This is a genomic window from Tychonema sp. LEGE 06208 (assembly GCF_015207505.1).
In the GTDB taxonomy this organism is placed as follows: Bacteria; Cyanobacteriota; Cyanobacteriia; order Cyanobacteriales; family Microcoleaceae; genus Microcoleus.
Map to the genome: position 1 here is coordinate 1 of NZ_JADEWT010000031.1, position 55,402 is coordinate 55,402.

Genomic DNA, 55,402 nt, shown 5'->3' on the forward strand with positions numbered 1-55,402 from the left:
CCTCTCCCCCTCTCCCCCCTCTTCCCCCTCTCCTCAACGGTTAGGTTTGATATAGGCAATTGCTGGTCGCGAGATCAGAATTTGTGTTTCTGAGGCATCTACGAGGCAAAGGCAGCTATGATCCTGCCAAAAAATTCTGCCGACTAGCAAGTCGCCGGTCGTGAGTTTGATTTCTACCTGTTCTTTGTCTTTGATGTAGCTTTGTATTAGGCGAATGCTGGGCAATCCGGTCTCAAATTCAGACATACTGGGAAATGGGTAAGTTAGTCATTAGTCATCAGTCATCAGTCATCAGTCATTAGTCATCAGTCATTAGATGTGTCCCCAAAAATATTCAAGAACGGGCGGGATGCCTGTTTCACAGGAATTATGGGGGAACTCTATTAATGGCCAACGGCAGACTCAGGACTAGGAAGATACGGGATGCCCAGTACCAATGACTAATGACTAATGACTAATGACTTTAGAAGTCTATCAACTAATCAGTTTTAACCAAAAGAGGTTTGTTTTTTATGCCGATCGAGTTTGCGAAGTATCACGGACTGGGCAATGATTTTATTCTGATTGACAACCGCCACTCCCCGGAACCGGTGATAACACCAGAACAAGCTGTCGAAATGTGCGATCGACATTTTGGCATTGGGGCAGACGGCGTGATTTTTGCTCTTCCGGGTCAAAACGGCACTGACTATACGATGCGGATTTTTAATTCCGACGGTTCGGAACCGGAAATGTGCGGCAACGGAATTCGCTGTTTGGCTAAGTTTATCGCCGATTTGGAAGGCGAGAAGGCGAAAACTCAGTACCGCATCCACACTCTGGCGGGTGTGATTAGCCCCCAATTGCGATCGGACGGTCAAGTTAAGGTGGATATGGGAGTTCCCCGGCTGCTGGCTGCGGAAATTCCGACAACTTTGGCCGCACCGGATGCTAAAGCTATTGATATGCCGATCGAGGTAGCGGGTAAATCTTGGTCTGTTACCTGTGTCAGCATGGGCAATCCTCACTGCATTACTTTTGTAGACGATGTTTCGGCTGTTGCTTTAGAAACTGTCGGGCCTGTGTTCGAGCACCACCCAGCCTTCGGGCAGCGTACAAATACCGAATTCATTCAAGTAATACGATCGGACTACGTAAAAATGCGGGTGTGGGAAAGAGGCGCAGGTGCTACTCTAGCTTGTGGGACTGGTGCTTGTGCTGCTGTGGTAGCTGGAGTGTTGGTCGCTAAGTGCGATCGGACAACTGCTGTTGAACTCCCCGGCGGCGTTTTGGAAATCGAATGGGCCGAAGTTTCTGGGCGGATTTACATGACCGGGCCGGCACAGCGAGTATTTACTGGTTGTATTAGTCTTTAGTCATTGGTCATTAGTCATTAGTCATTAGTCATTGGTCATCAGTCATTGGTCATTAGTCATTAGTCATCTATGGGTGGTTTAAGGCAGTTTTTTGTATGATTGACAAAAAAATCAAATTGGATAATTCAAAATTTTTCTTGAATTCTGACTAAGGTCTTCCCCGTTGAGAACTAATTGGCTGCGGACTAATGACTGCTGACTAATGACTAATGACTAAAATCTAAAATCTAAAATCTAAAATTTACTAGGTGGATGTGCATGGCTGGAGGTATTTATCTGATTCAGGACGACGACAGGCTGGTAGAAATGATGGAACAGCCCTACGACTCGGAAGACCAGTTACAAGATTTGCTAGTAACTTATCCGAATTTGATCGCGGGAGACCAAATCGATCGGGCGACGGCGCGCAGGTGGCTGTTAATTTCGCGGGAAGCAGCAGCGCCCACCGATGAGGAAACAGCCGTCCAGTGGTCGCTGGATCATTTATTTCTCGACCAAAATGCAGTTCCTACTTTGGTGGATGTCAGGCGAACTCCTAATGCCGAACTGCGGCAAAAAGTTTTGGGTCAGTCGATCGACTATGCTGCTAATGCGGTAGTTCACTGGCCAGTCGATTCAATTATTGCTCTGTTTGAAGCGAATTGTCGCGATCGGGGCCGCGATCCAGAACAGATTTTTGAAGAGTTTCTGGGCGCGGATGCTAATGAAGATAGGTTTTGGCAGAAGGTTAAAACTAATTTGCAAGCGGGTAAAATTCGCTTAGTGTTTGTCGCTGACGAGATTTCCGCTGAAATGCGCCGAGTTGTGGAATTTCTTAACGAACAAATGGACCCGGTTGAAGTTTTTGCACTGGAAATTAAGCAGTATGTAAGTGAAGACGGTTTGAAAACATTGGTTCCCAGAGTCATCGGCCAGACAGCGGAAGCACAGCAGAAAAAATCCAGCGCAACGCGCGAAAGAAGGCGCTGGGATGAATCGTCATTTTTTGCGGAAATCAAAGTTAGACGGGGCGCGGATGAGGCGCAAATGGCAAAAGCAATTTACCTTTGGGCGAAAAGTCAAGAACCCGAAGTTCAGATCCAGTGGGGAACGGGGGATGCCTACGGCGGTTTCGCCGCTCAATTGCCTCAAAGGGGAAGAAAACCCTATCAGTTATTCACTGTAGATATTGCTGGCAGAATGGAGATTTCTGCTGATAATTACGGTTCCCAGCCGCCGTTTAATGCGGAACAGAATTGGCTGGAATTGAGAAGTAAACTGAGTTCGATCGGTCTGTCGTTGCCTATAGAACCAGGTGAGAGAAGGTCGCCGAGTCTGGCTTTGTTTACTTTGCAAGATGAATCTGCACTGAAGCAAGTTATGGAAACTTTTGATTGGGTGATTGAGCAAATTAAAAGGTTATAGTCATTAGTCATTAGTCATTAGTCATTAGTCATTAGTCATTAGTCAGCAGTCAGCAGTCAGCAGTCAGCAGTCAGCAGTCATTAGTCATTAGTCATTAGTCATTAGTCCTTGGTAGTTAATAATTGGTTACGATCGACAACAAATAACAAATAACCAATAACAACTAACAACCTACAAATCACCAATAACAACTAACTAATGACCACTAACTAATGACTAATGACTACTGACTAATATCGAATATTAGCTTGTTTCAAGCGCCGCAATGCTTCTCCCAGCCGATCGCAATCTGCAATTAAACTAATTCTCACATATCCTTCGCCGCCCGGCCCAAAAGCATTGCCAGGAGTCACGACAACACCGGTTTGCTGCAAAACATTCAAAGCAAAATCCGTAGAACTCATCCCCGGAGTACAGGGAACCCAAAGATACATTGCAGCCAGAGGTTTAGGAATATTCCACCCTAATTCTGCTAATCCTTCAACCATGAAATCGCGGCGAGTGCGGTAGCGTTCCTGCACTTCGTGCAAGTAACTATCTGGCAATTGCAGCGCTGTTTCTGCTGCGGTTTGCAATGCGGAAAATATACCGTAATCTAGGTTAGTTTTTAAGGTTCGCAAACCTTGAATTATCTTGCTATTTCCTACTACAAAACCGACGCGCCAGCCGGCCATATTGTAAGTTTTGGACATGGTGTGAAATTCGACACCGATTTCTTTACCGCCGGGAATTTCTAATAAACTTGTCGGTTGATAGCCGTCAAAGGCTAATTCCGCATAACACAAGTCGTGAACCAGCAAGATTTGATGTTTGTGCGCGAAAGCAACAATATCTTTATAAAATTCGCGGGGTGCTGTTGCTCCCGTCGGATTACTGGGATAATTGAAATAGAGGATTTTGGCTTGTTCGGCTACGCTGTCGGGAATGTCGGCTAAGTCAATTACCCAGTCATTTTCTGGTTTGAGAATGATATTGTGAACTTTTGCGCCGGCGATGATTGGGCCGCGAAATAATACGGGATAAGCAGGACTTGGTACTAATATTAAGTCGCCGGGATTGATATAGGCGATCGCAAAATGTGCTAAACCTTCTTTGGAACCCAACAAAGGCAATGCTTCGCTTTCTGGATCGAGTTCAACATTGTAGCGACGGCTGTACCATTTAGTAATTGTGCGGCGGAAATTGGCAGTTCCTTCAAAGGGTGGATAGCCGTGATTTGCAGGATTTTGGATGGCTGCGACAGCGGCTTCTACTACTGGTTGAGGAGTGGCACCGTCGGGGTTTCCCATTCCTAAGTCTATTAAATCGAGTCCTTGTTCGCGGGCGCGGGCTTTGAGTTCGTCGAGACGGGCAAATACGTAGGGCGGTAGTTTTTGCAACCTGTCAGCAGGGGTAATCCAATCCAAGGTCATTTATTTTTTGTCAGTTGTCAGTTTTCCTGGTTTGTAGTAAGGACTTTCGTCCTTGCTAGCACAGCCTTTTCAGGACTTTAGTCCTTACTACAAACTGTTTTAATTCTTAATCTTTAATTCTCCCACAGGTGCGGTGGTAGAAACCATCGCTGCCATTAATTGTTGGGGAACAACTTTAAAAGGCAGTCGGTGGATGTCGGAATTAGGATTGCAGGCTATGTCGGCGGCGCGCTGCAATTCTGCTATGGTAATGTCTCCGAGTCCTAGGTTATCTAAAGTTTGGGGCAATCCAATCTCGGCGTAGAATTTTAGCAGTTGCTGTCTGGCGCTAGCGGCAAGTTGATTGTTTTGCAGCATTTCTTCTAGTCGCAGTTGCACTAAGATGCCGTAGGCGACTTTTTCTCCGTGCAATGTGCCGTGACTTGCTAATAGATGAGTTAGGCCGTTGTGGACGGCGTGGGCGGCGACGGTGCGACATTGGGCTCCGCCGATGCCGCCAATTACTCCTGCTAGCAATACGGCTGCGTCTGTGACTTCTTGCCAGGTTTCGCTACCGGGTTCTTTGAGGGCGGCTGCTGATTTTTGGAATAATATATCGCGCAGTATTCTAGCTTGTTGGACGGCCGAAATTATCAAGGTTTGTTCGGAGTGTCCGCTGCTGACTGATGCTTCGTACCATTTGGCGATCGCATCTCCAATTCCTGCTACTAATGTCCGCTGCGGTGCGGTTTGAATTAAGCCGTAGTCGAGTATTAATAAGTCGGGACATCTGGCTAATGTGACATCGTATTGGAATGCACCTTGTTCGGAATAAATGTTAGAAAGGGCTGTCCAAGCGGCACAGGTGGCTGCTGATGTGGGTATGGTGGCGATCGGGATTTTGCACTGATGGGCGACGAGTTTGGCTGCGTCTAAGGCTTTGCCGCCGCCAACTCCGATGATGAAGTCGGCTTGATGGGTTTGGGCTGCTTCGCGGAGGGTTTCGAGGCCCCTTTCGCTGCAATCGTTGCCGTATTGTGTTTCGGCGGATTGTAACTGCTGCTGTTCGAGGATTGGTTGCAGGTAGGGTTGGGCGGCGGCGAGGGAGTTGCTGCCGCCGACGATTAGCGGCCGCTTTCCGAAACGGGCGATCGCATCTCCGGCTTGTGCGATCGCCGATCGACCCCGCAATACACAGGCGGGAGCAATTGTCAAGGAATAAATTGCTGGTGCGGTGGCGGTTTTAGTGCTTTGGGTTTGAGTCATCGAACCACTGGATAAGTGACGAGAAGGTTGACGCTTTGCAGGATTGCTGGATTTTCTAGGATAACTCTAACTCATGTTGGGCGACATGGTAAGTTTTGTAAAGTTTTTATTAACTATTGTGGTTGGGGTGGGCTGGGGGAGTTGGAGGGCGATCGGTATAATAAATTTACGGCCAAGCATTGGGGAAGCACGATCGCACTTTACGATACGCAAAAATCTACACCCAAAGCAGAAACAACGATAAAATATTAAGTTCAAAGCTTTCCACAGTCATCGTCCTAGGGAGTTTGATCCAGGTCTTGATGAGCGTCATCATTCCTCTGTATATGGTCAGTAGCAAAGATTTCAATCGTTACTTCTCCTGGAAAAGACAAAATTATTCCCAATAGCCTCAGTGGATTAAATTTGATATAAACAAAAGCACCGCCTAACAACACGCACCAACTACGGAGAGTTGAACTGTTGTGATGCAAAGGCGATCGGCGCCTGCCAAAGCTGTATCCCAGCTAAGCGTGATTGGCAGGCTAGTAAGTGGGTTCTGAGAAGTTTATTAGTGCTCAGTGTTTTTGCAACAGAGCCGATCGGGTTGCCCTAACTAGCTATCCGATCGAGTTAGGAGTGCCGCGAAACTGGCACTTGAGTTTTATACTCGATTAACTTCCTCTATAAGTTGAGTAGCCATATGGTGAAAGTGTAAGAGGGATGTGGTAATGAGAGTTGTCTTTGATTTCAAAGACAATTTCTACAAAGGGGTAAAGGCTCTCGGTTCTCTTCTGATTGAAATAGCTTTTTGTGTCAAATTTCAACTTATAGGTTCCTTTGTTGTCGCTATTAGTCGGCAAAAAGTCTTTGATGCGCCCATTACTATCTGTCTCTTTTTTAGAAACTGTGCGCCACCGATCATTTTTATCGAGTTGATAAAGTTCGATCGGTACTTGTGTCGCAGGTTGCCCAATCGAAACGTCCAAGATGTGGGTTGAGAGTTGATAGTTATCACTTTGTGCAAAAGCAGTAGTCTGAATTGTTATTACCATTATTAGAGTAATAACTGCCTTAACGATTGTCTTCATACTTTTTAGTTACCTTGGATTATTTACAAGAAATTGGGATTTCAACGAAATAAGGAGATGATATTCAAGCTAATTAACTCAACAAAGAGCGACACCGACAGAGAGCAAGTAGGGAGCATCCTACTTTTATTTTTTATTCGCAAAATAACTTAACAACAGCCATTCATAGGCGATTCAACGATCTAGGGTATTTTCCTCTCTCAGGATTCTCAAAAGTGGGATGCTCCCATTATAAGTTAGCTTGCTTCGCTTTTGGCTGAAATAATTATTCTAAATTATCTGTCAGTATTATAACATTAAGGTATTCACCTCTAATTACTGTAGTTCATTCTATGAGACAACCACAAACTGTTAAAGCTTTGGAAAAGCTAGGACGGGTTCAACTCTCTAAGAGTTTTTTCATGCGCGAGTTTCTTTATTCAGAAATCTCTCAAATTGAAGGTATCCCTAACATTCCTAGCGATCCAGATTTGGCGATCGCAGCCGGAAAGAATTTGTGTGAGAGGGTACTTGAACCAATTCAAGATGCGCTTGGTCGGATTAGTATCCGTTCAGCCTATCGTTCTTGTGCCGTGAACGCCACAGGAGCAGAGAATAACAATCAGTACAGTTGTGCCAGTAATGAGTCCAACTATGCAGAACATATCTGGGATGTAAAAGATTCAGAGGGGTATATGGGAGCAACAGTATGTATTGTTGTTACATCATTCATCCCTTACTATGAACGCACTCAAGATTGGACAGCATTGGCATGGTGGATACATGACCACATTGATGCTTATGCAGGAATGACCTTTTTCCCAAAGTATGCAGCATTCAACATTAGGTGGAGCGAGAATCCTAATGTTTCAAAAGTAATTGATAGCTACGTAGAAAACCCGCACACTGGTAAGAGAGGGTGTCTGACAAAGGAGGGGATGGATAATTTCTCAGGTTCGCACGAGCAGTTTTACCAAGAGTTTATCGATCGCTGACTAACCATCGCCTTGAACCTCAATGCTCTAATTGTAACCCTGCTGCGAATCTCTCGATCGATCGCCCTTTTCCCATATCCTAGAAAAACACAGCTATTCAAATCATAAAAAACACAAAATTAGTATCGTAATCGAGTAAGATTTACGATAAAATAGCTAGTCATGATATATCAATTTGTGCAAACAATTAAGCAGGCTACTAATTCTTCTATAACTGCTGCCGACACTTAACCGAGACATTTAACAAATCGCTCACTAGCTACACTTCTAATTTGCAAAATATTACCTACTGAGTCTGTATCTAACCCGTTTTCTTCTGTTCGCTGGATGGGAATCATGAAGGGTCGATTTTGAAATTTTGGCTGCCATTTTGCCACAGGAATGATAATCCTCATTGGAATAGAACTTAACATTTCAGAACTTATGATAACAGCCGGACGAGTTTTTTGAATTTCTTGGCCTCGGGTTGGATCTAGTTGTACTAGCCAAATCTCTCCTCGTTTCGAGTTAAGAGTCATATTCAGTCTCCCAGTCTTCGCTGTCGAGTACAGAAAATTCAGTTAATTCAGGATCGGTCAAAAAATCTTGGGCTGTGACAGCCATATATGGTGCTAGTATTTTATGGCGTTCCGCGATCGGTAGCCTAGCAATTTCTCTAAATGATAGCTTGAGAGCAGGTTGGGTTGTTGACGAACTGTTAGACTCAGAACTTTCGCTGGGTAACTGATTTTTCTGTTCCGTTTTTTGCACCAGGAATTGTGCAAATTCGAGCAATTCTTGTTGTTTCTCCCTTGGCAACTGTCGCAAATTCTCTAACAGTGCTTGCTCCAAATTAATTGTTTCTGACATTTCAATTACTTTCCCTAAATGTTGATATGTTTATTGCTCACGCAGTCAAGTTTTGTAGTTCCATGTTTGCAAATCGCGCCCTAATTTTCATCTTTCCCTGTTAGTTCACCCATCACACCGCCAAATCTTGATACTCCCATCATTACTGCCACTAACCAGAGTGTTTCCATCCGGGCTAAAACAGACCGAATTAACCTTGGCTGAATGTCCTGTGAGAGTGAAAATTGTGTCTCGATTTTGTAGATTCCACAGTCTGATTGTACTGTCTCCACTACCACTAGCAATAATTTGTCCATCCGGGCTAATGGCGACAGAATTAACATAGTCTGAATGCCCTCTGAGAGTGCGAACTTCCTTGCCAGTTTTCAGATTCCAAAGCTTGATAGTATGGTCATAACTGCCACTAGCAAGAGTTTGCCCATCCGAGCTAATTGCAACAGAAGAAACCGACTTTGAATGCCCTCTAAGACTGCAAATTGTGTGTCCATTTTTTAGATTCCACAGTTGAATAGTTTTGTCATAACTGCCACTAGCAAGAGTTTGTCCATCCGGGCTGATGGCGACAGACCAAACCGAGGCTAAATGCCTAGGGAGATTGCGAATTGCCTGCCCGTTTTTTAGATTCCACAGTTTGATACTATTGTCTTGACTGCCACTAGCAAGAGTTTCTCCATCTGGACTAAAAGCAAGAGACCTAATTAAAGATGAGTGACCCTGTATGGTTCTAAATTCTTGTCCAGTTTCCAGATTCCATAGCTTAATTTGTCTGTCATAACTTCCACTAGCTAAAATTGTTCCATTCGGGTTAATAGCAACGCAATAAACCGCAACTGAATGCCCAGAAAAAGTACGAATCAGCTTTCCTGTGTGGAGATTCCAAAGTTTGCTGCAATTTCCACTGCTATTACTAGCAAAAGTCTTGCCATCTGGACTAATAACTACGCAATCAACAGATGGCATACCTACGCCATTAAGAGTTTTGACACATTTGAAGGAGTGAGCTTTTCTAATGATTTTTTCTTCTATTTGGTGTTGGCGTTGGGCTTCAGCTTTGGCAGCTTTTTCTATTGGTTGTTGGCGTTTTGCTTCAGGTTTGGCAGATGCTTGAGATTGACGTTCAGCCTCTACTTGCTCCATCAGCTTTTTCAACTCCTGTTCATACTGTTCTCCCTGTCGCTGCTGAATATCCTGAAGAATATCAAAATAAGGTTTCACCCATTCTTCTGCCAACCCATCTTCAGCCAATTCATCCCTTAAGTTAAACAACTGAGGTTCGTAGCAGGGGTCAATATTGAGATAATACAAATCCGCTAAAAATCCCGCCAGCAACTTGTGAATCGCTACAATCAACTGCCGAATCATGCGGAGGGCTTTTTTCTCACTTACTCCAGATGCTAAAAGTGCATCTTTTGCCTCTTCCCAGTCAAAAACTTTGGTAGAAAACAGGGATACTTCCTGATTATTGATAAATCCCCAAAAGCCGACGCGAAAAGTTACGGCATAGTCGCTGATATCGCTATATAAAATTGTAGTCGGAACCGGAGATAAAATTCGCTGCAAGCGTTCCACATCAATATCACCAATCGACTCAGTGAAATAGTCGCTATAAAACTTAACTGGGCGTAAGACATCCTGTTGAGGATAATGCTGTCTGAGAAAATCTCCCACACTTCTCATCTCAATTGGCAAATCTTCACAGAAGGTTTCCGGGCATCGCTTGCTAATTTTGGGCGGTGATAGTAAGATTAAGAGGCGGTGTTGTTGCTGGAGTAAAATCTGCTTAGTTTCCTCTCGATTCAACTTAGAAAACCAAGTATCTTTATCCCAAATTGTTTGAATTTCAGCCAGCTTAATCTGAATATCCTTTGCTTGCAATTCCCGCATCAAATCCCGCTGCAAGGCTGCCAGCTTCAGTCTGTCTCGCTGTTCCTGTTCCTGCAACTCAAGGCGGCGTGCAGTTTGTGCTACTGTTAGCTTTAACAATTCCCGGTCTCTGGTATCTTTCGCTTTCGCGTATTCCAGCATTTCTTGAGAATAACGCTGTTTTGCTCGCTCTATCTCAGTCGAATCAGATGAGTTATTGGGAGCGGGAATCAGGATATCCCGGTACTTTTGAGAGTTATTGCCGAAGGCTTCTCCTAGTTTATAGCCAATATTTCTGGCGATGGGTGAGAGGACTTCTGAGATGTAGGGAGCGATAGCGAGGATTGCGTTTGCGAACATAATTGTGGGTGAGGATGCGGTTATTAATAGTGTAGCAACTGGTTGGGATGAAAAAGGTAATTATATCAATTCCGGCTGCACCGGAATGATAAGCGAGGACACGGCACTGCCGTGTCCTCCGTTTATATTATTCCGATGCTAACGGACATGATATTACAAGCGCGTTAATATTGTAAGAGGTCTATTATGCCGACGGCTAACCATCGCCTTGAACCTCAATAGTATAACTGTAGCCCTGTTCAGTCAGAAACAGTTGGCGGTGTCGCGCAAAATCTTCCTCGCAAGTTTGTAGCGATACTAATGTATAAAAACTAGCAGTGTGTCCGTCGGGTTTGGGGCGGAGAATTCGTCCGAGGCGCTGCGCTTCTTCTTGGCGAGAACCATACTTTCCCGATACTTGAATCAACACATCGGCATCGGGTAAATCGACGGCAAAATTGCCCACGCGAGATAGAATTAATCCAGGAATCTCTTTGTGACGGAATGCTTCGTATAACCGATCGCGCTCAACCTGTTTTGTCTTCCCCGTAATCAGTGGTAATTTGGTAACAAGGGCGATCGCATCCAACTGTTCCAGAAACTCACCAATAATTAAAATACGGTGTCCCGCCTCCTTTTGCAACAAACTTTGCACCACATCCAACTTACCCGGATTTTCCGCAGCAATCCGAAACTGACTGCGGCGGGGCGCTAGGGCATATTCCATTTTTTCCGCCTCATTTTGGGCGACACGGATTTCGGTACAATTGGCTGTAGCAATAAATCCCTGTCCTTCCAATTCCCGCCAAGGTACGTCATAGCGCTTGGGGCCAATTAGCGTGAAAACATCGCCTTCCTTCCCGTCTTCGCGAATCAATGTCGCCGTCAAACCTAACCTGCGTCGCGCTTGTAAGTCGGCGGTAATCCGAAATATCGGTGCGGGTAATAGATGCACTTCATCATAAATAATCAGTCCCCAAGATTGCGCGTTAAATAACTCGAAATGCGGGAATTCATCATCTTTAGTCGATCGATAACTGAGCATTTGGTAAGTCGAGAGAGTAACAGAAGCCGTTTTTTTGCTGTTGCTGCTGTACTCGGCGATCGCATCTTCAGTTAAACTCGTTTTGTCTAATATTTCCCTGCGCCACTGGTGCACAGAAGTCAAACTGCTGGTGAGAATCAATGTTTTTTGCTGCACCAAACTCATCGCAATCATCCCCACAATCGTCTTACCAGCGCCGCAGGGTAGGACGATCGTACCGCTGCCGCCTTTTACTTCTCCTCCTTGATAGAATGCTTCTACTGCTTCCTTTTGATAGGCACGCAAATTAAAGGGTAAATCGCTTCCTAAAGTGCGATCGCGCAACGCAATTGCTAACTCGGCACCTTCGACATATCCAGCTAAATCTTCCGCCGGATAACCCACAGCTAGCAAAGCTTGTTTGAGTACACCGCGATTCCCCGAATCGACTTGAAAGCAAAGATCCGAAATCCGCTTACCTAACAGCGGTTTTACGCGCTCATCCCGCACTAGCAACTCCGTCAGCGGGCGATCGGCAATCCGCAGTTGTAAATCGGGATTTTCCGCATCAATCCTTTCAATTACCGTCAATCCGTAGCGCGTACCAAGCAGTTCGATTTCCTGCGCTACCGATTCAGGAATGTCATATTTGGCATACTTTCGCAAAGCTGCGATCATCAATTCAACTAACATTCCCGCCGCCCGCGCATTCCACACGCTTAAGGGCGTGATCCGATAGGTGTGGATGTGTTCGGGACTTTTGATTAATTCGGCAAAGGGGGCGATCGCTTCTCGCGCTTTTTGTGCTGTTGGGGCGTGAACTTCTAGTAAAATTGAGCGATCGCTCTGTACGATTAAAGCATTTTCAGCAACATAACTCATAAGTAGAAGGAAGAAGGAAGAGGGAAGTTCGGCAACGAGCAATGTACGGGATGTCACGGATGTCACGGATGTCACGGATGTAACCGATGTAAGTCCGTCGGAAGAGGGAAGAAGGAAGAAGTCATTAGTCATTAGTCATTAGTGCTGTCTCCCCGGAGCTTTCCGTCCAACGTCATCAGGAAGAGGGAAGAAGGAAGAGAGAAAAAGTTGGGTATAACTGATATTTTGCACCATTATCAATCATTCTATAGGGACGGGTTCAGCAACAAACTTAAACGCAGCAGATAGGTTAAATAAACCCGCCCTTCCCCATGAAAAAGCCCCAATAGACTCAGGTAAAACAAAAATGTTTTGTTTATTTTATCCAGTCTATGTGAAAAGTGCGTCGCGATCGAGATTGTCTATTTTTTTAGGGATTTATCGCCAGCGATGCACCCTACAAACACTCTTGTGAGGTGGGCCCCAGAGCCCGCCACAGTAGACAATTCTAATGCCACAACTTATTTATCACTCTGGGGTAAAACATAGCCCATTTGCCGCAGGGCGGTGCGAAATTTAGTTTCCTGGCCCAATGGAACTGCTAAAGTGCGATCGCCCGCCAACTGACAGAACTTTTTAGTACGGGAATCATTCGCAATCAGCAATGCTAAATGGGCGGTAGTACATTCGATCAACCTGACACTACCTATATCTTGCACGCTATTCGATCGCTCTGTAACATCCGTTAGAAATTGCTGCACAGTTTGCGGTAGCGGTTCAATACTTCTGGCATCCAAAAACTCTGTAAACTCTGCTAATGGATATCCATTTTCAATGGCTGCGAAGATTTTTGGGCGATCGAGTCGCCACACAACATCTGACACCTTTTTAGTATAGATATCCAGGACGATCGCATCAGATGTCTCGACACCATCTCCCGCCGCAATAATTTCTAGATTCGGCAATACCCTGAGCGTTTGACGAACCTCAATTACTGGCGGAGTATACTGATCCGTCAAGCCCAAACAGTAAGCCCCCAAACTCGTCAAGCGAAAATATACTAAGCCATCATAACGACTCAGGAATTCCAGATTGTCCGTTCCCCAAAGATAGTCATAATCGCATGGTATGAGGAACGGATCGACATATGCAACATCAATTATGCCCAAAGTAGCAGCATACTCAAACAAAAAACAGCGCATATATCGTTCTTCCAGAATCGGCCAACTATGGCCATCCAATTCTGATAAGTTTCCATACCCAGCTTCACCAATATACAGATAATAGGGTTCCTCAGTCACATCAAAGCTATGGCCTGTTGCGACTAGATATTTACTAAAGTCATGAAATAAAATCCACTTACCCACAGGACATTCTGCGAGCACAGAGGCGATCGCATCTCTGCGCCACGCCACATCCGTCATCCCATTTGAACCCCGGCCAGTTTGTCCTTTGATCGCATCAATTCGGCGAAATTCATCAAAGATTTTGGTCTTTAACCAGCGCTTCCATGCTGTTTGTAAACCTTTGGCGGGTGATTCTTGTAAAGCTTTCTGTCCCGCTTTTGTCAAAACTAGCTTTTTGCCCGATCGTTCCGCGAACTTGCTCCCTTGCGCTATCATTATCCAAGCAAAGGGCTTGATGCTACCGAGTTCAGCGAATACTTCATCATCATAGTCGCTATCCTTGGCTAGGGTAATTTGACGCTGTTCCTCATTATAAAAATCACCGCCTAGCAATATAGAGGCGATCGCTTTTACACTTCCAGCACTAGGTAAAGCAGTTTTCTCGCTAACAGTAACTTTTCCCGACTGAATCAAACGCAAAACAGCCGCTAAATCCTTGGTAGCTGCCAACTGTGTTTCACAAGAAGTCAAGGGAATATCGTATTCTTCTATATCTTTTTTCCCTGTACTGTAGTTATATCTTTGGACGCTGAGTTTAACATGATTTTTTACTGTTTCACCACTATGATCCAAGGTCGCTTTTTTAGGTTTTGGCACAAATTTCAGCAATAATTCTTGTAGATCGTAAGGAATCTGGTTGCCATAAATAAACAAGCATAACAGTGATGGTTCTCTGTTAGTTCCATAGCGATCGATTGTTCCAAAATTTGCTGATTGTCCGTATTTCGCCCTAAATATCTCAGGAAAATAATAGCCGTCCTCTCCATGTATAACTTCAGCTACAGCCGCTTTTTGGAGGTCGTCTAATTTCGCCCACACTATCCGAAGGTGATCTCCCAGCAATTGCGATCTAATTCCATCAACAAGATCCGCTTTACGGGTTAATTTACGAGGATCGGGTAATAATGCTTTGAGCTTTTTTAAATCTTCAACAATTATTCCTTCTAGTGCCTGTTGGAGGCTAATAACGTTATCTATGCTTGGGTAACGCGACATAATGTTTGACAGTGCGCCCGCTTCAAAATTGTTTTGGCAACCCAAATATAACAACTTTACGGGATGCGGAACTTGAACTTTTGTTACAAAATGAAGCAATCTAGTTATACAGTTACGGTACGATGAACCGGAACCGTACATAGGTTATTTGTTTTGATTTTTAAGCTCATATTTGCCACCCTAAAATTACCCGGTTCAAGAGTCGTCATCAAGTCCTTCGTCAGTTTCTCACATCTTTGCTTTTAATCGTTGGAATTTTGCTGCTTTCTTCTGCCAAACAAACCCGACATACTTAAACCTGTCACCAGCAAGCCAAGCATTCCCAATCCATTTAAAATCGGGTAAATTGCTTGCAGGTGAAAAATTTCACCTGTATGAATTTTCAACAATAATCTTGTTGAAATTCCTGTGCTAATCGGCCACTCCCTGCCCATCGTTGCTGCCATTCCAGTCAATACCGTGAGGGTAATTGGTAAAAAAACGATTGTGGCTAGAATGCGGTGGTACTTGCGAAATGCTTTTTTCATAAGGGTTGAAAACTTAGAAATACTCAACTTATATATAGCGGTTCTCAAAAAAGTGAGGTATGCCCGGTTTGGCCTATGCCCACGGAGGCCTATGCCCTAGGCCCGATAGTACCTCACATGAGAACACAGAAAGGCTATAATGATGGAGCATTGAGTGTTTGTTTCTGAGCAATTACGGCGAACGCCGCACTAGAAACAAACACTCAAATTAGCATTTAAATCTAGGACTTAGGAATGCTAGCGATGGTCTTTTCTAGCGACTGCAATTGAGCTAGCACTAGGTCTTTGCTAGGCTTAGCTTTTTTGAGTTCGTCTGTTACTTTTTCTGTAGTTTCTTCAACGGTATCGTAGCTTTTAGGTTCCTTAGCTTTGATGCCATCTTCGACTTTCTTCCAGGAAGTTTCAAACTTGTCAAATTCGGTTTTAGCTTTAACAAAATCACCAGTGTCAACTGCTGCTTTGGTATTAGTAACTACACTCATTAACTCTGGATAGTTAGCAGTAGATGCTGGTTTCTCAGATGTGGTGACAGTGGTAGTCGTAGAAGTAACCGGTGGAGGTGAGGTTGGCGGAGTGGATGCTTCTTGCTTCTCGCCGCAACCAGCTAAAGCTACAAGGGTGACGGCACTGAGGACAAGGATTTGATTGAAACGAGCCATGAAAACTCCTAAAAAATTAATACTACAATCTATTTTGTCACAAAAACCGCAGATCGATCGCTAAAACCATCTGCAATTCCTGCAATTAACCGCAGTTAGCAGCCAGCCCAAGAGGATCGTGCTCCTAGCGCTGTCATCTTCGAGACGGGGCGGGGGTTACAGAAACCGAGTTTCGGGAATTTAGGTAATGCGATACCTGACAGGATTTAACAACCTTAAGGAAACATCGAAATATTAGTGTATCGAAACTGATAAAGTGTAACTTGCACCGCCTCGTTCTGTACCGACGACTATCTGATATTTTCCCGTCTGGGGCAATTCTCCCGACCAGCTTCTTTTTTCTTCAGCTAAGGGGTTTGTATTCGGATCGATAACCTTAAAAACAGCATTTCCTTCTACTGATTGGATCTCTAGATTCATCCTTTGACCTTGTTGGGCCCCGATCAAATAAATCATGACTTCGCCCCGGGCTACTCCTCCTTTTACTTCCCCTGAACTAGCACCTCTTTTAAACTTAATTTGCTGCTGTCGCTGAGCCATTAAAATCGCCGATTGTTCCGGGATTGCTGTGGAGGGGACAATGCTGGAGATAGCGTTTACTGAAGCCGGAAAACTTGCAGAGGCACTTAAGCCAATTATTAAAATATTTAGCTGTTTGAAAGTTTTTGCTGGTTTGTTCATGGGAGTTTCACTCTTAGCGTGATATCAATTCCGGTTGCACTCATACATGATGTTAACAGTCAACAGTGAATGTACTATTCCGATGAAGAGAGGATTTGATATGAAATGATTCATTTGTACAATTATAGCTAAACATTTTTGTCGGCGCGCGATCGCCCTTGCAGAACAATTTTAGCTTTTTGTAAACTGCCCTTTCGCCCTCGCCCTCGCCCCAGACTTGATTTGAGATTCTAGATTGGAGATTCAACCCTAGGATGTGGGATAATTTTGGGCGATGGGGAACCAGATCCTATTTGGTTGATTGACAACGATCAGATTTGGTTGGTAGTGCGGACTTAAGTCCGTTCTCCGGCGGCAGACTTAAGTCCGCACGCGCGATCCATTTTTGTTGTGGTAATCGCTGGACATGATATTACATATTACCCTCCAGTCGCCAGCGGGTGCGGTAAAGTAAAAACACCCAGAACACGCAGTTACAAAAAAATTGTATACTTCGTAATTATCACAAACCAAACGATATGACGCAACAGCCAGCCATTACCTACCGCACCGAAAGCGACTCAATGGGAGACAAACAAATCCCATCTACCGTTTACTACGGCATTCAAACTCTGCGCGCCGTTGAAAATTTTCCAATTAGCGGTATCAAACCTTTATCAACTTATGTAGATGCTTGCGTTTTAATTAAAAAAGCTGCGGCGATCGCCAACGGTAAACTCGGCTGCATTCCTGAAGATATTAGTCAAGCACTGATCCAAGCTGCCGATGAAGTTTTAGCCGGAAATTTGCGCGATCAATTTGTAGTTGATGTCTACCAAGCAGGCGCGGGAACTTCTCACCACATGAACGTTAATGAAGTGCTTTCCAATCGCGCTTTGGAAATTATGGGCGATGAAAAAGGCAACTACAAGCGCGTTAGTCCCAACGATCATGTAAACTACGGTCAATCAACCAATGATGTGATTCCGACGGCGATTCGGATCGGCGGATTGTTGGCCTTGGAAAAAACTCTATTTCCGGCTTTGTCTGAGGCCATAGTCGCCCTAGAAAATAAAGCAGAAGAATTCAAAAATATTGTTAAATCTGGCCGCACTCATATGCAAGATGCTGTGCCGGTTCGACTCGGCGACACCTTCGGCGCTTGGGCGCAAATTCTCAGGGAACATACCTTGAGAATTGACAGGGCATCCGATGATTTAACTTCCCTGGGATTGGGGGGAAGCGCCGCTGGAACAGGCTTAAATACTCACCCTGAATACTGTCAAAAAGTTGCTGAAATTCTCTCAGAATTAATCGATCGCCCCCTGAAACCAGCAAGGCATTTAATGGCAGCTATGCAGAGTATGGCACCGTTTGTAAATGTCTCCGGTGCGCTGCGAAATCTCGCTCAGGATTGCGTTAAAATGTCCCATGACTTGCGTTTGATGGACTCTGGGCCGAAAACGGGTTTCAAGGAAATTCAACTGCCTCCGGTGCAACCTGGTTCGTCAATTATGCCTGGAAAATACAATCCTGTGATGGCAGAAATGACTTCGATGGTGTGTTTTCAAGTTATGGGTTACGATAGCGCGATCGCCCTTGCAGCCCAAGCGGGACAATTAGAATTAAACGTGATGATGCCCTTAATTGCTTACAATTTGATTCACAGCATCGAAATTTTGGGCAATACCATCAGCGCGCTAAGCACAAAATGCCTCGAAAAAATTGAAGCAAAGGGCGATCGGTGTCTCGCTTACGCAGAAGGCAGTCTCGCCCTCGTTACCGCCCTCAACACTCATATCGGCTATCTCAATGCCGCCGCTGTCGCCAAAGAATCTCTCGAAACCGGCAAATCTTTGCGGCAAATTGTCCTAGAACGCGGTTTAATGAGTGAAGAAGACTTGGCAAAAGTTCTAGATTTAGAGAAAATGAGTGCGATGCCAACATCATCTGCTAATGCTTAGCCACAAGATGGCAGTATTCTTTCAGAGTCTCAAGTTTAGGAGCAAAATTTATGCGCGCAGGTTCCTTTGGCCAATTAACTCAAGATAAAGAGAACACAACTCAAGTGACATTTCATTATGTGGAAGGTCACACGGAAACCTTTACAATTCCTATCCCGGCATCAGAATTTCAAGAGGAAGTGCTGCAGTTGTTAAATCAACCTTGGTTGACTTTTCATTTAGTCGATCAAACGGTTTTTATCTGCACTGCCCGGTTGATAAAAGTGGAAATTAAACCTGCTATCCCGGAACTTCAGGGCCAAGGAATTTTCTCTAATTCTATGCGAGTTAGTACGATGCAGCGGGCTGCTTCTGGCAGATTGCCGATGAATACTTAATGGAGCATGGGGCATGGGGGATTGAATATGAGGATTAATCATTGGTAATTTGTTGTAATTACCAATTATCAATTACTAATGCCCCATCTCAAATAACAAATAACAAATAACCAATAACCAATAACATCATGTCTTCTGTTAGTTTAATTAAGGCCAATTCATACGATCGCCAAATCCTGCAAACATCTGTAGAAAATTTGCTCGCACCCCTGGGCGGAATGTCGGCTTTTGTCAAATCGGGCGATCGGGTTTTACTCAAACCCAACCTCCTCACCGGTTCTCGCCCCACCAAAGAATGCGTCACCCGCCCGGAATTGGTTTACTGCGTGGCGAAAATGGTCATAGAAGCTGGCGGAAAACCGTTCTTAGGCGACAGTCCGGCTTTTGGCAGCGCGATGGGTGTAGCCAAAGCCAACGGTTATTTGCCGCTGTTAGAAGAACTGAATTTGCCAGTAGTTGAGTTTCAAGGAAAACGCTACGAAACTGTCAGCCAAGATTTCAACCATCTCCGAATTTGCAAAGAAGCAATGGAAGCAGATGTAGTAATTAATATTCCCAAACTCAAATCTCACGTACAATTAACCGTGACAATGGGCGTGAAAAATTTGTTCGGCTGCGTCCCCGGCAAAATGAAGGCTTGGTGGCACATGGAAGCTGGCAAAGATAGCGCCAGATTCGGTCAAATGCTGGTAGAAACAGCCAGGGCAATTAACCCAAATTTGACAATTTTGGATGGAATTATCGGTCACGAAGGTAACGGGCCAAGCGGCGGCGAACCTAAGTTTTTGGGGATTTTGGGCGCGTCGAGTGATGTGTTTGCGCTGGACAGAACTTTAGTGGAAATCATTAATGTCGATCCGGCGCTGGTTCCGACTGTGGCTGCGGCGATGAGATTGGGACTTTGCTCGAATTTAGAGGATCTCGATTTTCCCCTGTCGCACCCGGAAACTCTCAAGGTTTTGGATTGGAAGTTGCCAGAAAGCATGATCCCGATCGACTTTGGTATGCCTCGGGTGATTAAGTCAGCGTTCAAACACCTTTATATCCGCTTCATTAAAGAACAGTTCAGCCCCAACACTTCGCACTAGCAAACAGAGAAAGCGCGGTAAGGTGCGCTGGGGGCGCACCCACAGAAAGTCTGGTGTCGTCCACTCTACATATCGCAGTGCGATCGCCAGATCGGGTATCAATCCCCCAATCCCCCAATCTAAAATCGACTGACTCCTCACCTTTTTGAGACAGACTATAAGTCAGTCCTACCTTTTTATTGTTTGTTTAATTGTGAACAAATGCAACATTATTATAAATAATGTGAATGCTATTGGTGTTACACAAATTTATATAAATCTTTCATAAAGTTTTGGAATAAATCTTGATTTTTTAAATGATTGGTCTCGTTGCCTTCTAGAATGGCGATTCCCTACCCTTCACCGAACCCCTATCACGCACTTCTAGCGTTCCACACTTGTATCAAATTCTATCGGTAAGACGGAAATTATGCACTATATATATAGGGCTGACAAGAATTTATGGCATCTGTCCTGTATTACTGCTAAGTCAGAGCTAACTTCAACCTAATTATGTAGCCTCCCGGCTGAAGCACCTCACGGTGTTACAATAACGTGTAAAACCATTTTTTGCCTTTTGGACTATAAGTTGAAGGCTCTGATAAATCTACGACATAAGTATAAATATCTAAAGTCGCAGTTAGTTTGACAAAAATCAAGCCTAAAACAGCAATAACTTGTTACTTAAGTGGTTAATTGTAAAAGATCGATAAAGTTAGCAAAAACCTCTTGACAGTTATAGGTAATTTCTCGGATAATAGATTCACATAAAAGACGGGCTCGGTTTGAAGTTTAAATATCAAATTCGGTTCAGATAAACCTTTTGACTGGTGTGACGTTCCAGAAACATTAAACATATCCAATAATTCTTGTAGACCTGGCATCCGGCCTGCTGTTTACAGTTTTTTTAGGATGCGCCTATTGTTAATGACACGGACAACGGACGGCCAGAACGCAATAGATCGATCGAACTAGATTTGAAATCAGTCACCACGAGTAATCCAAAGTGATAAGAAGTATCATATTGCTTCTTTACGTTACTTTCCCATGCGATTTTCTGACTGTCTGTTATATTTCGAGGCAACAGCCCATCGAATCTTTAGTGAATTTATCAGTACGTAGAATTAGCTTTTTTAGGAATTAAGTTGAGGCTCCTAAAGCTGAGAGATATCAATCCGCTATCTTAAGAACTTTCAACTTCAATAACAGCAAGGCAAGCTTTGAGTTTCGCAACCGGATTAACGAGTAGAAACTCTAATTTTCTCAATCTCATTTTTTAATTGTCTAGCTTCATGTCGAGGTGGAAAACCACCGGCGATATGTCATTGCTAATATCTCGGTGCAAGGAAGCAATCTTACAGTTTTACATAGCTTCTATCTAGCGCTATCCGAGCAATTACAAGCATTAATGCAGACAAACGACCAAAAGAAAACTCCATACAAAAGAAGGTACATCTATGTTTTCCAACAACAATTTGACTATTTTACAACCCTTATCAGCGAAACTCTTGCCAGAGGGCCAAGTTTTACTCACCCGCAAGCTGGACGAGGCCGTTGTCGAATTAACCAAGTATTGGGATGGTTCGATTACAGTGATGATGGAAGAGACCCAAACAGGTAACAATAATCTCGATTGCAAAGTTTTCGATATCGATAAACTACCATTCAAATTAGAAGTGATTTCCTTCGATCTAATCACGCCTGCTTTGTTGCACAAACACAATACTTCGCTGGTATTGGCAGTGCCAGGATACCGACAAAACCATATCAGCAATATTTGCAACTTAGCTGGAGTGCCATGTATTTACGTTTCTGAATATACTCTGAAAACTCGCAAACAAATTGCGAGCGTGAATACCAAAAACCCGATTGTACGCTTGCGGAGAATGGCTTGGGAAAAAAATCAAGAAATTCAGCAGCGGGCGGCGATCGCAACTGCGGATGGTTTGCAGTGCAACGGTACTCCTACCTATAAAGACTACTTGAACCTCAATCGCAATTCGATGCTTTTCTTTGACACGCGGATTAGCGAAGATATGCTAGCAACTGACAGGGATATTGAAATGCGGACTCACAACCGCTCAGAAGATATGCCTCTGCGGCTGCTGTTCTCAGGCCGCCTGATTAAAATGAAGGGAGCCGATCATTTACTGAATGTTGCTCTAGAACTTAAGAAACGGGCAGCAAATTTTGAAATGTTCATTAGCGGTGCTGGCGACTTAGAAAAAATGATGCACCACACCATAGCAGCCCATCAACTTCAGAATTGCGTGAAAATGCTTGGTGTCCCGGACTTTAAGACCGAGTTTTTCCCCTTTGTTAAGGACAATATCGATTTGTTTGTGTGCTGTCACCGGCAGGGCGACCCCTCGTGTACTTATTTAGAAACAATGTCTTGCGGAGTGCCGATCGTAGGCTATGCTAACGAAGCATTCGAGGGAATTTCAGAAATGTCTGAAACGGGATGGATTGTACCGATGGATAAACCTAAACTGATGGCGCAGAAAATTATTCAACTCAGCTACAACCGAGAAGTCATCAAAGCTATGTCTTTTAAGTCGCTGAGGTTTGCCCAAAAGCACACATTTGAGAAAACTTTTAAAGCTCGTGCAGAACATATGCAGCGGGTTGCTGATAAGTCAATGTCGATGAGAAAAGCTGCCTGAAGAAAACTGTGGGTTCGAGATTTGATGTCGTGTCTGATCTATTGACCGCAATAAGTAGGGTTCGTAGTGCGGACTTGACTCCACTCCTAGGCCCTGGAGTCAAGTCCGCACTACGAACTGTTTTTGTTATGCTAATCGACCGGACATGATTTGATGTCGTGTCTGGCGATTTGATTGGAATTAAGCCTACATTCAGAAGAAATAGTTCTGATTTATTCATCAAAAATAGGACAGTCTTCCTCACTACAAACCTATCTAATTTTTTATTTTTTAGGGCAGCCAGCGGGGGCGACATCCTTTTAGACGCAGTTATTGAGGTGAGGGATAATTATTAGAGGCCGGTGCATTTTTGAATTTGAAAAGTATTAGAGTTGAAAGGGCGATCGCACTTGGGCCATCAGTTCTCAAATCTCCTGCGACCGGTTCCGATTTCTTTGCCACTACCCGGTCTAACAGCAATTCTATCCCGTCGGGCGACAGGCTCATTTTTGTCTCCACTTGGTCGGGCAAAACTAACAGCGGTTGTACTGCAAATGTCTGCAAATCAATTGCTTCAAGGGTGAATTGTTCGGAAAAATCTTTCCCAGGCTTCCGTCTGGTTAAAAAGTAGTAAAGCTGAGGAGTTCTGGGGTCAAACTGACAGTCGATCAATCAATTCTCCGGTGGTGCGGATTAGTTCTTTTTGCAATTCCTGATTTGTTACTAAAAAAATTGACTGTGTAAAATCGCTGTTGTACTTCAGCATTGCCGATTCTCAGCCGTCGGGTGTGAAGCTGAATACTCTCCGAAATGATGGTATGAAGTCTAAAGGTTTGACGTTTGGTGTCAAGGATAAAATGGCGATGCCGTCTGCTTGGGGATTGGCTAAAGTTCCGCTGTCTGGGGCGATCGCAAATTCTCCGGTCGCACGACTAAAAAGCCGCTGCGGAATCCGGGAAGTTTCCGGCCGCAACAACGACAAACCAATGTCCTCTGCATTGCCTCTCTTGGCGCGCTGAATCGCGATCGCTCTTAAGGTGCTGGCACTTACAGACAATTCAAATATATAATGCCGATGCCATTGGAAACAACATTACAAAGCAAGCCAAACAAAATTTCTTGACAACAACCCATTAATTCTAGATTTAAATCGTCACAATTTTTAAGTCGAAAGTCAAAATAATTAATTATTATTTCTAGGTTTGGCTTTTGGCTTTTTATTTGTGAAAATCAACAATTTACAACAGAAGAAATTCAACCATACAAAACTTCTTTCACAGGCGGCGTGGCATCTTTGGGGTCGAATTTTTTGATTTTCAAAGCTTGCAGCAAAAACAGCGAAATATAAAGCGGATTCAACAATACATACCGCTTCCAGAGACGCCTGGGCTCCTTAATCATCCGAAACAGCCATTCCAAACCTATCTTAGATAAAAACTCAGGAGCTTTAGCCAAATTACCCGCGTGAAAATCGTAAGCTGCACCTACAGCAATCAGCGGCATTGATAAGTCATCTCGGTATTCGTAAGCCCAAACTTCTTGTCGCGGACACCCCAAACCGACAAAAGTAATTGCTGCACCGCTGTTGCGAATTTTCTCGGCAATGTCCTGTTTTTCTTGCGGCGAAACCTGCTTAAATTGAGAAGGCTGAGTTCCAGCAATAATTAACTTGGGATAACGCTGGCAGAGATTGCGAGATAAAGCTTCCAGTACAGAAGCTTGAGAGCCGTACAAATAGATAGATAATCCTTCTTCGGCGGCGCGCTCGCAGATTTTTAACATCGCATTTGGCCCGCAAACTCGATCGGGCAATTCCGTATTGTAGAGCAAATTTAACGCCCATCTGACCGGCTGTCCGTCTGGCAATACTAAATCAATGTGATTGATCCGATAGCGGTGAGTGCTGTCAAGCACCCCAGTCATTACCCCGTGAACCGCTAGAGCCGAAACTGACAGTGGTTTTCCGGCGTTGGCTGCCGCAATAATTGTGCTAACAGCCGCTTCATAATTAACGGCATTTACTAATATGCCGAGTACATTTTTTTTTCCTAAATCGATATTGGAAGACCTCTCTAAGCCAACGACACTTACACTCATAAATATCCTCTAAAATTTGTTTAACTTTGTTTTCAATTCTTTATACCTCTTGCACAAATATTCGATCTGTTAACCGCAGATCTTAAGTGGATAAACACTAATCGACGCAGATAATTTAATCTGATCGGCGATTGAATGCAAGAGGTCTTTTACAAAAATTGCCAGCACATTCTTTTTGTACCCGTTCAATCCTGCGATCACTCTTTCAGCCAGCGTTCGCGGTTACATTCATAAATCTCCTGTAGGATTTGTTTAACGTTATATTTCATTTTCCAGTCAGGATAGTGACTGGAAAATTTTGAATTATCGCTAATCCACCAAATGTGATCGCCAATGCGATTTCCTTCAGCATAAGTCCAATTAAATGTACGTTCCGCAATTTCCTCGCACATCTGGATGGCTTCTAACATCGAACAATTGCTGTATCTACCTCCTCCTGTATTATAAACTTGGGCGCTTCTGGGAGCTTTATAAAATTCATAAAATGCCGAAATTAAATCAGCGCTGTGAATGTTATCGCGGACTTGCTTGCCTTTGTAGCCAAACACTGTGTAGGGAGTTCCCGTCACGGCGCACTTCATCAAGTAGGCGAGGAAGCCGTGCAGTTGAGCTCCAGAGTGATTTGGCCCCGTCAGGCAGCCGCCGCGAAAACAAGCGGTGTTTATCTGAAAATATCGACCGTATTCTTGCACTAAAATATCAGCGGCTACTTTAGAAGCACCAAACAAACTGTGCAGGCATTGGTCGATCGACATATCCTCCCGAATGCCGTTTTCGTAAGTGTGACCTGCTTCTATTTCCCATCGATGATCTAATTCAACTAAAGGCAAGTTGTTGGGGGTATCGCCGTATACTTTATTAGTAGATGTAAAAATGAAAACTGCTTTGGGACAGTACAAGCGAGTTGCTTCTAAAAGATTGAGAGTACCGTTAGCGTTTACTGTAAAATCTATTTTTGGGGCGCGAGCCGCCCAATCGTGGCTCGGTTGGGCGGCTGTGTGAATTACTAGCTCGATCGAATCTCCGTACCGCTGAAAAATATTGGTAATAGCTTCGTAGTCGCGAATGTCAACATCTAAGTGATAATACTTGGTTCCCAAAGATTTTTCTAGCTGTTGGCGGTTCCAGTTGGTAGAACCATCGGCACCAAAAAAGAACTGGCGCATATTGTTGTCGATGCCAACTATGTCTAAGCCTTGTTTGGCAAAGAACTTACAAGCCTCCGAGCCAATTAATCCCGCCGAGCCAGTAATGATTGCAACGCTCACGTTTCACCGCCTAAAAAATATAGTTTTTTTTGTTTTGTGCGATCGAACAAATCAGATATCACCCAGATTTTCGATAGACTATATCTTCGCACAATTGAGCAAAGAATTTACCTTTAACATCCCAATCATATACTTCCCTGACGTGATTTCGACCTGCTTCACCCAAGCGCGATCGCAACTCGGCATCGCCGGCTAAATGAGCGATCGCCTCAGCTAGACCCTGCACTGCCTGTTCTGGATTGTAAGCAGGTACTTTTACCCCCGTTTGTGCCGTCACTTGAGTAGCAGGCCCTCCCAAATCCAAGCAGATAATGGGACGCCCCGCCGCCATCCCCTCCAGACAAGTCCACCCCCCAGAATCGTGCAAGCTAGGGTGAATCAGTACATGAGACTCCCCTAACTTGCCCAAACTTTCTTCGCGCGGCAGCCTCCCCCACAACTTAACTTGAGAAGCAATGCCCAATTCTTGCGCTAAAGACTGAAGGCGATCGCCTTCCGGGCCATCCCCCAGCAGCCAATATTCGGCATTCGGCAAGTTAGCTCGGGCAAAGGCCCGTACCGCCAGGTGATAGCCTTTCCAGTGCAGCAACCGCCCCATACTGATGAACCTAATCGGCGAATCCCCTGGCATTTTGCACTCTCCCAGCCGCCCCATCTCTGCCTTTGACAGACCGGCTTCAGAAAGCACCTGCACCTTTTTAGCCCCCATCGCCCGCACCCGCTTCGCCGTGTCATCCGTGGTCGCCAAAGCTAAGACGCTTCTTTGAGCCGTCATCCTGGCAAAGGGATCTCTCTCACCGAGGCGCTGCCCCCAGTCTCGCGCTGTTTCGTAAAGTTTTGCCTTGGAGCTAAAATCTTCCCAAAAAGGTTTAGGGGCTGCTTCGCCACCGCCCACAGGCCCCCAAATAAAAGGAATAGGCAGCAGCGAGATGAAGCTCGGCGACCAAAATTTAACGTAGGTGACGTGGCGGGCGATGTCGAAATTAATTTGGCGGTGGAGATCGCGCGCCTCTAAATAAGCCAAAATTTGCCACAGGTAATAGTGCAATTGCAGCCCTCCCTGTCTACCTTTAAAGTTTTCGCTCCAGCCGAAAGGCTCAATGTAGACGAAGTGCAGATTAGGGTTCGGGTACGCGGCGAGGAAGGCTTCAATAGCGGTACGGTAAAAGGTGCGAGTTATTACCCATACATCGTGATGTTTGGCGGCTTCTACCACCGCATTCCAGCCCACTCCTTCCTCAGATCCTTGTCCGGGTTCGCAAGCAAAGGCAGACAATAAAATTTTCATCAACTTTTCTCCAATACTAGCGAAGTCACATCGGCTATTAATTTCGCAGCATTTTCTGGTGTATGTTCAGCGATCAATTGCTGGGATTTTTTGCCCATAATTACTAACTTTTCGGGGCAATCAATCAAGTTCCGCATCGCATTTGCCATACCTTCCGAATTATAGGGATCAAAAATATAACCATTTTCACCTTCAACGATCATTTCGCAAGCCCCCGCCCATTTTGAACACAAAACCGGCTTACCAAATGCCATCGCTTCTAGTACCACCATTCCCCAAGTATCTTCTAACGTAGGAAAAACAAACGCATCAGCTGCTAGAAAATAAGATCCCAAGTATCCGTATTCGATCCACCCTGTCCAAACAATTTGTTTTTCTAAATCCCATTCTTTTGTAAGTGCTTCTAGTTCCGATCGCTGTTCCCCATCTCCAACGATAATGACTGTGTAATTCGAGTATCCCTGGCTTTGCAAAATTGTGCAAGCTTCTAACAGATTCTTAATCCCTTTGCGAGAAATTACTTGACCCACGCACAGAAAAATTGGGTGGGAGAATGACAAAGAGATAGAATTATTATTGTCTATTTTTTTTACCAAAGCTTTAGCATCAGGAACCATGTAAGGTTGAGCAAATATCTTACTTTCGGCTGCCCCAATCACTTCAACCAAATATTCTTTACCTCGGCGACTATTAGAAACAAAGGTATCCGCAAATTTACCCATCCATCGTCGAATCGTCGATCGCACCTTAGAATCTCGAAAGTCTACATTCGGGGAACTACTTTCATAAACTAAAACCAGTCGCCATTTCCCTATAGGCTTAAAAATTATAGCTACCAATGTCCAGATCGAAAATCCACTAGCAAAAATGACCTGGGGCTTGAATTTCAAAAGAGGAAAAATAATCCCAGGAGTAGCCTTAATATAACCACGACTGTACCCTGTTTTTATCTTTTGGGTGGTGATGAATTGTGTATCTCCCACAACTTCGACTACTTCTGTACCAGCAGCTTCCGGATCGTAGCGCGGCCAGAGGCGACCTGTATAAAAAATCGTGTTCGGAATTAGTTTTTTGAGCTCATGTAAAACCGGCGGCCAATAGGCCCCAAACTCTGCAGAAGGAACGAGCCAAGCGATGCGAACTTCATTTTTGTCAACCATCCTATTCACCTTGAGTTTTGTTTTTAGTCAATCCCAGTTTACTCAACACTGAGAGCCAAACTAACCTGCGATAAGGTAGCAGCCAATAAATTGGCCACAACAACCCACCATGCCGCTGAGCAAATACTTTCCACTCTTGAGCTGGTTGCAGGGTAGTATCTTTGAATGATAAACCTTTCGGTTTACTCATTTTATCTAATCCTTCGCTTAAATTCTCAGCAGCCATTTTGGTAACTTGGGGATTGAGGGAACAAGTACCTAAATAGCCCGGAGCAATCCAAACTGTACATCCTTTCTGTCTGGCTCGTAAACCATAATCCCAATCACCAATATAATGGACAAAAGCCGGATCGAGGTTGCCGACTATTTGCACAACACTGCGGGGAATTAATACGCAGTTGCCGTGCATAGTATCGCACATTTGAGGATCTTTTGTTGGTTCTAGGATACCATATCGGAAGGGGTGCAAAGCATTATTTCGCACCACACCCCCGTAAGTTGTTTGACCAGTTTCTGGGTCGCAGGTTGAACCGCCAATGATTGCTTTTGTTTCTCCTTTTTCTGATAATTTGTGACTGGTTTCTAGCAAGACACTTATTGTTTTTGAATAAATAACAGTGTCATCATTTAACCACAGGTAGTAGTCGGGATCGTGTTTCATTGCTTCGCTGAAAGCCCAGCGCATTCCCCCGTTCCAAAATAGGTTCCCATCTCCGGAAAAAATCTTGACTTGAGGATAAGTTTGCTGTACTGCTTCGGCTGTGCCATCAGTGCTGCCGTCATCTACCAGATAAGTATTGAGTGCAATTTCACTTGTTAATATTTGCTTAAAGAGCGACTCTAGAGTGGCCAAAGTCTTTAACTTGCGGTTATGGCAAGTCATCAGGACTGCTATACTCATCTGCTCCATCTATATTTGAAGATTTGGCTATTGGTGAAAAATTAGTAGAAAACTGCTCTCTGACCATCGACAATGCCGATCGACTTCGAGTGCTATCCAATTATTAACTTAATCTGTCGCAACTATCAAGATATTTACTCGATCGCTGATTTTTTGATTTTTCCAGATTTCCCCAGACAATAATTTACTAATAAATTATTGTATAAATCAACACGCTGCCTCTCCGAAAATATACCAATAAATACCTCAAAAATGGCATAATCAATACCAGAGAAGTTCTGCGTTTAATTAGTTTCACTTACTTAGCAGTATATAAAACTTCTTCATACAGTTTTTGGTACTCGCGAGCTTGCACTTCTAAGGTAAACTTTGCTTCAACTTTCTCTCGTGCATTGCGACAAAGCTTTTGGTGTCGCTCTGAATCTTCTAGCACCCAAGCAATCCCTCGCGCTAAATCCTCTGTTTCATAAGGTTTAGCTAAATATCCATTGGAGCAGTGATCGATCAGATCTGGCATTCCCCCGATCTTAAATCCGACGCTGGGGATACCGCAGGCTGCAGCTTCCATCACCGTGTTCGGCAAATTATCATAAATAGAAGGGGCGACGAAGACATCTGCTGCTGCATAAACTATTGCTAAGGAAATATCATCAGCAAATTTACCTAAGTAATGTGCCTTAAAACCTAGTTCAATCGGGTTGGACGGCTCTGAAGAGCCAAAAACTAGCAACTCTATACGATCGCTCCAGCCCGATTTACTGAGGCTTTGCAAAGCCGATACTAGCAGATTAAATCCTTTCCAGCGATCGCCCGTTCCGCTCGCACAGCCAAAAAGTACAATTTGTTTATCTTGAGGTAAATTCAGAATTTCTCGCACCCACTCGCGGTTTATCGGCTTGTACTTTTGAGTATTGATGCCGTAAGGAATTACCTCAACTCGATAATCTTTCAACAAAGAACTAGAACTAGCGCATTTAGCCAACCAAACACTAGGGCTAACTAAAGTTAAGTTAAGATTTTTCCAAGATTTTGCTTTCCGTCGCCACACCCACCGCGACATATCCCAATCTTTGCTGCTGTGCAGTTGCGGACAGCTACCGCAAGATTCAGTATACCGATCGCACTCTTCGCTATAGTGACATCCACCCGTAAAAGGCCACATATCGTGCAGCGTCCAGACTAAGGGTTGATTAAACCTCGGAATACTCTCTACTTGTAAATAACCCCCACAAACCCAGTGTAAATTAATAATATCAGGCTTAATTTTGGAAATTTGGACATCTAGAGAATCTGGCAACCATTCTGTAGAAAAAATAACAGGCCTTCTCTCAGGGTAAAGTCGCAATGGCGAGTTATATAAAGTTGAAATAATCTTGTCCAACTTATTTGTAATAGTATTCTGTGACGAAATTATACTTGAATCGCCGCTTTTCTTATTTTTCACCAGCATTTGCGAAGACACGCCAATCCCCTGCAAACCTTGGTGCAGCCTGTAAGCTGCCCTGGCTGCACCGCCTTCAGTATCAGAACTATTGAGAAGTACAACCTTCATTTCCCCTGCCTCTCCTCTAGATTGATAGCTAATTTTACCTGATTTGTTTCAAAAATTTACTGACTTTTTTTTGAACCTTCCTTACCAATGGCGGATCGTAATCATATAAAGTGTTTTCTGTAAAATTATCTGCTTGTCTATCCCGAATTGCAAAGGGCGGGTGTTTCATTGGAAATGTTATAGCTTCTACAGGCATATTACTGTAAGGACTGTTCACATCCTCCGTATTAGTTCCCTCTACACCATGTCCGATATTAGAAACTAAATTGACATTGGCAAGAATATTCGTACCATTTTGAATAAAGCTAGCAAATGTCCACTGATAAGCCCAACTCTGTAATTTCTTTTCATAACAAAGCTGAAAAGTATTTGTCCAAACTTTTACAGCATGGGAGTCTCCCAGTACATCCATCAAAAAATTACCATCACGAATTTCTGGCCACAGCTTCATATCTAAATCATAGTGCTGCCAAGCTCGCCTCCAACTCGCCCAAGTCCAGCAGTGATTGTAGCGAGAAAAATAGTAGCTGTAATCAGTTCTTTTCCGCCCAAACTGAACATTTTGACCAGAGATTGACAGAATCCGGTGGTCGTCTCGGTAACGATCTAGCAATTCCTCAGCGAAGCGGAAAAATGTAGGATGAGGGAGACAGTCATCCTCAAGAATAATTGCCTCTTCAACCGTATCAAACACCCAATTCATACCGCTAGAAACTCGCAGCCGACAACCGAGATTTACGTCTGCGTAATTCTTCAAAACTTCGCAGTCCCAATCTACTTGGTCAATAATAGCTCTAGCGGCAGCACATTCTCGATCTTCTCCAGGCCTATCTGGACGCGGGCCGTCAGCAACTACTAGCAATTTCGGGGGTTTTGCCTGACGAATTGCCTCAAACACCGTTTGTGTTTCTTGAGGGCGTTTAAAGATAATCAAGACAATTGGGGTTTTTACTTGCCAGTCATACATTTATTTTCCTACTCTTATGTCTTTAATGATTACTTAGGTCTTCTTCATCATCAAGTTTGGAAAACTTGATCTTTGAACGATATATTGGAAACAACATTTTCTTTTGGAAAAAATATCATCGCTTTATGATATTTTTAACCTGAGATAGTCTACTTTTTATGCCGAATTTTCTCTCTTCTAAAGTATCAACAATTATTTTAGAAATATTAGGTTTTGGTATCCCTAGATATCCGGCAGCATATTTCATAAACTCCTCTCCCACTGGCAAAGTCCAAAACAAGGATTTGGGATTAGATACTTGTAGGAAAAGTCTCTTAATTCCCCTAGTTTTTTCTGCGGGCAGATGCCAAACATCAAGCTGAAAATTTGATTTACTTGCCGTGTAAAATTGCGCTGATGTCCATATCCGTTCAAGATAAGGGTTTGCCGTTCCCGGTGCATACCCTTGCTTGTTATAAATATAGGTTAACATCTGCTCCTCTGTATTAAATTTTGATTTGCCTTGTGCAAACCTTTCTAAAGAAATATTCCAAATCAAGTCAATTTCTTCAGATAATTTTTTAATATTCTCTCCGGTTCCTCCAATAAATTCCGCTCCAAAATAAGGAGGAGCCTGCTCACTATTGTACCCTAGTTCAGAGTAAATTTTTTGCATTTCTGCTCTAGTCAAACCATTAATCGCTTGATCTTCTGGGTAAAAGCGCTCGTAAGTAGCTATCCCATTTTTTTTGATTGCTTCTGTCATTCTATCTACCGAATTAACCCACACGCAATCAGAATCTAGGGACATACATATATCGTTCGAGTCCGAGTTGTTTTTGAGGTATTTAACAATATTGAATTTGAAATATGTACTTCTGAAAGCGTGGAAGTATTCTAGCGGATGCTTATAGGTGAAAGGTAAATGAGCCACCTTAACACCGATGTTGGCAAAAAATTCTTCCATGTTGAAGTTGCCTAGATTGGGTAATTTTTCTGCATTGGTACACAAGATATGATTGGCACTAGGATTATTTCTCACACTCGTAGCAAAAAATACTACAACGCACTGCCAGTAAATTGATTGGAACTGGCATGATGAAGATTTGATATTTAATCCTTGAGGATAAATACTCTCTTCACCTTCTCGATCGCAGCACATTCCAGTGAGTATATACACAGAACCTCTGTTTTTCATTGGATTTTTCCATAAATTTTATATAATGATAACTTCAAACTTGAGTTCCCGGTGGTATTTGGATGTTAAATTTACAAGATTTAACCATACTCCCGACAGTCGGGATTCAAGTGTTATGGCGATATTGTTGAGTGACTGAATCAGACTTGCCACTTCAACCTGACCCATGCCACAGTCTATTTGATGGTTATAGGTCAGTTTTTCTTCACAATCTCAATTAACAACATCAACCATCATTTGAGATTGAAACTTAGACCACTTCAGAACCATCACAGCCGCTATGAATGCCAGTGTATCATTTTTAGTCTGATATGGCAAAAATCTATAGCGATAAGCAGCCATCCTGGAATTGCTTTCTTGGTATAGAACATCTTGGGCAAAGTTCCCCCACCGCTCATCTATCAAATCAATTGTCATGCCAGCATGACCAGAAGGCAGTAGCATATTAGAGCCATGAAGACCAATTACTAAGCGACTTTCTGAATAAATACGGCATATTTCTTTTTCAATTTTTTCATTAAAACTATCGACCCTGTAATCTTCAATCCATTCGGGGAACTTAGTTTTTGTGCCCAGACCAGCCACAGCAAATTTTGCTTCTGGTACTTGCAACCTTATTTTCTCAAAGCACTGCTGAATTTTCATATTTTGCAATTCCAGTGCGATTTCTCCTTGATTCAGCTTTCTCAGACCTCGGCAAAGCAAACGGTTAACTAACAGGCGATCTTCCCGCCAAATAAAAGTAATTTTTATTTCCTCTTTCTCAAAGTTGTGTTTAGGTACTCCACTAAACCGCGTGATGTCAAACCGACTTGGATGAGAATAACCTTCACTGACGTAAATTTCTTCAAAACGTTTAGTTTCTTTCTCAACAAACTCAGCGAAGCTGGGATAGTAATTTTGACCATTTTGTAAAGAAATAGGCACTGTCCAGACTTCAGCAACTCCATCCGGAACCATCCACCTTAAAAACTTAGGAACTATCACCACTAATCCACACTCAGGATTGTCGTCTAAGTGCCTTTGTGCATTTAGCAACTTGAGCAGGGAGTGACCATAAAGATGGTCGATACAGTTTAAAATGATTACTCGCTTGCGCGGCTTAAAAATTTCTTTTGCAATCTCAAGTTTTTCGGAGCGAGGATTTTGGAGAGAGTTGAGTAACGCTTTCCCCAACCAATCCTTTGCGAAAGCATTCTCGGCAAAAACTGCTGCTTTCTTTAAATCGACTTGCAGGGAGTTTATGACTCCATGACCTACTTTCAGCTCGTCGATGATTTCGCTGCCGCATCCGCCGCACTTAGAATCTATAACAATGTGAATTCCCTGCCACAAAAGAGTTTTGGGATTAAGTTCTGTTCCGCAATAGGGGCAATTCGATCGCTGTTGGATGTTGGGTTTAATTTCAATCACTGTATTAATCCTTTGATTCTACGAGCTGCCTCGTATAAGTTGAGAGAGCGCCCGATAAATCTTCCAAAAGGCCGCAATTCCTTAATCAAGAAATTGACTAATATAATCATGTAAAAATAAGTTATTAAAGTAGCCACAGTTGCTCCAAAAGCTCCATACTTAGGAATTAGTAGCAAGTTTAATCCCACATTGAAAAGAGATCCAACCACAGTCAAGTAAAAACTGTAGCGCAACTGACCTTCTATGGTAAAGTAGGTGTTCCGCGCCAACCCAAAGTTACTGCCAAATTGCGCCCAAACATAGAGTGTCAAAACTGCTGCTGATTTCGCATAGTTATCACCGTAAAGCAGATGCACTATTAACGGAGAAAGCAATGAAATCGGGATTGCTACTCCCAACCAAAAAAACATCATGATATCCGAGTAAATTTGAAATTTATTTAGATATTCTTGATAATTATTATGTCTCAAATTCGCTAATTTGGGAAAAATAGAGCTAGATAGTATCATTGGCAAGAAATCGCAGATTTCTGAAATTTTAACAGCCGCAGCATAATACCCCAGTTCAGCATTTTTATTCATAGAACCGAGCATTATCTGATCGGTTTTCGAGTAGACGTAAACTGCCAATCCTGACAAAATTATAGGCCAACTCTCCCAGATCAATTCCTTGCTCCGCTCCCAACTGAATTGCCAATCCTTAATTTTATTGCCAGTAATCTGATAAAAATATACATAAGCCATTCCTACCATTGCCACCTCTATCAATCTAATGCAGGCGAAGGCAAGTAGCGGAGCCTTAAATGTTACCAACCCAATTCTGACAGCGGCGACTAAAAAAGATACCGAATTCTTCGCCAACACTGTATATTTTGACTGGACTTGGGACTGAAACCAAAAATTTATGGCCTCAAAAGAATTAAAAATAGTTCCTGCCGCGATGATGCCCACTAGCCAGCGAGTCAGGCTGTCATTGGGCTTAAGTAGGGAAATCACGGTGACAGTTAACACCAGAGTAATCAGACCACCAATAAATTGCAGTCCGAAGGAAGTTCCGAGGGTCTCATTTTTGCATTCAGGGTTGCGAGCGATATCGCGGATGACGATTCTCCCCAACCCCATGGAGGCCACCGCACTAAACAGAGACACAAAGGCAACGGCGTAGTTGAGCAAGCCAAATTCAGCCGGCCCCAGATACCGAGCTACCCAAAGACCAACCACCAGACCCATAACCATCTGCAAGATTTGGTCTGTGAATAGCCAAGCTATGTTGCTTAGCACCTGGCGCAGACCAGGCCCAAGCTTTTGACTGACCGCAGTTAACTTATCGAGCATCAGAAGATTTTAAGTGTTGATAAAATATAAAGGCGGTTGTGGAAGGCTGGGCTATCCTGCAGAATCAGACTCGTTAGATGATATTATAGCACAGCTTGGCACATCTGCGATACGCGCAAGGAACTTTATTTCATTCGACAGTGCGAGCTACAGAACGCCTTGGAGGGTTGCTGCTACTGTTGGAAGTGTTACTAGCATTATCTAGGGCAAGTCGAACTGTCAACATTACATAACTCAGCCAAGCATTTCCGGTTCCCACAATATAACTTTCTGTGATGTTGCTCATAATAAGATACACCAGAAAACAAATAGGCATTCCCGCTTCTTCCAGCGTGCTACGACTCAAATAACGGATGGCATAAACCAAATTTAGCAGCAGGGAAATCATCATTAAGATTAATCCCGGCCAACCGAAGGCTAACAATATCCCGATCGGGCCATTGTGAGGATTTTTTGGTTGAAATCCATTAGTAGTATAAATAAAATAAGCAGGAGTAGCGGGACCTAACTTATCTTGTTGAAAAAAGCCATCGTATCCGTAGCCAAACCAGGGGCGCTGATTGGCCGCATCAATTAACTGCGGCCAGAATTCGGTTCGCCCAGTTAAAGTCAAGTCCTTGCCTAACCCGCCTACCACAATATCCTCTAGGTTGTCTAGTACAAAAACCGTCATAATTATGCTGACCACCAGGAAACATATAATCGCAGTAAATGCCCACTGAAAACTTAATCTTTTTAGAAAACTTAGCGAGGAAACAGCAATGATTAATATGATAGTAATAACTAGAGCAGCTCCCGACTTATTAGCTCTCACCAGGTAAAAAGAAAAGAATATCATTGCCAAAGAAATCCAGCGTTCTTTCCGAGTTTTAGCTCCTTGAGAATAATGCAAATACCAAAATGCCGTAGATAAAGCTAGCACTCCACCGAGGGAATTTTTAGATTGCGTCATACCTACAAAGTCGCCTGCTCCCGGTGGTTTAATTATAAAACTTCCCAAACCCAGTGCCGTGTATCCCCACCGCCAAAAATGAGATAGATCCTCCCATTTATATTGCGCTGCCAAATAGAATCCGAAAGCTGTAAATACTGAAAAAACTAGGCCAGCTCTTAGTGTTTGTTCAGGAAATATAGACCATAATGTAGACATTGATGGCATTAATATATAAGATAGAAAAAAAGGATTCATAATCAATACTTTGGAAAAATAATCGATAAAATTGCTACAAAATATTTTAATCCTAGATAATAAAATAAATAATACCCACGGGTAAAAAAAATAAGGTATCAAACTTAAAGAACCGCCTTTTGTGTCTTGCAAATTAATAAGATGCAAATAATTAAAGGGAACTTGTATCAAATAGGGAGAGATGAAAATATAAAAAATAGCAAAGGTTTTTTCAAAAACTAAACCTATTTTTTTACGGCTGGCTAATTGAAACAAGAACAACGTCACGATCGCGAATATAGCAATCAAAATTAATGTCAATGAAGAACTTCCTAAGATCAGCCCTTTCAGCATATTCGCTTTAGACACTGGTTGAGTCATAATTGCTTTCCTTTATCAAAAAATAGGTCAAGTTATCTATATCTAAAATATAGCGCTCAACCCGCAACCACGCTAACAAAAAAATTAGTCATAAAGCAAAAATACAGCATCCGCTTTTTGGGCGATCGCTTAAAATAATCAGCTTTTGACCCAGCACTAAAAAGGCTAAACTTATATAAATCATAGTGAATAAAATTAGGTGGCCTATGGTTAACCCCCATTTTCCCAGACAGATCGCCCCGTCGGTTGTGGGTTTGGTCTTGTTTGCTTCCACAGTCATCGGTGACCCCAGAAGCACCCCGGCACAACTGCCCATCCCGCTAGGCGCTGACCAAGCCCAGAATGTTGCGCCCGTTACGAGATCGCCGGAAAGCTATAAACTCGGCGGTGGCGATCGCATCCAAGTAGAAATACTCGAAGTACCCGAACTCAGCCGTGGCTACGAAGTTCTTTCCGACGGTTCAGTCAACCTGCCCCTGATCGGCTTGGTCTCCATCCGCGGCCGCACCTTAGTAGAAGCCACCAACATCATCCGCAACGCCTACCGCCGCGTCCTCAAAGATCCCATAGTCACAGTCAGCCTTGTCGCCGCCCGCCCCCTAAACGTCGGTGTCATCGGAGAAGTCACCCGGCCCGGAAACTTCACCATTACCCTAACTCCTGGCCCGGGAGCCTCGCCGAGTGTCCAGTACCCTACCGTCACCCAAGCGATCAGACTCGCAGAAGGCGTTACAGGTGTCGCCGACATCCGCAACATCCGCGTCCGCCGTCCCCAACGAGACGGCCCCGATCAAGTGCTCAACGTCAACCTGTGGAAATTCTTGCAAGAAGGAGACATCTCTCAAGACATCATTTTGCAAGACAGAGACACAATCGTGATTCCCACAGTCGCCAACTTCAACCAAGCAGAAGCTCGTCAATTTGCGATCGCCAACTTTTCGCCGCCACCAGAAAAACCTCGATCGATCTCCATCGTTGGCCAAGTCACCCGCCCAGGGGCTTACGTCGTTATCGGCGGCAACACCACAAACGACCTCAGCCGTGAAGGTTTTCCCACCGTCATCCGGGCGATTCAGCTAGCCGGTGGCATCACATCCGATGCCGACATCCGGCAAATCCAAGTGCGCCGCGTCACCAGAAGAGGCGAACAAATTATCCCAGTCAACCTGTGGCAGTTCCTAGAGTCCGGCGACGGTGCCCAAGATACAATCCTCCAGGAGGGAGACACGATCGTCGTACCCAAAGCCACGATCGTCAACCCTGCAGAAGCTGGTGTGCTCGCTAGCACTAACTTTGCCCCCGTCGGCATTAACGTTTTTGTAGTAGGAGAACTCAGAACATCCCTCGATCCCTTGAGGCTCCCAGCTAATGCCACGCTGAATCAAGCTTTAATTTCCAGAGGATTTTTTGGCTACGAGAATACCAGAGCTAGAAGGGATAAAGTTGAGCTAGTCCGCCTCAATCAGGACGGTACAGCTACTAAACGGACGATCGAAGTCAATTTAACTCAAGGAATTAACGAAGAAACCAATCCTCAACTTCGTAACAACGACATGATTATCGTATCTCGCAAGGGTCTCGTCAATTTTGTCGATCGCATGAACGCTGTAATCGGGCCTGTCGGGCCAGCTACGGGGGTGTTAAATTTTATAAACGTTCTCCGATTTTTATTCAGGTAAGAATGCGGCCGGCGGGTGAGGGGGATAATTCCTGGCAAAGGCTAGAATAAACTAAACAATAAGATTACCCAGCCGCGACCTGGTAGCTTCAAAAATATCAACCTCAAAAATATCAACCTCAAAAATACCCAGGCTGAATATGGATAACAGACAAGATTACCAACCCTTCACGCCCAAATCTAATGGCAAACTGCCTGACTTTTCGGCTCAGAACTACAGAGATACCTTCGTTCAGGAAACAGAGGAAGAAAAGCTAGACTTGTCCTGGCTTGGAGGAGTCCTGCGCCGCCGCTTCCTGGTGATGGCGGCAGCCACCATTGCTTTGAGTACCATCGCAGGAATAGCAATCGTTGTCACTTCTAAAAGCACAAAGATAGACTATGAAGGTTCTTTTTCCCTGTTAGTAGAACCAGCCACAGTTGAAGGTTTACAATCCAAACAATTAAACAATACTCTCGGTGCAGACTTGGCAAGAATTAATATAGAAGGAATTAGCTTATTAGACTACGAAACCCAAATTAGGATTTTACGCAGTCCCAAAATGATGGAGCCTGTGGTGAAGGAGTTGCGAACTTGGTATCCCAAAATGACCTACACCGAATTGACATTAAAAATGTCGATAGACCGTGTAAGCTACACGAAAGATGGCAAACAGCAAGGTACAAAGATTTTAAGAATTCGCTATAAAGATTCAGAGCCAAAGAAAATTTATGCCGTCTTGGATAAAATTTCTAAAGCTTATCTAGAATATAGCTTGCAGCAGCGTCTGACGGGTATCAATCAAGGCATTAAATTTATAGATATGGAGATGCCCAAGCTCCGAGAAAGAGTAGAAGTTCTGCAACTGCAAGTCCAAAGACTGAGGCAGCAAAGTAACTTGTTTGACCCCCAACTAGAGGGAAGATCTCTGTCAGAACAAGTTCAAAGCATTAGGGGCCAGCAAGTAGGACTCCGAGTAGAGCTAAAAGGGCTGCGTAACCTTTACCAAAGCTACGAACAATTACTTAAAGAAAATAATCCCCAGGGGTTGCTGGTGACCCAAGGACAAGCTTACGCTGGACTGTTAGGTCAAATTCAGAAGGTTGACTCAGATTTGTCATACAAATTAGCTCAGTACAGAGAAGATAGTTTGCCAGTTTTAGCACTGCGTAAAAGTCGGGAACAACTGATTTTAACCGCGAATCAACAAGCAAGACAAGTGGTGATGGGAAATTTAGAGACCCAAATCAAAGCATTTGAAGCGCGCGATCGCGAAATGACTGCTTTGCAAAAGGATCTCAACCAAAAAATTTCTAATTTTTCAGTGACAACGCGGCAATACGACAATTTACAGCGGGAACTGCAAGTAGTTACTAAGAGTTTTTCAGACTTTTTGGCAAAACGAGAAGCTTTGCGGATTGATGCAGCTCAGCAGCAAATACCTTGGGTACTGATCAATCCTCCAGAAATTCCGCTAGACAAATTTGGCAAGTTTGTCACGGCTACCGTCAAACAGACCAAAAAACAGTTAGCGCTGGCGGTAATTTTAAGCAGCCTGCTGGGCATAGCAGTAGGCTTGCTAGTAGAGGTGCTAAATAATGTTTTCCACACTCCAGAATCGCTGAGAACAGCCACAAGATTGCCAGTGCTAGGGGTGATTCCGTTTACCAAAAAAGTTAAGCGGCGACAAACGGCTAGACCTAGGAAACTCACATCGGCTCGATCGCACTCGAAGTCAAAAGTCGAAGTTGTTCAACCTGTCGAAGTCACACCGACTGCTGCGATGCTGGGAGCCAAAAGCATTTTTAGCGAATTCGACTATCAATTTTTAGAAGCATTTCGATCGCTCTACACGAACATTCACTTGCTCAGTGCAGGTAGGACATTTCGATCGCTCTTAGTCGCCTCAGCAGCAGCCGGAGACGGCAAATCTACAGTAGCTTTGCACCTAGCCGCTATAGCAGCAGCAGTCGGACAGCGAGTATTGTTAGTAGATGCAGATTTGCGCTGCCCGCAAATGCACGCTAGGCTAGGACTGCCAAACCTGCGCGGCCTCGGCGATGCCATCTCCACCGATATCAGCCTCAACGATGCGATTCAACGAGCCCCGAACCAAGAAAATTTGTTCGTACTCACTGCCGGTCAAATTCCCCCCGATCCGATCAAGCTGCTTTCTTCCAAAAAAATGCAGTATCTGATGGAGCAATTTCAAGCATTTTTTGACTTAGTGATTTATGACAGCCCGCCACTATCAGGCTTAGCAGACGCTCACTTGATCGCGGCTCACACCGACGCTACGATTATGGTCGTGCAAATGGCCAAAACAGACCGATCGCAAGTTAGCAAAGTTTTAGAAGAATTAAAATTTTCTGGAGCTTCTGTCTTGGGAGTGGTGGCTAACGGCTGCAAAGACTCGAATCACAGCTACCGACAGCGCCCGGTGGGTATAGAGACGCTCTACGATCAAAAGCTCTCGACCTTAGGTACACAAAATCAAAATTAGACAAATTTTGATCCTGGTGGCGGCGGCGCGCCGCCGTCCCTCGGTCGGAAACGCACAACCAAGCAGCACCTTGATTTTTTCACAAAGGTACTATTTGAGAAAGAAAATGATAGACTAACGGACATAGCCTCGCGTGTCAACCGAGATTGCGCGGATATTTGAGATTTCGCGATGATTCTTGAGAAAATGATTGGGAAATCAGCAAACGTGGGTAAACTACATCTAGCAGAGCGCAATCTCGATCGGCAACAGACACCTTTGAAGGCGAACGTTAATGCAAACGTTAATGTGAACGTTTCAACCCAGAAACTTGGTAGGGATTTTTCTATGAGTACAGTTATGGTTGTTGATGATAGCGTCACTCTGCGGGAGATGATCGCCGACTTGCTCAAAGGTAGGGGACTCAACGTCACAGTAGCTAGTGATGGCGTAGAAGCTCTAGAGCAAATCAAAGCCAACCGCCCGGATTTAGTTGTTCTGGATATCGTGATGCCCCGGATGAACGGCTACGAAGTCTGTCGCCGGCTCAAAAGCGATCCCAAAACTCAGAATTTACCAGTGGTAATGTGTTCGAGCAAAAGCGAAGAGTTCGATCGCTACTGGGGAATGAAACAAGGAGCAGACGCTTACATTGCTAAGCCATTTCACCCTCAAGAATTGGTGGGAACTATCAAGCAACTGCTGCGTGGTTGAAATTGAGGAATAGGGACAGAAAAAAATGTTTTGAGTGCTGCCGATTTCTGATCCCGCAGCCTCTCTAAACTACTCGATTGACAATAGTCCAAACATCCCCGTCCGATCGCACGTAGGGAACAGAAATACTTTTAAAACCCGTAATAAAAGGTTTGTAATAAACCTGCCAGTAACTGGGACTAATTTGGTCGGCGATGGCTTTAAGTTCTTTCACTTCAGCAGCCAGTTCCCCCGCCAGTTGGTTAATCCGTTCCGCGTGTCCGCGAGCGAGTTCTCTTCCCTCTTCAACTTGCTGCTCCATCGGACTGATTCTTTGCAAGTTTACCGACTGCTGCTGTTTTTGATTCAGTTGAGCAGACAAAGCTGCGATCGCGTCATCTATCCCTTTGACTTCTGCCGAGACTTCTGCTGTTTCCCTCGCGTGACGGCGGTAAGCATCGGCGATGGCTTGAGGCGAATCACCTGCGGGGACAGCAGCGCCAATGCTGAGCTGCTGGCGTTCCCGGCGCAAAGCTTCGATTTGAGAGCAAATTGCCTCTATGTCTGTCTGAAGTTTGTCCACTTAATTACCGCGTGGTTTTTGGATATTTTAGCATATTAACACAAATTAATCAGTCGATCGCCATTTTATGACAGGTTCGTAGTTAGGACTTTAGTCCTTTCCGAATGCGGACAGTCGTCCTCACTACAAACCAACTTTATGACAGGTTCGTAGTGAGAATTTTAGTTTTTTCCGAATGCGGACAGTCGTCCTCACTAGGAACATAATTACTAATAATTAATTGGGTTATTTTAATTGGCGATCGCTTGCAGCTTCAAACTGACGATCATCTCCACCAAGACATCGGGTTGCCGGTTTAGCCAGATGCCGATCGAAACCAGCTTTCAAAGCCATCGCGCGGTCTTCCTCCCTAGCATAAGCCGTCAGGGCGATCGCCCGCAATTTCCCTCCTTTTCCCCCAGTCAAACAGCGCAGCTTTTTCAGCAGCCAATAGCCGTCTTCCTCGGGCGTTCCAATATCGCTCACCACAACATCCGGCACAAACTCAGCAACAGTCTCCAACGCCTCTGCTGCTGAGGATGCAGCCCTGACAGCCCCCGGAATCTGCCAAGACAAACGTCATAAATTCCCGCGAATCAACCTCGTCATCAACCACCAAAACCTTAACTCCCCGTAAATTACCAGCGCCCGCAAACACCTGCGCTTCCTCGCAGGCGATCGAATTTATCTGAATCCAAAGAAGGCCCAAAGCAAAATTCGAGCCGAGATCCAGTCCCGGACTCTGGGCCAAAACCCTGCCGCCGTGCAGTTCCACCAACTGTTGCACAATTGAGATCCCCAGCCCCAAACCACTATAATTGCGACTAATCGTAGCATCGGCTTGCCGGAAACACTCAAACACCTAGGACAGAAAATTTGCAGCAATCCCAATTCCCCTATCCGTAACAGCCAGCTCAACTTCCCAATCAAGTCGCTTGATTCACGGCGCTGCAAGTAAATCTAAAATCGCCGCGCAAAAAAAGGAGTTTTTATCTATTGATTTAATTTGAGTTTTGGGGTATTATTTAGATAATGAGAGTGGTAAGTTTGATTTAAAAATTTTCACCACTTCGATTATCTAAATAATAACTTCTAAAGTCAAGGCTGTCAAGCTTCTTACCAAAAAAAAGGCGATTTTTTAATTTTTTATTCAAGAAATATTGTTTAAAAGGGGAGAAATTGGTAGGGAAGCGAATCGCAGATAAACAACGAAGATTTACGCGGATGATTTTTAGGGGTAGTTTTCGGGTGCGTCGCCACCCTAAAAGTCGATTTTTTTAAGGATTTTTAATGACGGCGCACCCTAGGACTACTGGTGCATGACTTTTGATAAATGGTATAGCATCAAATCCGCTGGTATCGGAATTATAGTCTGGGAAGAAGACGATCGCACTGCACGGAGAAAATGATGATTTTGAGTGCAGTGTCCGAACAAAATAATTAGGCAATAACAGCGGCTTTCATTGTCAAAATGCGATCGATCGCATCCTCAACTACTTTATCTGGAGTCGAAGCACCAGAAGTAACGCCCACCACAATATTACCATCAGGCAGCCAATTTTGGGTGACCATCAAATCTCCCCCTAAAGGCTTGTGTTCGATGCGATTTCCCGGTAAAATGCGATCGGCAGAATCAATGTGATAAGAAGGAAGAGTTTTGTCGATCGCAATTTCCTGCAAGTGAGTAGTATTAGAAGAATTAAAACCGCCAATCACCAGCATCAAATCCAACTTTTCCTCAACCAAGCTCAACATAGCATCCTGCCGTTCCTGAGTTGCATCGCAGATAGTATTAAAACTCAGAAAATGTTCATTAAGATTGGACGGTCCAAATTTCCGCAGCATCGTCTTTTCAAATAACTTACCAATATTCTCAGTTTCAGTTTTGAGCATAGTAGTTTGATTGGCAACCCCTACCCTCTCCAAATCTACATCCGGGTCAAAACCAGCAGAATAAGCCTTACTAAACTTAGCCAAAAACTCAGCGCGATCGCCCCCGTACAAGATATAATTGCTGACATATTCAGCTTCTGCCCAGTTCAAAACAATCAAATACTTATCAGCAAAAGAACTGGTAGCAACAGTTTCCTCGTGCTTGTACTGACCGTGAATAATCGAAGTATAATCTTTCTTCTTGTGCTTCTCAACAGTATTCCAAACCTTAGAAACCCAAGGACAAGTAGTATCAACAATCTTGCAGCCCTTATCATTAAGCAACTGCATTTCTTGGACGCTAGCCCCAAAAGCCGGTAAAATTACCACATCGCCGCTACTGACAACCGAAAAATCTTTGTGTCCTTTTTCAACAGCAATAAAACCAACCTCCATATCGCGCAAATGCTGATTGACAGAAGGATTGTGAATAATCTCATTAGTAATCCAAATCCGTTGGGTGGGGAAATGCTGGCGAGCCTCATAAGCAATAGCCACAGCGCGTTCCACGCCCCAGCAAAAGCCAAAAGCCTCAGCCAGCCGGATGGTGACGCCACCGCGCTCAAGCCTGTAATTGTTGTCGCGAATTTGCTGGATCAGACTGCTTTGATAAGCAGTCTGCATCACGTCAGCCACCTCAGCTTCGTGTCCAAAACCCTTGCGGTGGTAGTTTTCAGACTGTTGGAGCGATCGTTTAAAAGCTTTAGTATCCATGCGGTATTGAGTTCAAATCTAGGTGAATTACCTTTGATTTTAGAAGGCCTGGGGGGCGATCGGGATTATTTGTTTCAGTAGGGAGGGATGAGATATGCTATTTGTGCGATCGACACAGTGAGAGGGAAGAGGGAATGAACCGCGAAGGCGCGAAGGACACGAAGGAAGAAGAAAGAAGAATGAGAGAATTGGGCGAACAGGTAGAACAGTTGGCTTATAGAGCGATTGGGGCCGCGATCGAGGTGCATCGGCTGTTGGGCCCAGGATTTTTAGAATCAGTGTATCAGGAATCCTTAGAAGTTGAATTTGGGATACGGGGGATACTTTGTGAGCCTAAAAAGCCAGTAGCAATCACCTACAAAAGTCATCAAGTCGGCGAAGGTCAATTAGACTTTCTGGTTGGCGATATCCTGATTGTCGAACTAAAAGCTGTCGAAAAGCTAGCTCCCATCCACGAAGCCCAAGTTATCTCCTATCTCAAAATGACAAAAAAAAACCTAGGCCTTCTCATCAACTTCAACGTTCCCATCCTCAAAGAAGGCATCAAACGAATAATTCTCTCATCTTAACCCTTCTTCCTCCTCTTCCTTCGCGCTCTTTGCGCCTTCGCGGTTCGTTAAAAAAAGCGTAGAAACGCAGATAACTGCATCTCTACACGATCGCACTTACCCGAAAAAATCAGCCTCCCACCTTCTTCGGCGCAAAAGGAGAACCAGATTCAAAGGAACTGAAACCGCCGGCAAAATCCTCACCGTAAGCTTCTTCCCCGTGTTGGCCGATATCCAAGCCTTGGTCTTCAGCAGATGACGGTACTCGCAGTTCCATAAACTGCCCCAAAATTTTCAAAATCACAAAAGTGCCGACAGCCGCAAACACGTAAGTAGCGAGAACACCTATAAACTGGGTCACGACTTGCCCCGGATTTCCAGCAAACAGCCCGTCATTTCCGGCAGCGTTAACGGCTTTAGTCGCAAATACGCCAGTCAGCAACGCCCCTACAGTCCCGCCGAGGCCGTGAATCGGGTAGGTATCTAAAGTGTCGTCAAATCCCAGCTTAGCGCGCCAGCTAACGGCAAAGAAGCAGCAAACCGAAGTGATCGATCCGATCAAAAGCGCCCCCACTGGCAGCACGAATCCAGCGGCGGGTGTGATTCCTACCAATCCCGCTAGGAAACCGCTAGCAATTCCGACTGCTGTCGGTTTGCCTCTGAACACCCATTCGATGATTGTCCAAGTTAAGCCGCCGCCTGCGGTAGCAATCATTGTGGTGACAAAAGCTACTGTGGCTAAGGAACCGGATGCCAAAGCGCTACCGCCGTTGAAGCCAAACCAGCCGAACCACAGCAGTCCAATTCCTAACAAGACGTAGGGTACGTTGTGGGGTGTGTGGGGCTTGTTCAAGTGGTCTTTGCGGGGCCCGATTACCCAAGCTGCGACTACGGCTGATACGCCGGAACTGATGTGGACGACTGTACCGCCGGCAAAGTCTAGAGCTCCGATCGCTCCGAGCCACCCTCTACCCCAAACCCAGTGCGCTAAAGGTGAGTAGATGAAGGTTGACCACAGCAGCACGAACCAGAAGTAGGTTTTGAATGTTACCCGTTCGACGATCGCCCCGGAAATCAAGGCGGGAGTGATGATGGCGAACATCATCTGGTAAACCATGAATACTTGGTGGGGTATTGTCGGTGCGTAGCCGATCGGATCTGGTTTGTCTGCGACGACGTTGTTTAAGAACATCCAGTCCAGGCCGCCAATGAAGCTTTCGATCCCTTTAGCAAAGCCTTGGGAGGCTGGAGTGGAAACGTCAAAGGCCAAACTGTACCCCCACAGCGTCCAGGTGACTCCGATCAGTCCCATCATGACTAAGCTCATCATCATGGTGTTGAGGACGTTGCGCGATCGCACCAGTCCTCCGTAGAAAAACGCTAGTCCTGGTGTCATTAACAACACCAGTGCTGATGACACTAACATCCATGCCGTATCGCCGGTGTCGATCGGATTCGCCACCACCGCAGCCGCCGCAGGAGCAGCAGCAGGAGCATCTTGAGCTAAGGCATTGTCCATCAGCGGCCCGCTTAACAGCCACAGTGCGAGGATGCCGATCGTGAAACTTCTTTTGAACACGTTATTTTTACCTTCTAATACTCAGCATTTTTTAGGGAAGACGGAGCCGATTTTAGATGCGAGGATTTTAGATGCAATAGTTATTTGGTTTTAAGTCCCTGTTTGAGCGGAACCAATCTTCAATAGATAATTCCCTAGTCCTCAACTGCCCGACTTCACACAACTGGATCGATCTAAATTGGTCAACTATCAATCTAATAGCCTATGCCTTTTGGATTGCACCATTTGTAGAAACTATTATTCTGTATCAAGGTATACTAGATATTTCAAAAATTGGATTTCTTAAATATATTTCCCGGTATTTGACATAACCCGTGGAAGCGGAAACGGGACAGGGAAGAAAGCTATAAAGGCTTCCTTCGGCTACGCTGGCTGATAAGTCGCGATCGGGTAAAGAAGGGAAGAGTTCGGGAGAATATAAATTGATCCTCGATCTTTCTCACTGCTGACTACGAGTGATGACTGCGAGTGATGACTAGGGCTTGCCGAATAGAACTAGAAGTTATGACTGCCTAGGGTTTCAAGATTTTTAAACACAAAAAATAGCTCTCGTTATGACCTTTGTCGGCTCAAAATCCTTGCATTTCGGTGGAAAATTGTGGAGTAAATTTGGGGATCCATCTCCGAATCTCCCATTTTTCAAGCTGTTTGGCACCTAGATTCGATTTGTGGACTTTTTCAGCAAGTCCTCACTATTGACACTCCCCGGCCTTAAGGCAAGGGGATTCTTAAGACATTTATGTCTTAATATCCCACGTTTGCGTGGGTTCCCAGGCTGACTACGTTTGCAGCGTAGCTGCGTAGTCATATCTCCTCAAAAATCTTTTGGGCGTAGACTTTCCCCCAGTCCGGGGGTAGGTTTTTATATCTTGTCTGATTTAGTTATTCTAACATATTCATTTGTTAAGATGGATTTGTTGTTTTACTTAACAATGGAAAAAAGCCGTTCTCAAAAGACGAGGTTTTAAACCCAATTTTCTGATAACGTTCGCTCGGAGGGACAGCACTAATGACTAGCCTTCGGCTTCGCGATCAGCTAAAATGACTATTGACTAATGACTATTGACTATTGACTATTGACTAATGTTTTAACTGCATCTGAGCAAACATTTGCAGGCCCGATCGCCAAACCAGATAACCCCGATCGTTAAGGTGCAAGCCGTCTGTACTTAGTTCGATTGGTAAATTGCCGTCAGCATCCGCAAACAGTGGCTGCAAATCGAGATACAAAACATTTTCAGAACTAGCAATTTCTTTGAGCCGCCGATTGATGGAGCGAATCCGACTGTTAGGAATCGCCAGCAGCCGATCGCGATTTTCCCAAGTTGCTTGTTCCCCGCTGTGCGGCAAAATCGACTGCACCACCACTTGTGCTTTCGGGTGAGCCCACCGCAAATCGCGAATAATCTGTCGCTGATTGTCCAAAATCCCTTCGTCGGTGGCGCCCCGCAGCAAATCGTTAATCCCGATCATGACAAACACCGTATCGGGTGCCGTGCGATCTAACAACTGCAAGCGCTTGAGCAAACCCACGGAAGTCTCCCCCGAAATCCCTTGATTGAGCCAAATGCGATCGGGCGGCAACATCTTTGCTGGAAACCACATACTCAAAGAATCCCCAGCCAAAACACTGAGTTTTGGGGGTCGATTCGCCGCCACCGCCTCAGCTTCCCGGCCCAACTGCATCACCCACTCCTGGTAAGTCCATTTGTGTCGCTGTCCGGGAACGGGTACGTCTAGCAATGTCTTTGCAGAGTTTGTCGCCGTCACAGAGCTAATTAGTTCCTCAGTGCCTCCTGCAACTGCAGCACTCTCCGTAGAGCTTTCTGTAATGTTGTGTCCCCTGGCGAGCATTTGAGCGATCGCGGCTATTAGTAGCGCGTTTGTCACCAGAGATAAGAAAGCCCAAACCGGCATTTTTTTCGATCGCCTAACCTCCATCCCTAAGAGGGATTTATGAGTTCTACTTTTGCTAACTCCTCCAAACTTCTCCATAAACTCAAGCTATTTGCAGACACCACACTGAATCATTAGCACTAATTGCTGCATCAAATTTTACCGCTCGATTTTCGCCTCAGTTCTGGTAAGAATCAAGCACTGTAATGTGGGAGGGGGCGAGGGCGATGCAGAACTTTGCTTTTTCATACTACTTTATCTTGACACTCCGGGCGCGTGAACGCGCGGGGATTCTTGGTTCACTGACACACCTTTAAACTATCCATCCTTTCGGCAATATTTCAACCAAAAACCTGTCCGATTGAACGAAGTTGTGAGTCTAATTTGAATAGCCCCAGAGGGCTTGTCTCCCCAAGCGTTAAGGAATCACTTCCCAAGTTTCCGTATGCCCTTGTACATCTAACTACTAAGTTTTTGACTTTTCTTATATGGGTGCGCGGTGGCTACCCTAGCTATGTTTTTGTGGTGTTCGCTACCCACGAGATATTATTGTTTTCTAGCCAGTCGTTTTGGATTCTCGCCCATTGGTGCTAGCGGTTATTCTACCTGTATCTAAACTCTAGTTTACTAGACTTAGGGAAAATACTGTCAAGCCTGAAAAAGTTTTCCAGTATTAAAAGCCGTCCTCAAAGGCTTGCCATGAGCTTGCTGAAGGGACGGGGTTTTAAACCCAGTTTTCTGATGAAAAATCTGGCTGCCCAACTTTCTGGCACACAAATTCGACAATTTTAGATTTTAGATTTTAGATTGTAGAATAATTTACTCCATATAATTTACTCCATAAGGGTTGAGAGCTGTTATACCGTAGCATTTTTTGTTAAACGGGCTCTTAAGCACCAACTTGGTTTGTAAACGTAATTGCAAGGGTTGGCCAAGCAACGCCAGAACGATCGACTCGGATTAAAAGGATCTAGAGGAATCCGGGCTTGCATCCGCAGGCGGTGGCTATTTCAGATTAGGGTTTTTCGGTGAATCAAGCCCTAGATTAACTTAAAAATTGCCAATCTAGGGCCAGAAAGCTGAAGAAAGTCGATCGATCGCACCCTCTCAAGGGGTGCTCTAAAGTTTAGTAGTCCTCCCGCCGGAGCCTCCAGCATAACCGCCGTAGCTGGTCTCACTTCTGTTTTCCAAGCTAGTTTCCTTCACAAAACCGCTGTAAGCTTCCATCCCGTGTTCGCCGATATCCAAACCTTCAGCCTCCTCAGCAGGAGAAACGCGGATACCCAGCAAAGCTTTTAGTGCCACCCAAAAAATCGTGCTCAGCAACACGGTCATCCCGCCTACAGAGATAACGCCCACCAACTGCGCCCAGAGTTGACCGAAACCTCCGCCCACGAGCAATCCGGCTGCCGGGCCTGCGGTATAAAGACCTGTTGTCGGTCCGTCAGCAAACAAGCCCACTGCCAGAGTCCCCCAGATGCCGCAGACTAAGTGAACTGAAGTTGCCCCTACAGGATCGTCTACTTTCAAGTTGTCGAAGAAAGTTACGGCGAAAACTACCAGGATGCCGGCGATCGTGCCGATAATGGCAGAGTTGGGTATGTTGATCCAAGCACAGCTAGCTGTTACCCCGACTAAGCCTGCGAGGATGCCGTTGATAATCATCGAAAGGTCGGGTTTGCCCAGGTAAAGCCAAGCTGTAATCGTTGCAGCAACTCCCCCGAAGGCACCGGCGGTGTTGGTGGTGATGGCGATGTGGGAGATTGCATTTGGATCGAGTGCCATTGTCGAACCGGGATTGAACCCGAACCAACCCAACCACAGAATCAAACAGCCCAGAGTCGCGATACTCATGTTGTGTCCCGGCATTGCCACAGTATCGCCGTCGCGATACCTGCCCATCCGCGGCCCGAGAAATGCCGCTCCCATCAAAGCAGCCCAACCGCCTACCGAGTGAACCACTGTCGAACCGGCAAAATCCCAAAATCCGGCTGTTGCCAGCCAGCCGCCGCCCCAAATCCAGTGTCCGGTAATCGGGTAAGCAATGCCTACTAACAGCAAGCAGAAAATTAAGAATTCCAGGAATTTAATGCGCTCTGCAACGGCCCCAGAAACGATCGTGGCAGCAGTTCCGGCAAAAACTAATTGGAAAAAGAATTTAGCGTTGAGGGGTACTCCCGTCCAGTTTAATGCGGTGAAGATGCCTTGATAAGCATCTCCTGTGGCGGGGCTGTTGTCAGCTACATTCCACAGGAAAAATCCGCCGCTGCTGCCGATAAAACCGTTGCCGTTGCTGAACATTAATGCAAAGCCGATCGCCCAATACGCCAGCGTTGACAGTGCAAAAACAATCAAGTTTTTGGACAGCACGTTAACCGCATTTTTTTGACGGCAAAAACCGGTTTCCAACATACCGAAACCCGCGTTCATAAAGAACACTAGCATTCCCGTCACCATTACCCACATGGTATCCATGCCTACTTTGAGGCTTGCCAATTGTTGCTCGGTGGTTGGGGCGGCAGGCGTTTGGGCGACTGCGGCATATCCCCAAAGCGAGAATACGAGTACAGCTAATGGTATGGAGGCTTGCCAACTCGGGTTCAGGCGGGCGATCGCCCTTTGCAATTTCTGGAACCTGTTGACTTTTGTAAAAGATTTAGCTGCTGGTAAATCTAAAGACTCCCGCCTGAATTGTTTCGATTTTTTTTTCCCGACAGTCATTTTTATCATTTTCGCCCTCTTGACAACTGTTGCGATCGGTAAGAACCCGAAAACTTTCCAATTCTACTACAGAAGTTTATAGATTATTGTTCAGATTGAGATAGTTCTGATAACCTATATTTTCTAGCTGATTTTGTTTATTCATTACAGATTCGGACAACTTTTTGCGGTATGCGAGGACTCGATCTAGCAATTCTGGCTGAGAAACTGCTAATATTTGAACTGCCAGCAAGCCGGCATTTTTAGCATTGCCGATCGCTACTGTTGCCACCGGTATCCCGGCTGGCATTTGCACGATCGAGTACAGCGAATCTACCCCTTGCAGGTGGCGGCTCGGTACCGGCACGCCAATCACTGGCAAAGGAGTTAAAGATGCTACCATTCCCGGCAGATGTGCCGCTCCCCCAGCACCTGCGATAATGACTTTCAAGCCCCGTTGGTGAGCGGTTTGGGCGTATTCTACCATGGGTAGGGGAGTGCGGTGGGCCGAAACGATCGCCACAGAGCAAGGTATGTTGAATTCTTCGCAAATGGCGATCGCATCAGACATGGTAGGCAAATCCGAATCGCTGCCCATAATAATTCCAACTATCGGTTCATTCATGCAATTTTCAGATATGAGATTTCAGATTAATGGTAATTTAAAATTATGGCGTTAACTAAAATTTAGATATTTTGTAGCCAAACTGATGCAGGAGAGCAATTTAGTCACAAGCCAAGAATGCAGCAAGCAAAAAGCTTCGCATCCTCATCACCAGCCCCCAGATCGAGGCGAACAAATCTCAAACTTGTAAGGCAAAACCGAAGGATCTAAAATATGAAATCTCAAATCTAAAATCGGATGCAAGTATTTAAAATCTGAAAACTCACACTTGCATTACGAAGCCGAAATATCTAAAATCTCAAATCTACTAAAATCTCAAATCTAAAATCGGATGACTGAAGTCACAACCCCAACTGCCTCCCCCATCAATATTCTCAATGCTCGCATCCCCGGCTACAAGGAGCTGCAAATGCTTGCTGTTGACGAAGCGGGCATCATTCAAGAAGTTTGCCCGATGGATGCAGTATTTAAACGGATTTGTCCTCCAGATTTGCAAGTGGTTGATGCAGCAGGCGATTGGATTTCCCTGGGCGGTGTTGACTTGCAAATTAACGGAGCTCTCGGTTTTGCTTTTCCCGATTTAGAAAGCAAAGATATTGAAGTTTTATCGAAAATTTCTCAATTTTTATGGAATCAGGGAATAGATGCTTTTTTGCCAACTTTGGTAACAACTTCGCTGAAAAAGTTTAGGCGATCGCTCTCGACGGTAGCTGATTATATCCGCAGTGCAAAAAACGCTGCTCCAGCAACAAATAATACAAAAACAGCGGAAATTATCGGCGTTCACCTCGAAGGCCCTTTTCTCAACCCGCAGAAGCGAGGAGCTCACCCCGTTGAGTTTTTACTACCGCTAACTATAGAGAATGTCAAACAAGTTTTAGGAGATTGTGCCGAAGTTGTCAAAATAATTACTTTAGCACCTGAATTAGATAGCACGGGCGAAGTCATTCCCTACTTGCAAAGTTTGGGAATTACCGTCAGTCTCGGACACTCCCAAGCAACGGCAGAGCAAGCGCAGCAAGCACTTGCCAGCGGTGCTTCAATGGTAACTCACGCTTTTAATGCGATGCCGAGTTTGCACCACCGAGAACCGGGTTTGTTGGGCGCTGCGATCGTTTATCCGGGCGCAAAATGCGGTTTAATTGCTGACGGAAAGCACGTTTCTCCCACAATGATCGATTTTTTGCTTCGCGCAGGCGGCTACGAAAAAGGCATTTTTTTGGTCAGCGATGCTTTAGCTCCTTTGGGTTTGCCTGACGGTGTTTATCCTTGGGATTCCCGACAAATTGAAGTCAGAAAAGGTACGGCTTGGGTAAGATTGGATTACCACACGCCCCTGGAATCTGCTACTTTGGCAGGTACAACTCTGCCACTGTTGGCGGGAGTGCAGAATTTGGTGAAGTGGGGGATTTGCGAGCCAGAAAGTGCGATCGCCCTAGCAACTGAATCTCCCAGAAAGGCGATCGGACTTTCGGGAATTATCGGCCAACCTGCTGCTCAACTGTTGCGCTGGAATTTGAATGAAGCGATAAAACAATTAACTTGGCACAGACTATTTTAGATTTTAGATTGTAATGGGGAATCGCGAATGGGGAATCGCGAATGGGGAATGGGGAATTGGGAATTGGGAATGGGGAATTGGGAATTGGGAATGGGGAATTGGGAATTGGGAATTGGGAATTGGGAATTAAGAATTGGGAATGGGAATTTTTCCTAATGACTGATGACTGATGACTGATGACTAAGGACTAATGACTAATGACTAATGACTAATGACTGATGACTAATGACTGATGACTGATGACTGATGACTAATGACTAATGACTTCTGCTATAATATCAAACCGTTGGCAATAACTCAGCAGCAGGCAGATCGATGAATTTGGTAGACGACAAGACTATAGTTAGACAGTATTTTAACTCGACGGGATTCGATCGCTGGCAGCGAATTTACGGCGACGGCAAAGTCAACAAAGTGCAGCTAGACATCCGCACCGGGCACCAGAAAACGGTGGATACAGTCATCGAATGGCTGCAAGCTGACGGTAATTTGGCCGGGCTGAGTATCTGCGATGCCGGCTGCGGTGTGGGATCTTTGAGCATTCCCCTAGCTGAGGCTGGGGCAATTGTTTGCGCTAGCGATATCTCTGAAAAGATGGTAGCAGAAGCCTACGATCGATCGACAGCCGTTCCCGGCAAGCTGTACAACATCTCCTTCGCCGCCCAGGATTTGGAAGCTTTAACGGGCAAATTTCACACGGTTATTTGCTTGGACGTGCTGATCCACTATCCTCAAAATAAAGCCGCGGAAATGATCGCTCACCTAAGTTCGATCGCCCAATCGCGACTAATTCTCAGTTTTGCCCCAAAAACTTTAGCACTCACCGCCCTCAAAAAATTTGGCGAACTTTTCCCCGGCCCGAGCAAAACTACTCGCGCTTACCAGCACCGCGAAGCAGATATTATCAAAATCCTAGAAAGCAACGGCTTTGTTGTTAACAGAACAGCCATGAACAGCACTAGCTTTTACTATTCTCGCTTGCTGGAAGCTGTGCGGAAATAGGGTCAAAATATCTGCCTCTTCTGAAGCGAGTTTAGAGCATTTATGGG

At 44.7% G+C, this 55,402-nt stretch carries 47 protein-coding genes; 14 read left to right on the forward strand and 33 right to left on the reverse strand.

The window, feature by feature from the left end; translation table 11 throughout:
- Window positions 1-33: 33 nt before the first annotated feature.
- Complete coding sequence (locus tag IQ263_RS10705; protein ID WP_194067413.1) at window positions 34-246, reverse strand: Hfq-related RNA-binding protein; 213 nt, start codon at window positions 244-246, stop codon at window positions 34-36.
- A gap of 266 nt (window positions 247-512) precedes the next feature.
- Between IQ263_RS10705 and dapF the strand changes: the two genes are divergently transcribed.
- Both dapF and IQ263_RS10715 read left to right on the forward strand, forming a co-directional pair.
- A complete protein-coding gene (dapF, locus tag IQ263_RS10710) occupies window positions 513-1,355 on the forward strand; it encodes a diaminopimelate epimerase (RefSeq protein ID WP_194067414.1) in 843 nt (280 codons plus the stop codon).
- A gap of 258 nt (window positions 1,356-1,613) precedes the next feature.
- Window positions 1,614-2,759, forward strand: coding sequence for a hypothetical protein (locus tag IQ263_RS10715; protein WP_194067415.1), 1,146 nt, complete (start codon window positions 1,614-1,616; stop codon window positions 2,757-2,759).
- Window positions 2,760-2,989: 230 nt separating this feature from the next.
- Here IQ263_RS10715 and IQ263_RS10720 read toward each other — a convergent pair whose 3' ends face one another.
- The 3 genes from IQ263_RS10720 to uraH all read right to left on the reverse strand — a co-directional run bounded on the left by IQ263_RS10720 (window position 2,990) and on the right by uraH (window position 6,486).
- Window positions 2,990-4,171, reverse strand: a complete 1,182-nt coding sequence (locus IQ263_RS10720; protein ID WP_194067416.1) for an aspartate aminotransferase — start codon at window positions 4,169-4,171, stop codon at window positions 2,990-2,992.
- Window positions 4,172-4,270: 99 nt separating this feature from the next.
- A complete protein-coding gene (locus tag IQ263_RS10725) occupies window positions 4,271-5,416 on the reverse strand; it encodes an iron-containing alcohol dehydrogenase family protein (protein ID WP_194067417.1) in 1,146 nt (381 codons plus the stop codon).
- A 653-nt stretch (window positions 5,417-6,069) separates the two neighbouring features.
- Window positions 6,070-6,486 (reverse strand): hydroxyisourate hydrolase, encoded by a 417-nt coding sequence (gene uraH, locus IQ263_RS10730; protein ID WP_194067418.1) that lies wholly within the window; start codon window positions 6,484-6,486, stop codon window positions 6,070-6,072.
- A 332-nt stretch (window positions 6,487-6,818) separates the two neighbouring features.
- On the opposite strand from uraH, the gene IQ263_RS10735 reads away from it, so the two are divergent.
- Entirely contained in the window at window positions 6,819-7,460 is a 642-nt protein-coding gene (locus IQ263_RS10735; protein ID WP_194067419.1) for a peptidase M15, read from the forward strand.
- Window positions 7,461-7,687: 227 nt separating this feature from the next.
- Here the strand turns inward: IQ263_RS10735 and IQ263_RS10740 are convergent, their stop codons facing one another.
- The 8 genes from IQ263_RS10740 to IQ263_RS10775 form a co-directional block, all read right to left on the reverse strand.
- Window positions 7,688-7,978 (reverse strand): type II toxin-antitoxin system PemK/MazF family toxin, encoded by a 291-nt coding sequence (locus IQ263_RS10740; RefSeq protein WP_194067420.1) that lies wholly within the window; start codon window positions 7,976-7,978, stop codon window positions 7,688-7,690.
- Window positions 7,968-8,309 (reverse strand): DUF2281 domain-containing protein, encoded by a 342-nt coding sequence (locus tag IQ263_RS10745; protein ID WP_194067421.1) that lies wholly within the window; start codon window positions 8,307-8,309, stop codon window positions 7,968-7,970. Before IQ263_RS10745 ends, IQ263_RS10740 begins: the two co-directional genes overlap by 11 nt.
- A 105-nt stretch (window positions 8,310-8,414) precedes the next feature.
- Window positions 8,415-10,532, reverse strand: coding sequence for a WD40 domain-containing protein (locus IQ263_RS10750; protein WP_228049960.1), 2,118 nt, complete (start codon window positions 10,530-10,532; stop codon window positions 8,415-8,417).
- 196 nt (window positions 10,533-10,728) lie between these two features.
- Window positions 10,729-12,549: a DNA repair helicase XPB gene (locus IQ263_RS10755; protein ID WP_228049961.1), complete on the reverse strand. Its 1,821-nt coding sequence runs from the start codon at window positions 12,547-12,549 to the stop codon at window positions 10,729-10,731.
- 368 nt (window positions 12,550-12,917) lie between these two features.
- Window positions 12,918-14,798 carry a hypothetical protein gene (locus tag IQ263_RS10760; protein ID WP_194067422.1) on the reverse strand — a complete coding sequence of 627 codons (1,881 nt, stop codon included), beginning with the start codon at window positions 14,796-14,798 and terminating at the stop codon, window positions 12,918-12,920.
- A gap of 242 nt (window positions 14,799-15,040) precedes the next feature.
- Entirely contained in the window at window positions 15,041-15,325 is a 285-nt protein-coding gene (locus IQ263_RS10765; RefSeq protein ID WP_194067423.1) for a peptidase, read from the reverse strand.
- Between the two features lie 221 nt (window positions 15,326-15,546).
- Window positions 15,547-15,984 carry a DUF4363 domain-containing protein gene (locus tag IQ263_RS10770; protein WP_194067424.1) on the reverse strand — a complete coding sequence of 146 codons (438 nt, stop codon included), beginning with the start codon at window positions 15,982-15,984 and terminating at the stop codon, window positions 15,547-15,549.
- Window positions 15,985-16,218: 234 nt separating this feature from the next.
- On the reverse strand, window positions 16,219-16,665 hold the full coding sequence (locus IQ263_RS10775) for a hypothetical protein (RefSeq protein ID WP_194067425.1): 447 nt from the start codon (window positions 16,663-16,665) through the stop codon (window positions 16,219-16,221).
- Between the two features lie 518 nt (window positions 16,666-17,183).
- On the opposite strand from IQ263_RS10775, the gene IQ263_RS10780 reads away from it, so the two are divergent.
- The 4 genes from IQ263_RS10780 (at window position 17,184) to IQ263_RS10795 (ending at window position 22,718) form a co-directional block, all read left to right on the forward strand.
- The gene (locus IQ263_RS10780; protein ID WP_194067426.1) at window positions 17,184-18,608 is read left to right on the forward strand and encodes an aspartate ammonia-lyase; all 1,425 of its coding nucleotides are present in this window, start codon (window positions 17,184-17,186) and stop codon (window positions 18,606-18,608) included.
- Between the two features lie 50 nt (window positions 18,609-18,658).
- Window positions 18,659-18,985: a hypothetical protein gene (locus IQ263_RS10785; protein WP_194011807.1), complete on the forward strand. Its 327-nt coding sequence runs from the start codon at window positions 18,659-18,661 to the stop codon at window positions 18,983-18,985.
- A gap of 128 nt (window positions 18,986-19,113) precedes the next feature.
- On the forward strand, window positions 19,114-20,073 hold the full coding sequence (locus tag IQ263_RS10790) for an Npun_F2552 family protein (RefSeq protein ID WP_194067427.1): 960 nt from the start codon (window positions 19,114-19,116) through the stop codon (window positions 20,071-20,073).
- A gap of 1,436 nt (window positions 20,074-21,509) precedes the next feature.
- Window positions 21,510-22,718 carry a glycosyltransferase family 4 protein gene (locus IQ263_RS10795; RefSeq protein WP_194067428.1) on the forward strand — a complete coding sequence of 403 codons (1,209 nt, stop codon included), beginning with the start codon at window positions 21,510-21,512 and terminating at the stop codon, window positions 22,716-22,718.
- Window positions 22,719-23,027: 309 nt separating this feature from the next.
- Here the strand turns inward: IQ263_RS10795 and IQ263_RS10800 are convergent, their stop codons facing one another.
- The 13 genes from IQ263_RS10800 to IQ263_RS10860 form a co-directional block, all read right to left on the reverse strand.
- Window positions 23,028-23,369 carry a hypothetical protein gene (locus tag IQ263_RS10800; RefSeq protein WP_194067429.1) on the reverse strand — a complete coding sequence of 114 codons (342 nt, stop codon included), beginning with the start codon at window positions 23,367-23,369 and terminating at the stop codon, window positions 23,028-23,030.
- A gap of 103 nt (window positions 23,370-23,472) precedes the next feature.
- Complete coding sequence (locus tag IQ263_RS10805) at window positions 23,473-23,754, reverse strand: hypothetical protein (RefSeq protein WP_194067430.1); 282 nt, start codon at window positions 23,752-23,754, stop codon at window positions 23,473-23,475.
- Between the two features lie 197 nt (window positions 23,755-23,951).
- Window positions 23,952-24,794 carry a WecB/TagA/CpsF family glycosyltransferase gene (locus IQ263_RS10810; protein WP_194067431.1) on the reverse strand — a complete coding sequence of 281 codons (843 nt, stop codon included), beginning with the start codon at window positions 24,792-24,794 and terminating at the stop codon, window positions 23,952-23,954.
- A gap of 197 nt (window positions 24,795-24,991) precedes the next feature.
- Entirely contained in the window at window positions 24,992-26,062 is a 1,071-nt protein-coding gene (locus IQ263_RS10815; protein ID WP_194067432.1) for an NAD-dependent epimerase/dehydratase family protein, read from the reverse strand.
- A gap of 58 nt (window positions 26,063-26,120) precedes the next feature.
- Window positions 26,121-27,350 (reverse strand): glycosyltransferase family 4 protein, encoded by a 1,230-nt coding sequence (locus IQ263_RS10820; protein WP_194009477.1) that lies wholly within the window; start codon window positions 27,348-27,350, stop codon window positions 26,121-26,123.
- Window positions 27,350-28,510 carry a glycosyltransferase family 4 protein gene (locus tag IQ263_RS10825; protein ID WP_194067433.1) on the reverse strand — a complete coding sequence of 387 codons (1,161 nt, stop codon included), beginning with the start codon at window positions 28,508-28,510 and terminating at the stop codon, window positions 27,350-27,352. The genes IQ263_RS10820 and IQ263_RS10825 overlap by 1 nt, the downstream gene beginning before the upstream one ends.
- Window position 28,511: 1 nt before the next feature.
- Window positions 28,512-29,420 (reverse strand): glycosyltransferase family 2 protein, encoded by a 909-nt coding sequence (locus tag IQ263_RS10830; protein ID WP_194067434.1) that lies wholly within the window; start codon window positions 29,418-29,420, stop codon window positions 28,512-28,514.
- Window positions 29,421-29,709: 289 nt separating this feature from the next.
- A complete protein-coding gene (locus IQ263_RS10835) occupies window positions 29,710-30,963 on the reverse strand; it encodes a glycosyltransferase family 4 protein (protein ID WP_194009480.1) in 1,254 nt (417 codons plus the stop codon).
- A gap of 34 nt (window positions 30,964-30,997) precedes the next feature.
- Window positions 30,998-31,930, reverse strand: coding sequence for a glycosyltransferase family 2 protein (locus IQ263_RS10840; RefSeq protein ID WP_194067435.1), 933 nt, complete (start codon window positions 31,928-31,930; stop codon window positions 30,998-31,000).
- Between the two features lie 115 nt (window positions 31,931-32,045).
- Entirely contained in the window at window positions 32,046-33,107 is a 1,062-nt protein-coding gene (locus tag IQ263_RS10845) for a hypothetical protein (RefSeq protein WP_194067436.1), read from the reverse strand.
- Between the two features lie 213 nt (window positions 33,108-33,320).
- Window positions 33,321-34,520: a hypothetical protein gene (locus IQ263_RS10850; protein ID WP_194009483.1), complete on the reverse strand. Its 1,200-nt coding sequence runs from the start codon at window positions 34,518-34,520 to the stop codon at window positions 33,321-33,323.
- Window positions 34,517-35,854 carry a flippase gene (locus IQ263_RS10855; RefSeq protein WP_194009484.1) on the reverse strand — a complete coding sequence of 446 codons (1,338 nt, stop codon included), beginning with the start codon at window positions 35,852-35,854 and terminating at the stop codon, window positions 34,517-34,519. The genes IQ263_RS10850 and IQ263_RS10855 overlap by 4 nt, the downstream gene beginning before the upstream one ends.
- A 130-nt stretch (window positions 35,855-35,984) precedes the next feature.
- Entirely contained in the window at window positions 35,985-37,298 is a 1,314-nt protein-coding gene (locus tag IQ263_RS10860; RefSeq protein ID WP_228049962.1) for an O-antigen ligase family protein, read from the reverse strand.
- 311 nt (window positions 37,299-37,609) lie between these two features.
- Here IQ263_RS10860 and IQ263_RS10865 point away from each other — a divergent pair, with 311 nt between their 5' ends.
- From IQ263_RS10865 to IQ263_RS10875, 3 genes are all read left to right on the forward strand, one after another.
- Window positions 37,610-39,082, forward strand: coding sequence for a polysaccharide biosynthesis/export family protein (locus IQ263_RS10865; protein WP_194067438.1), 1,473 nt, complete (start codon window positions 37,610-37,612; stop codon window positions 39,080-39,082).
- Window positions 39,083-39,221: 139 nt separating this feature from the next.
- On the forward strand, window positions 39,222-41,564 hold the full coding sequence (locus IQ263_RS10870; RefSeq protein WP_194067439.1) for a GumC family protein: 2,343 nt from the start codon (window positions 39,222-39,224) through the stop codon (window positions 41,562-41,564).
- A gap of 327 nt (window positions 41,565-41,891) precedes the next feature.
- Entirely contained in the window at window positions 41,892-42,257 is a 366-nt protein-coding gene (locus IQ263_RS10875) for a response regulator transcription factor (RefSeq protein WP_039886668.1), read from the forward strand.
- A 64-nt stretch (window positions 42,258-42,321) separates the two neighbouring features.
- Here the strand turns inward: IQ263_RS10875 and IQ263_RS10880 are convergent, their stop codons facing one another.
- From IQ263_RS10880 to IQ263_RS10890, 4 genes are all read right to left on the reverse strand, one after another.
- Window positions 42,322-42,819, reverse strand: coding sequence for a hypothetical protein (locus IQ263_RS10880; RefSeq protein WP_194009488.1), 498 nt, complete (start codon window positions 42,817-42,819; stop codon window positions 42,322-42,324).
- Between the two features lie 225 nt (window positions 42,820-43,044).
- Window positions 43,045-43,320 carry a response regulator gene (locus IQ263_RS28450; RefSeq protein ID WP_255515859.1) on the reverse strand — a complete coding sequence of 92 codons (276 nt, stop codon included), beginning with the start codon at window positions 43,318-43,320 and terminating at the stop codon, window positions 43,045-43,047.
- The gene (locus tag IQ263_RS28455; protein WP_228049964.1) at window positions 43,304-43,585 is read right to left on the reverse strand and encodes a hypothetical protein; all 282 of its coding nucleotides are present in this window, start codon (window positions 43,583-43,585) and stop codon (window positions 43,304-43,306) included. Before IQ263_RS28455 ends, IQ263_RS28450 begins: the two co-directional genes overlap by 17 nt.
- 653 nt (window positions 43,586-44,238) lie before the next feature.
- Window positions 44,239-45,444, reverse strand: coding sequence for a 4-hydroxy-3-methylbut-2-enyl diphosphate reductase (locus IQ263_RS10890; RefSeq protein ID WP_194067440.1), 1,206 nt, complete (start codon window positions 45,442-45,444; stop codon window positions 44,239-44,241).
- A gap of 134 nt (window positions 45,445-45,578) precedes the next feature.
- On the opposite strand from IQ263_RS10890, the gene IQ263_RS10895 reads away from it, so the two are divergent.
- Complete coding sequence (locus tag IQ263_RS10895; RefSeq protein ID WP_194067441.1) at window positions 45,579-46,013, forward strand: GxxExxY protein; 435 nt, start codon at window positions 45,579-45,581, stop codon at window positions 46,011-46,013.
- Between the two features lie 109 nt (window positions 46,014-46,122).
- Here the strand turns inward: IQ263_RS10895 and IQ263_RS10900 are convergent, their stop codons facing one another.
- The 4 genes from IQ263_RS10900 to purE all read right to left on the reverse strand — a co-directional run bounded on the left by IQ263_RS10900 (window position 46,123) and on the right by purE (window position 52,792).
- Window positions 46,123-47,571, reverse strand: coding sequence for an ammonium transporter (locus tag IQ263_RS10900; protein ID WP_333192434.1), 1,449 nt, complete (start codon window positions 47,569-47,571; stop codon window positions 46,123-46,125).
- A 1,080-nt stretch (window positions 47,572-48,651) separates the two neighbouring features.
- Window positions 48,652-49,566 carry an SGNH/GDSL hydrolase family protein gene (locus IQ263_RS10905; protein WP_228049965.1) on the reverse strand — a complete coding sequence of 305 codons (915 nt, stop codon included), beginning with the start codon at window positions 49,564-49,566 and terminating at the stop codon, window positions 48,652-48,654.
- Between the two features lie 1,020 nt (window positions 49,567-50,586).
- A complete protein-coding gene (locus IQ263_RS10910; protein WP_194067442.1) occupies window positions 50,587-52,188 on the reverse strand; it encodes an ammonium transporter in 1,602 nt (533 codons plus the stop codon).
- Window positions 52,189-52,264: 76 nt separating this feature from the next.
- Window positions 52,265-52,792: a 5-(carboxyamino)imidazole ribonucleotide mutase gene (gene purE / locus IQ263_RS10915; protein ID WP_194067443.1), complete on the reverse strand. Its 528-nt coding sequence runs from the start codon at window positions 52,790-52,792 to the stop codon at window positions 52,265-52,267.
- 331 nt (window positions 52,793-53,123) lie between these two features.
- Here purE and nagA point away from each other — a divergent pair, with 331 nt between their 5' ends.
- The 3 genes from nagA (at window position 53,124) to bchM (ending at window position 55,355) form a co-directional block, all read left to right on the forward strand.
- Window positions 53,124-54,353, forward strand: coding sequence for an N-acetylglucosamine-6-phosphate deacetylase (nagA, locus tag IQ263_RS10920; protein WP_194067444.1), 1,230 nt, complete (start codon window positions 53,124-53,126; stop codon window positions 54,351-54,353).
- Between the two features lie 27 nt (window positions 54,354-54,380).
- Window positions 54,381-54,509, forward strand: coding sequence for a hypothetical protein (locus tag IQ263_RS29280; protein WP_255515860.1), 129 nt, complete (start codon window positions 54,381-54,383; stop codon window positions 54,507-54,509).
- A gap of 159 nt (window positions 54,510-54,668) precedes the next feature.
- Window positions 54,669-55,355, forward strand: a complete 687-nt coding sequence (gene bchM / locus IQ263_RS10925; protein WP_194067445.1) for a magnesium protoporphyrin IX methyltransferase — start codon at window positions 54,669-54,671, stop codon at window positions 55,353-55,355.
- The last annotated feature ends 47 nt before the right edge of the window (window positions 55,356-55,402 follow it).

What these genes read in the sequence shown, in the direction of transcription:
- IQ263_RS10705 (WP_194067413.1), bottom strand. Translation starts at nt 246, where the DNA reads ATGTCTGAATTTGAGACCGGATTGCCCAGCATTCGCCTAATACAAAGC.
- dapF (WP_194067414.1), top strand. Translation starts at nt 513, where the DNA reads ATGCCGATCGAGTTTGCGAAGTATCACGGACTGGGCAATGATTTTATT.
- IQ263_RS10715 (WP_194067415.1), top strand. Translation starts at nt 1,614, where the DNA reads ATGGCTGGAGGTATTTATCTGATTCAGGACGACGACAGGCTGGTAGAA.
- IQ263_RS10720 (WP_194067416.1), bottom strand. Translation starts at nt 4,171, where the DNA reads ATGACCTTGGATTGGATTACCCCTGCTGACAGGTTGCAAAAACTACCG.
- IQ263_RS10725 (WP_194067417.1), bottom strand. Translation starts at nt 5,416, where the DNA reads ATGACTCAAACCCAAAGCACTAAAACCGCCACCGCACCAGCAATTTAT.
- uraH (WP_194067418.1), bottom strand. Translation starts at nt 6,486, where the DNA reads ATGAAGACAATCGTTAAGGCAGTTATTACTCTAATAATGGTAATAACA.
- IQ263_RS10735 (WP_194067419.1), top strand. Translation starts at nt 6,819, where the DNA reads ATGAGACAACCACAAACTGTTAAAGCTTTGGAAAAGCTAGGACGGGTT.
- IQ263_RS10740 (WP_194067420.1), bottom strand. Translation starts at nt 7,978, where the DNA reads ATGACTCTTAACTCGAAACGAGGAGAGATTTGGCTAGTACAACTAGAT.
- IQ263_RS10745 (WP_194067421.1), bottom strand. Translation starts at nt 8,309, where the DNA reads ATGTCAGAAACAATTAATTTGGAGCAAGCACTGTTAGAGAATTTGCGA.
- IQ263_RS10750 (WP_228049960.1), bottom strand. Translation starts at nt 10,532, where the DNA reads ATGTTCGCAAACGCAATCCTCGCTATCGCTCCCTACATCTCAGAAGTC.
- IQ263_RS10755 (WP_228049961.1), bottom strand. Translation starts at nt 12,549, where the DNA reads ATGACTAATGACTTCTTCCTTCTTCCCTCTTCCGACGGACTTACATCG.
- IQ263_RS10760 (WP_194067422.1), bottom strand. Translation starts at nt 14,798, where the DNA reads ATGTCGCGTTACCCAAGCATAGATAACGTTATTAGCCTCCAACAGGCA.
- IQ263_RS10765 (WP_194067423.1), bottom strand. Translation starts at nt 15,325, where the DNA reads ATGAAAAAAGCATTTCGCAAGTACCACCGCATTCTAGCCACAATCGTT.
- IQ263_RS10770 (WP_194067424.1), bottom strand. Translation starts at nt 15,984, where the DNA reads ATGGCTCGTTTCAATCAAATCCTTGTCCTCAGTGCCGTCACCCTTGTA.
- IQ263_RS10775 (WP_194067425.1), bottom strand. Translation starts at nt 16,665, where the DNA reads ATGAACAAACCAGCAAAAACTTTCAAACAGCTAAATATTTTAATAATT.
- IQ263_RS10780 (WP_194067426.1), top strand. Translation starts at nt 17,184, where the DNA reads ATGACGCAACAGCCAGCCATTACCTACCGCACCGAAAGCGACTCAATG.
- IQ263_RS10785 (WP_194011807.1), top strand. Translation starts at nt 18,659, where the DNA reads ATGCGCGCAGGTTCCTTTGGCCAATTAACTCAAGATAAAGAGAACACA.
- IQ263_RS10790 (WP_194067427.1), top strand. Translation starts at nt 19,114, where the DNA reads ATGTCTTCTGTTAGTTTAATTAAGGCCAATTCATACGATCGCCAAATC.
- IQ263_RS10795 (WP_194067428.1), top strand. Translation starts at nt 21,510, where the DNA reads ATGTTTTCCAACAACAATTTGACTATTTTACAACCCTTATCAGCGAAA.
- IQ263_RS10810 (WP_194067431.1), bottom strand. Translation starts at nt 24,794, where the DNA reads ATGAGTGTAAGTGTCGTTGGCTTAGAGAGGTCTTCCAATATCGATTTA.
- IQ263_RS10820 (WP_194009477.1), bottom strand. Translation starts at nt 27,350, where the DNA reads ATGAAAATTTTATTGTCTGCCTTTGCTTGCGAACCCGGACAAGGATCT.
- IQ263_RS10825 (WP_194067433.1), bottom strand. Translation starts at nt 28,510, where the DNA reads ATGGTTGACAAAAATGAAGTTCGCATCGCTTGGCTCGTTCCTTCTGCA.
- IQ263_RS10830 (WP_194067434.1), bottom strand. Translation starts at nt 29,420, where the DNA reads ATGGAGCAGATGAGTATAGCAGTCCTGATGACTTGCCATAACCGCAAG.
- IQ263_RS10835 (WP_194009480.1), bottom strand. Translation starts at nt 30,963, where the DNA reads ATGAAGGTTGTACTTCTCAATAGTTCTGATACTGAAGGCGGTGCAGCC.
- IQ263_RS10840 (WP_194067435.1), bottom strand. Translation starts at nt 31,930, where the DNA reads ATGTATGACTGGCAAGTAAAAACCCCAATTGTCTTGATTATCTTTAAA.
- IQ263_RS10845 (WP_194067436.1), bottom strand. Translation starts at nt 33,107, where the DNA reads ATGAAAAACAGAGGTTCTGTGTATATACTCACTGGAATGTGCTGCGAT.
- IQ263_RS10855 (WP_194009484.1), bottom strand. Translation starts at nt 35,854, where the DNA reads ATGCTCGATAAGTTAACTGCGGTCAGTCAAAAGCTTGGGCCTGGTCTG.
- IQ263_RS10865 (WP_194067438.1), top strand. Translation starts at nt 37,610, where the DNA reads ATGGTTAACCCCCATTTTCCCAGACAGATCGCCCCGTCGGTTGTGGGT.
- IQ263_RS10870 (WP_194067439.1), top strand. Translation starts at nt 39,222, where the DNA reads ATGGATAACAGACAAGATTACCAACCCTTCACGCCCAAATCTAATGGC.
- IQ263_RS10875 (WP_039886668.1), top strand. Translation starts at nt 41,892, where the DNA reads ATGAGTACAGTTATGGTTGTTGATGATAGCGTCACTCTGCGGGAGATG.
- IQ263_RS10890 (WP_194067440.1), bottom strand. Translation starts at nt 45,444, where the DNA reads ATGGATACTAAAGCTTTTAAACGATCGCTCCAACAGTCTGAAAACTAC.
- IQ263_RS10895 (WP_194067441.1), top strand. Translation starts at nt 45,579, where the DNA reads ATGAACCGCGAAGGCGCGAAGGACACGAAGGAAGAAGAAAGAAGAATG.
- IQ263_RS10905 (WP_228049965.1), bottom strand. Translation starts at nt 49,566, where the DNA reads ATGGAGAAGTTTGGAGGAGTTAGCAAAAGTAGAACTCATAAATCCCTC.
- IQ263_RS10910 (WP_194067442.1), bottom strand. Translation starts at nt 52,188, where the DNA reads ATGACTGTCGGGAAAAAAAAATCGAAACAATTCAGGCGGGAGTCTTTA.
- purE (WP_194067443.1), bottom strand. Translation starts at nt 52,792, where the DNA reads ATGAATGAACCGATAGTTGGAATTATTATGGGCAGCGATTCGGATTTG.
- nagA (WP_194067444.1), top strand. Translation starts at nt 53,124, where the DNA reads ATGACTGAAGTCACAACCCCAACTGCCTCCCCCATCAATATTCTCAAT.
- IQ263_RS29280 (WP_255515860.1), top strand. Translation starts at nt 54,381, where the DNA reads ATGGGGAATCGCGAATGGGGAATGGGGAATTGGGAATTGGGAATGGGG.
- bchM (WP_194067445.1), top strand. Translation starts at nt 54,669, where the DNA reads ATGAATTTGGTAGACGACAAGACTATAGTTAGACAGTATTTTAACTCG.